General features: G+C 63.5%; 43 protein-coding genes and 1 pseudogene (1 of these 44 running past the window's edge). 14 read left to right on the forward strand and 30 right to left on the reverse strand.

The annotated features are described in order from the left end of the window. Positions 1 to 67 precede the first annotated feature (67 nt). Positions 68 to 859: an ABC transporter ATP-binding protein gene (locus BQ8482_RS37000; RefSeq protein ID WP_123151997.1), complete on the reverse strand. Its 792-nt coding sequence runs from the start codon at positions 857 to 859 to the stop codon at positions 68 to 70. 110 nt (positions 860 to 969) lie between these two features. Here BQ8482_RS37000 and BQ8482_RS37005 point away from each other — a divergent pair, with 110 nt between their 5' ends. After that, complete coding sequence (locus tag BQ8482_RS37005; protein ID WP_123151998.1) at positions 970 to 1,374, forward strand: cupin domain-containing protein; 405 nt, start codon at positions 970 to 972, stop codon at positions 1,372 to 1,374. A gap of 23 nt (positions 1,375 to 1,397) precedes the next feature. Here BQ8482_RS37005 and BQ8482_RS37010 read toward each other — a convergent pair whose 3' ends face one another. The 5 genes from BQ8482_RS37010 to aptA form a co-directional block, all read right to left on the reverse strand. Continuing rightward, complete coding sequence (locus tag BQ8482_RS37010; protein ID WP_244603132.1) at positions 1,398 to 1,778, reverse strand: hypothetical protein; 381 nt, start codon at positions 1,776 to 1,778, stop codon at positions 1,398 to 1,400. After that, positions 1,775 to 3,226, reverse strand: coding sequence for a dihydropyrimidinase (gene hydA / locus BQ8482_RS37015; RefSeq protein WP_123151999.1), 1,452 nt, complete (start codon positions 3,224 to 3,226; stop codon positions 1,775 to 1,777). The genes BQ8482_RS37010 and hydA overlap by 4 nt, the downstream gene beginning before the upstream one ends. Positions 3,227 to 3,288: 62 nt before the next feature. Further along, positions 3,289 to 4,539 carry a Zn-dependent hydrolase gene (locus BQ8482_RS37020; protein ID WP_123152000.1) on the reverse strand — a complete coding sequence of 417 codons (1,251 nt, stop codon included), beginning with the start codon at positions 4,537 to 4,539 and terminating at the stop codon, positions 3,289 to 3,291. Between the two features lie 12 nt (positions 4,540 to 4,551). After that, positions 4,552 to 4,953 carry an endonuclease domain-containing protein gene (locus tag BQ8482_RS37025; RefSeq protein WP_244603133.1) on the reverse strand — a complete coding sequence of 134 codons (402 nt, stop codon included), beginning with the start codon at positions 4,951 to 4,953 and terminating at the stop codon, positions 4,552 to 4,554. A gap of 142 nt (positions 4,954 to 5,095) precedes the next feature. After that, positions 5,096 to 6,424, reverse strand: coding sequence for an omega-aminotransferase AptA (gene aptA / locus BQ8482_RS37030; protein WP_123152002.1), 1,329 nt, complete (start codon positions 6,422 to 6,424; stop codon positions 5,096 to 5,098). 254 nt (positions 6,425 to 6,678) lie between these two features. Here aptA and BQ8482_RS37035 point away from each other — a divergent pair, with 254 nt between their 5' ends. Next, positions 6,679 to 7,308 (forward strand): TetR family transcriptional regulator C-terminal domain-containing protein, encoded by a 630-nt coding sequence (locus BQ8482_RS37035; RefSeq protein WP_165848855.1) that lies wholly within the window; start codon positions 6,679 to 6,681, stop codon positions 7,306 to 7,308. A 215-nt stretch (positions 7,309 to 7,523) separates the two neighbouring features. Continuing rightward, positions 7,524 to 8,363, forward strand: coding sequence for an SDR family oxidoreductase (locus BQ8482_RS37040; protein WP_123152004.1), 840 nt, complete (start codon positions 7,524 to 7,526; stop codon positions 8,361 to 8,363). Positions 8,364 to 8,613: 250 nt separating this feature from the next. Here BQ8482_RS37040 and BQ8482_RS37045 read toward each other — a convergent pair whose 3' ends face one another. The 7 genes and pseudogenes from BQ8482_RS37045 to BQ8482_RS37075 all read right to left on the reverse strand — a co-directional run bounded on the left by BQ8482_RS37045 (position 8,614) and on the right by BQ8482_RS37075 (position 14,646). Beyond that, the gene (locus tag BQ8482_RS37045; protein WP_133254902.1) at positions 8,614 to 9,108 is read right to left on the reverse strand and encodes a DUF3592 domain-containing protein; all 495 of its coding nucleotides are present in this window, start codon (positions 9,106 to 9,108) and stop codon (positions 8,614 to 8,616) included. Between the two features lie 103 nt (positions 9,109 to 9,211). Further along, on the reverse strand, positions 9,212 to 9,589 hold the full coding sequence (locus BQ8482_RS37050) for a DoxX family protein (protein WP_123152006.1): 378 nt from the start codon (positions 9,587 to 9,589) through the stop codon (positions 9,212 to 9,214). Positions 9,590 to 9,649: 60 nt separating this feature from the next. Further along, positions 9,650 to 10,108: a carboxymuconolactone decarboxylase family protein gene (locus tag BQ8482_RS37055; protein ID WP_123152007.1), complete on the reverse strand. Its 459-nt coding sequence runs from the start codon at positions 10,106 to 10,108 to the stop codon at positions 9,650 to 9,652. Positions 10,109 to 10,120: 12 nt separating this feature from the next. Continuing rightward, entirely contained in the window at positions 10,121 to 10,639 is a 519-nt protein-coding gene (locus BQ8482_RS37060) for an RrF2 family transcriptional regulator (RefSeq protein WP_123152008.1), read from the reverse strand. 468 nt (positions 10,640 to 11,107) lie between these two features. Next, entirely contained in the window at positions 11,108 to 12,421 is a 1,314-nt protein-coding gene (gene preA / locus BQ8482_RS37065; RefSeq protein ID WP_123152009.1) for an NAD-dependent dihydropyrimidine dehydrogenase subunit PreA, read from the reverse strand. Positions 12,422 to 12,423: 2 nt separating this feature from the next. Then, on the reverse strand, positions 12,424 to 13,788 hold the full coding sequence (locus BQ8482_RS37070; protein ID WP_123152010.1) for an NAD(P)-dependent oxidoreductase: 1,365 nt from the start codon (positions 13,786 to 13,788) through the stop codon (positions 12,424 to 12,426). 142 nt (positions 13,789 to 13,930) lie between these two features. Beyond that, positions 13,931 to 14,646: pseudogene (locus tag BQ8482_RS37075) on the reverse strand (gamma-glutamylcyclotransferase). 177 nt (positions 14,647 to 14,823) lie between these two features. Between BQ8482_RS37075 and BQ8482_RS37080 the strand changes: the two are divergent. Beyond that, a complete protein-coding gene (locus tag BQ8482_RS37080; RefSeq protein WP_123152011.1) occupies positions 14,824 to 15,600 on the forward strand; it encodes a VOC family protein in 777 nt (258 codons plus the stop codon). Between the two features lie 208 nt (positions 15,601 to 15,808). Here the strand turns inward: BQ8482_RS37080 and BQ8482_RS37085 are convergent, their stop codons facing one another. The 3 genes from BQ8482_RS37085 to BQ8482_RS37095 all read right to left on the reverse strand — a co-directional run bounded on the left by BQ8482_RS37085 (position 15,809) and on the right by BQ8482_RS37095 (position 20,592). Beyond that, entirely contained in the window at positions 15,809 to 16,297 is a 489-nt protein-coding gene (locus BQ8482_RS37085) for a hypothetical protein (RefSeq protein WP_244603134.1), read from the reverse strand. A gap of 227 nt (positions 16,298 to 16,524) precedes the next feature. Beyond that, positions 16,525 to 18,966 carry a GcvT family protein gene (locus tag BQ8482_RS37090; protein ID WP_123152013.1) on the reverse strand — a complete coding sequence of 814 codons (2,442 nt, stop codon included), beginning with the start codon at positions 18,964 to 18,966 and terminating at the stop codon, positions 16,525 to 16,527. A gap of 87 nt (positions 18,967 to 19,053) precedes the next feature. Next, on the reverse strand, positions 19,054 to 20,592 hold the full coding sequence (locus BQ8482_RS37095; protein ID WP_165848856.1) for a trimethylamine methyltransferase family protein: 1,539 nt from the start codon (positions 20,590 to 20,592) through the stop codon (positions 19,054 to 19,056). A gap of 217 nt (positions 20,593 to 20,809) precedes the next feature. On the opposite strand from BQ8482_RS37095, the gene BQ8482_RS37100 reads away from it, so the two are divergent. Then, on the forward strand, positions 20,810 to 21,400 hold the full coding sequence (locus tag BQ8482_RS37100) for a transglycosylase SLT domain-containing protein (protein ID WP_123152015.1): 591 nt from the start codon (positions 20,810 to 20,812) through the stop codon (positions 21,398 to 21,400). Between the two features lie 13 nt (positions 21,401 to 21,413). Here BQ8482_RS37100 and BQ8482_RS37105 read toward each other — a convergent pair whose 3' ends face one another. From BQ8482_RS37105 to BQ8482_RS37130, 6 genes are all read right to left on the reverse strand, one after another. Then, complete coding sequence (locus BQ8482_RS37105) at positions 21,414 to 23,630, reverse strand: dipeptide ABC transporter ATP-binding protein (protein WP_123152016.1); 2,217 nt, start codon at positions 23,628 to 23,630, stop codon at positions 21,414 to 21,416. Positions 23,631 to 23,678: 48 nt separating this feature from the next. Further along, on the reverse strand, positions 23,679 to 24,836 hold the full coding sequence (locus BQ8482_RS37110; protein ID WP_123152017.1) for an ABC transporter permease: 1,158 nt from the start codon (positions 24,834 to 24,836) through the stop codon (positions 23,679 to 23,681). Positions 24,837 to 24,848: 12 nt separating this feature from the next. Continuing rightward, positions 24,849 to 25,883 (reverse strand): ABC transporter permease, encoded by a 1,035-nt coding sequence (locus BQ8482_RS37115; RefSeq protein ID WP_027153847.1) that lies wholly within the window; start codon positions 25,881 to 25,883, stop codon positions 24,849 to 24,851. Positions 25,884 to 26,048: 165 nt separating this feature from the next. Continuing rightward, on the reverse strand, positions 26,049 to 27,701 hold the full coding sequence (locus BQ8482_RS37120; protein WP_123152018.1) for an ABC transporter substrate-binding protein: 1,653 nt from the start codon (positions 27,699 to 27,701) through the stop codon (positions 26,049 to 26,051). Between the two features lie 371 nt (positions 27,702 to 28,072). Continuing rightward, a complete protein-coding gene (locus BQ8482_RS37125; protein ID WP_123152019.1) occupies positions 28,073 to 34,123 on the reverse strand; it encodes a translocation/assembly module TamB domain-containing protein in 6,051 nt (2,016 codons plus the stop codon). Next, entirely contained in the window at positions 34,123 to 36,051 is a 1,929-nt protein-coding gene (locus BQ8482_RS37130; RefSeq protein WP_123152020.1) for an autotransporter assembly complex protein TamA, read from the reverse strand. The genes BQ8482_RS37125 and BQ8482_RS37130 overlap by 1 nt, the downstream gene beginning before the upstream one ends. A gap of 287 nt (positions 36,052 to 36,338) precedes the next feature. Between BQ8482_RS37130 and BQ8482_RS37135 the strand changes: the two genes are divergently transcribed. The 7 genes from BQ8482_RS37135 (at position 36,339) to BQ8482_RS37165 (ending at position 49,019) form a co-directional block, all read left to right on the forward strand. Next, a complete protein-coding gene (locus BQ8482_RS37135; protein ID WP_123152021.1) occupies positions 36,339 to 41,819 on the forward strand; it encodes an alpha-2-macroglobulin family protein in 5,481 nt (1,826 codons plus the stop codon). 297 nt (positions 41,820 to 42,116) lie between these two features. Further along, the gene (pbpC, locus tag BQ8482_RS37140) at positions 42,117 to 44,207 is read left to right on the forward strand and encodes a penicillin-binding protein 1C (RefSeq protein ID WP_123152022.1); all 2,091 of its coding nucleotides are present in this window, start codon (positions 42,117 to 42,119) and stop codon (positions 44,205 to 44,207) included. A gap of 67 nt (positions 44,208 to 44,274) precedes the next feature. Next, entirely contained in the window at positions 44,275 to 44,931 is a 657-nt protein-coding gene (locus tag BQ8482_RS37145) for a M15 family metallopeptidase (protein ID WP_244603135.1), read from the forward strand. A gap of 242 nt (positions 44,932 to 45,173) precedes the next feature. Then, the gene (locus BQ8482_RS37150) at positions 45,174 to 46,202 is read left to right on the forward strand and encodes a sulfate ABC transporter substrate-binding protein (RefSeq protein ID WP_123152115.1); all 1,029 of its coding nucleotides are present in this window, start codon (positions 45,174 to 45,176) and stop codon (positions 46,200 to 46,202) included. 32 nt (positions 46,203 to 46,234) lie between these two features. Then, positions 46,235 to 47,086 (forward strand): sulfate ABC transporter permease subunit CysT, encoded by an 852-nt coding sequence (cysT, locus tag BQ8482_RS37155; RefSeq protein WP_123152024.1) that lies wholly within the window; start codon positions 46,235 to 46,237, stop codon positions 47,084 to 47,086. Beyond that, positions 47,079 to 47,963: a sulfate ABC transporter permease subunit CysW gene (cysW, locus tag BQ8482_RS37160; protein ID WP_123152025.1), complete on the forward strand. Its 885-nt coding sequence runs from the start codon at positions 47,079 to 47,081 to the stop codon at positions 47,961 to 47,963. The genes cysT and cysW overlap by 8 nt, the downstream gene beginning before the upstream one ends. 15 nt (positions 47,964 to 47,978) lie before the next feature. Beyond that, complete coding sequence (locus tag BQ8482_RS37165) at positions 47,979 to 49,019, forward strand: sulfate/molybdate ABC transporter ATP-binding protein (protein WP_123152026.1); 1,041 nt, start codon at positions 47,979 to 47,981, stop codon at positions 49,017 to 49,019. A gap of 13 nt (positions 49,020 to 49,032) precedes the next feature. Here the strand turns inward: BQ8482_RS37165 and BQ8482_RS37170 are convergent, their stop codons facing one another. Both BQ8482_RS37170 and BQ8482_RS37175 read right to left on the reverse strand, forming a co-directional pair. Continuing rightward, complete coding sequence (locus BQ8482_RS37170; RefSeq protein WP_123152027.1) at positions 49,033 to 49,431, reverse strand: type II toxin-antitoxin system VapC family toxin; 399 nt, start codon at positions 49,429 to 49,431, stop codon at positions 49,033 to 49,035. Next, positions 49,428 to 49,703, reverse strand: a complete 276-nt coding sequence (locus BQ8482_RS37175; protein WP_123152028.1) for an antitoxin — start codon at positions 49,701 to 49,703, stop codon at positions 49,428 to 49,430. The genes BQ8482_RS37170 and BQ8482_RS37175 overlap by 4 nt, the downstream gene beginning before the upstream one ends. A 261-nt stretch (positions 49,704 to 49,964) precedes the next feature. Between BQ8482_RS37175 and BQ8482_RS37180 the strand changes: the two genes are divergently transcribed. Next, on the forward strand, positions 49,965 to 50,951 hold the full coding sequence (locus BQ8482_RS37180; protein ID WP_123152029.1) for a sulfate ABC transporter substrate-binding protein: 987 nt from the start codon (positions 49,965 to 49,967) through the stop codon (positions 50,949 to 50,951). A 255-nt stretch (positions 50,952 to 51,206) separates the two neighbouring features. Further along, complete coding sequence (locus BQ8482_RS37185) at positions 51,207 to 51,656, forward strand: RrF2 family transcriptional regulator (protein ID WP_029351604.1); 450 nt, start codon at positions 51,207 to 51,209, stop codon at positions 51,654 to 51,656. Positions 51,657 to 51,697: 41 nt separating this feature from the next. On the opposite strand, the gene BQ8482_RS37190 is transcribed toward BQ8482_RS37185, so the two are convergent. The 6 genes from BQ8482_RS37190 to gntR form a co-directional block, all read right to left on the reverse strand. Then, positions 51,698 to 52,225, reverse strand: coding sequence for a gluconokinase (locus BQ8482_RS37190; protein WP_165848857.1), 528 nt, complete (start codon positions 52,223 to 52,225; stop codon positions 51,698 to 51,700). A gap of 29 nt (positions 52,226 to 52,254) precedes the next feature. After that, on the reverse strand, positions 52,255 to 53,241 hold the full coding sequence (locus BQ8482_RS37195; RefSeq protein WP_123152031.1) for an ABC transporter permease: 987 nt from the start codon (positions 53,239 to 53,241) through the stop codon (positions 52,255 to 52,257). Next, the gene (locus tag BQ8482_RS37200; RefSeq protein ID WP_123152032.1) at positions 53,238 to 54,218 is read right to left on the reverse strand and encodes an ABC transporter permease; all 981 of its coding nucleotides are present in this window, start codon (positions 54,216 to 54,218) and stop codon (positions 53,238 to 53,240) included. The genes BQ8482_RS37195 and BQ8482_RS37200 overlap by 4 nt, the downstream gene beginning before the upstream one ends. Next, the gene (locus tag BQ8482_RS37205; RefSeq protein WP_123152033.1) at positions 54,215 to 55,783 is read right to left on the reverse strand and encodes a sugar ABC transporter ATP-binding protein; all 1,569 of its coding nucleotides are present in this window, start codon (positions 55,781 to 55,783) and stop codon (positions 54,215 to 54,217) included. Before BQ8482_RS37205 ends, BQ8482_RS37200 begins: the two co-directional genes overlap by 4 nt. Positions 55,784 to 55,852: 69 nt before the next feature. Beyond that, a complete protein-coding gene (locus tag BQ8482_RS37210) occupies positions 55,853 to 56,977 on the reverse strand; it encodes a sugar ABC transporter substrate-binding protein (RefSeq protein ID WP_123152034.1) in 1,125 nt (374 codons plus the stop codon). Positions 56,978 to 57,276: 299 nt separating this feature from the next. Beyond that, positions 57,277 to 57,671, reverse strand: the 3' end of a protein-coding gene (gene gntR / locus BQ8482_RS37215; protein ID WP_123152035.1) for an HTH-type transcriptional regulator GntR. 634 nt of this gene lie beyond the right edge of the window; the window shows 395 of its 1,029 coding nt (coding positions 635-1,029); the start codon falls outside the window, past its right edge; its stop codon occupies positions 57,277 to 57,279.

The raw sequence follows: 57,671 nt of genomic DNA on the forward strand, positions 1-57,671 counted from the left end.
CTCACCCGACCTCCGCTTCGCTCCGGCCACCCTCTCCCCGTCGGGGAGAGGAGGGAGCCCATCCCACTCAATCCTCATAGCTGTGCCCTGCCCTGAGCCCGTCGCGCACGCGCGCCGCGATCGCCAGGAACTCCGGCGTCTCGCGGATGTCGAGCGGCCGCTGCTTCGGCAGCGTCGATTCGATGACGTCGCTGACACGGCCCGGACGCGGCGACATGACAATGATCCGCGTCGAAAGGTAGACCGCCTCGGGAATGGAGTGGGTGACGAAGCAGATGGTCTTGTTGGTCCGCTCCCACAGCTCCAGCAGCTGTTCGTTGAGATGGTCGCGCACGATCTCGTCCAGCGCGCCGAATGGCTCGTCCATCAACAGAAGATCGGCGTCGAAGGCCAGCGCCCGCGCGATCGAGGCACGCTGCTGCATGCCGCCGGAAAGCTGCCACGGGTATTTCTGCTCGAAGCCGCCCAGGTTGACGAGGTCGAGCGTGCGCTTGATGCGCGCCGCCTGCTCTGTCTTGGACAGGCCCATGATCTCCAGCGGCAGCGCCACATTGCGCTCGATCGTGCGCCATGGATAAAGCGCGGCCGCCTGGAAGACATAGCCATAGGCGCGGCTCTGGCGCGCCTGCTCGGGCGTCATGCCGTTGACGGAGATGGTTCCCGAGGTCGGCTTCTCCAGATCGGCGATGACCCGCAGCAAGGTCGTCTTGCCGCAGCCGGACGGCCCGATGAAGGAGACGAATTCGCCCTTGCCTATGGTCAGGTCGACATTCGACAGCGCCTGCACCGGACCGTCACTGGTCTGGAAGGTCAGGCCGAGTTTGCTTGCCGAAACGACGGCTGGCGATGTTCCCGTCATAGGCCGCAGCCTGCCTTTTTGCGCCGCTGCCGCGCCGGGCGGAATCCGGTTGATTTTGCCACAATGCTGCTTTCCACTCGTCTTGTCCCACTCGATCGAGAGTTTGCCCGATGTCGTCCAAACCCACCTGCCATCTTATCCGCCCCGAAAACTCTTATGAAGGCAAGCAGGGACTGAGTTATTTCACCGGCATCGCCACTGAGACGGTCGGCTCTACCGGCATCTGCATGCACCTGCTCACCATGCCGCCCGGTGCCCGCGCCAAGGCACATATGCACGAAAGCCATGAAACGGCGATCTATGTGCTCTCCGGCGAAGTCCATACCTGGTATGGCGACCGGCTTGAACAGCAGATCGTGGTCAAGGCCGGTGACCTCTTCTACATACCCGCCGGCGTGCCGCATCTGCCGGCCAATCTGAGCGACAGCCCGGCCTCGGCGGTCATCGCCCGCACCGATCCCAACGAACAGGAAAGCGTCGTCCTGCTGCCGGAACTGGATGGGCTGGTCGCTTGAGGTCGACGCTGAGGCAGCGGCCATCACCGGCAAGGGGAGACTTCCCCCATGACCATGCCGTCCTCGTCGGCGATCACCAGCCTGGCATTCTTGTTGCTCCGCTTGATGGTGAACTGGCCGGGTGACTCACCCTCCTCGCCTTCCGCCTGGCATTGCGCCTTCACCACCAGCGAACCGTCTGCCTGCGCCTGGGTTTCGGTGAAGGTGCAGGCGCTGGCCACAGTGATGAATTCCTTATCGGTCAACAGCAGCATGTCCTCGGCATAGACCTGCTGACCGTTCTTGTTGATGCAACCGGACTTGTTGCCATAGGGCTTGGAAAGGTCGATGGCGGCCGCCGAAGCCTGGCCAGCCGCTAGCATCACGGATGCAACGACCGCGAGATAAACAGCGCGCAAGCTCACACCCCGGTCGCCGGAATGCCTGATCGTTCTACCTTGCGCGGCGCGGAAATTTCCTTCCAGGTCGACAGCGCCCGGTTGACCGCCGCATTCGGCTCGCGAGCGACGAACTCGCCATGGCCGGGCTTCGCCTTGACCTCGTGTTCCTGGATCGACAATTCGCCGCGCGAAAAAACGAAGCGCGGCAGGCCGGTCACCTCGAAACCTTCGAAGACGTTGTAGTCGATCACCGACTGCTGCTTCTTGGAGGTGATCGTCTTCTTGCGCTTCGGGTCCCAGACGACGATATCGGCGTCGGCGCCTTCGACGATGGCGCCCTTCTTCGGATACATGTTGAGGATTTTTGCGATGTTGGTCGAGGTCACCGCGACGAACTCGTTCATCGTCAGCCGGCCGGTGTTGACGCCGGTGGTCCACAGCACCGGCAAGCGGTCCTCAAGCCCGCCGGTGCCGTTAGGGATCTTGGTGAAATCGCCGACGCCGTTGCGCTTCTGGCTGGTGGTGAACGCACAATGGTCGGTCGCCACCACTTGCAGCGATCCAGCCTGCAGGCCGGCCCAAAGCGAATCCTGATGCAACTTGTTGCGGAAGGGCGGGCTCATCACCCGGCGCGCCGCATGGTCCCAGTCCTTGTTGAAATATTCGCTCTCGTCGAGCGTCAGATGCTGGATCAGCGGCTCGCCGAACACCCGCATGCCCTTCTGCCGCGCCCGGCGAATGGCTTCGTGGGCCTGCTCGCAGGAGACATGCACGACATAGAGCGGCACGCCGGCCATATCGGCGATCATGATGGCGCGGTTGGTCGCCTCGCCTTCCACTTCCGGCGGACGCGAATAGGCATGCCCCTCCGGCCCATTATTGCCCGCGGCCAGCAGCTTCTGCGACAGGGCAGCAACCACGTCGCCATTCTCGGCATGAACCAGCGGCAGCGCGCCGAGATCGGCGCAGCGCTGGAACGACGAATACATCTCGTCGTCGTCGACCATCAGCGCGCCCTTGTAGGCCATGAAGTGCTTGAACGAGGTGATGCCCTTGTCGACGACGGTGGCCATCTCGTCGAACACCTGCTTGCCCCACCAGGTGATCGCCATGTGGAAGGAATAGTCGCAGGAGGCCTTCGAAGTCTTGTTGTCCCACATCTGCAAGGCCTCGAGCAGCGACTGCTGCGGCGACGGCAGGCAGAAATCGACGACCATCGTGGTGCCGCCGGCAAGGGCGGCGCGCGTGCCGCTCTCGAAATCGTCGGCCGAATAAGTGCCCATGAACGGCATTTCGAGATGGGTGTGCGGATCGATGCCGCCCGGCATCACATAGCAGCCGGTGGCGTCGAACTCGTGGTCGCCATGCAGGTCCGGGCCGATGGCGATGATCTTGCCGTGCTTGAACAGCACATCGGCCTTCCAGATTCGGTCGGCGGTGACGATGGTGCCATTCTTGATGACTTTGGACATTTTTGTTCCCTTGTTTTTCTCGCGCTTCTTGGTGAGCGGCGTTCGGAATCTTGGTTTCTAGTTCACGCCACGATCACAGCCGTCTCGACCACCGCGTGGAACAGCACGTCGGCGCCGGCCGCCGCCCATTCCTTGGAGATCTCTTCGGCCTCATTGTGCGACAGCCCGTCTACGCAGGGGCACATCACCATCGCAGTCGGTGCGACGCGGTTGATCCAGCACGCGTCATGGCCTGCGCCGGAGACGATATTGCGATGCGAGTAGCCAAGCCGTTCAGCGGCGTCTCGGATCGCCTTGACGCAGCCCGCGTCGAAGGTGACTGGGTCGAAATGGCCGACCTGATCGATCGCGTATTGGATGTCGAGCGCCTCGCAGATCGTGTCGATGCCTTCGCGGATGCGGCCATCCATGGCATCGAGCACCTCCTTTTCCGGCGAGCGGATATCGATGGTGAACACGGTCCGTCCGGCGATGATGTTGCGCGAGTTCGGATAGACCTCCATGTGGCCGACTGCGCCGACGGCGTCGGGCTGGTAGTCCATGGCGATCTCGTGCACCAGCTCGATCACCCGCGCCATGCCGAGCCCGGCGTTGCGGCGCTTGGGCATCGGCGTCGAGCCGGTATGCGCCTCCTTGCCGGTCAGTGTCACCTGCAGCCATTTCAGTCCCTGGCCATGGGTGACGACACCGATGTCGATGCCCTCGTCCTCGAGGATCGGGCCTTGCTCGATATGCAGCTCGAAGAAGGCATGGATCTTGCGATCGCCGACTTTCTCGGTGCCTTTCCAGCCGATGCGTTCGAGCTCCTCGCCGAACTTCTTGCCGTCCTTGTCGACATGCTCGTACACGTCGGCTTGGTCGAGGACGCCGGCGAAGACGCCGGACGCCATCATGGCCGGCGCAAAGCGCGCGCCTTCCTCATTCGTCCAGTTGGTGACGACGATCGGATGTTTTGTCTTGATGCCGAGCTCGTTGAGCGAGCGCACGATCTCCAAGCCGCCGAGCACACCAAGCACGCCGTCATACTTGCCGCCGGTCGGCTGGGTGTCGAGATGGCTGCCGACATAGACCGGCGGCAGATCAGGATCGGTGCCTTCACGGCGGGCAAACATCGTGCCCATCTCGTCGAGGCCCATTTCGAGCCCCGCCGCCTCGCACCAGCGCTTGAACAGATGCCGCCCCTCGCCGTCCGCGTCGGTCAACGTCTGGCGATTGTTGCCGCCGGCAATGCCGGGGCCGATCTTCGCCATCTCCATTATCGAATCCCACAAACGGTCTGAATTGATTCGCAGATTCTCGCCGGGAGCGGCCATTCAAAACCTCATCTATTGCGCGGCGTCCCCCTCCCCCTCGAGGGGAGGGTGGCCGCGAAGCGGTCGGGTGGGGTCGCCGAACATGCGCGCGACCTTCTCCTTGACCACCTGCGCCACATGCCAAGCGCTGTTTATGGCATCGGGCTCATCGACGCGAAAGATATCGAACCCGAGCGATCGCAAATAGGCGTCACGGACAGCATCGTGCCGCTTGCCTCGTTCCTGCTCGTGCAGATCGCCATCCACTTCCACGACAAGCTTTACCGCGAGGCAGGCAAAGTCAACGATATACGGTCCGATCGGGCACTGGCGGCGGAACTTGATGCCGGCTGATTTCAGCTCGCGCAGTTCGTACCACAGCAGGGATTCGCCTTTGGTCGCATGAACTCGAAGCGCGCGCGCCTTTTGGCGCATTTCGAAGCTCACGCGGGTACGAGGCATCAGAAACCACCTCGCGGCAAGAGATCACGTCGGGGCGCGGCGCCACCGACCCCACCCGACCGCCTTGCGGCGGCCACCCTCCCCTCAAGGGGGAGGGAAAGCTGCGCCGCGTCTCTCAATCCACCACCCTCAGCACTTCACGCACATGGTCGATCAATTCGTTGATCTGGCCCTTGGTGATGATCAGCGGCGGCGACAGCGCGATGATGTCGCCGGTGGTGCGGATCAGGGCGCCGCGCTCGAACGCCTTGACGAACGCCGAGAAGGCACGCTTGGTCGGACTGCCGGGAATGGGCGCCAGCTCGATCGCGCCGATCAGGCCGATGTTTCTGATGTCGATGACGTTCGGCTCGCCCTTCAGCGAATGCAGCGCGTCTTCCCAATACGGCGCCAGTTCCTCGCCGCGGGTCAGCAGGCCCTCTTCCTTGTAGGTGTCGAGCGTGCCGAGGGCTGCCGCACAGGCGATCGGATTGCCCGAATAGGTGTAGCCGTGGAAGAACTCGATCATATGCTCGGGGCCGGTCATGAAAGCGTCGTGGATTTCCTTCTTGACGAACACCGCGCCCATCGGGATGACGCCGTTGGAGACGCCCTTGGCGGTCGTCATGATATCGGGCGTGACGCCGAAATAGTCGGCGGCGAACGGCGAGCCGAGGCGGCCGAAGCCGGTGATGACCTCGTCGAATATCAGCAGGATGCCGTGCTTGGTGCAGATCTCGCGCAGCCTCTCGAGATAGCCCTTCGGCGGCAGGATGACGCCAGTGGAACCGGCCACCGGCTCGACGATGACGGCCGCAATGGTCGAGGCATCATGCAGCGCGACGATGCGCTCCAGCTCATTGGCCAATTCCGCGCCATGCTCCGGCACACCCTTGGTGAACGAGTTCTTCTCGGGCAGATGCGTGTGCGGCATGTGGTCGACGCCGCCGAGCAGCGTGCCGAACATCTTGCGATTGGTAACGATGCCGCCGACCGAGATGCCGCCGAAATTGACGCCGTGATAGCCGCGCTCGCGGCCGATCAGGCGCGTGCGTGAGCCCTCGCCTTTGGCGCGGTGATAGGCGATCGCCATCTTCAGCGCGGTCTCGACCGATTCCGATCCGGAATTGGTGAAGAACACATGGTCCATGCCCTTCGGCGCCAGGTCGACCAAACGGTTCGCCAGTTCGAAGACGATCGGGTGGCCCATCTGGAACGCCGGCGCATAGTCGAGCTCGGCGGCCTGTTGCTGGATCGCCTCGGTGATCTTCGGCCGACAGTGGCCGGCATTGACGCACCACAGGCCGGCGGTGCCGTCGAGAACCTTGCGCCCGTCGCTCGTCGTGTAATGCATGTCCTTGGCGGACACCATCATGCGAGGCGCCTGTTTGAACTGCCGGTTTGCCGTGAACGGCATCCAGAATGCGCTGAGATCGTTCGGCGTGACTTTCAGCCGGTTGGACATGACCAAGACTTCCCCTTGTAACCTGTTTCGGTGCGGCTAACGCTTGGTCTTCCCGACACTTGGTCTCTGCTGCGTTTTCGTGCTACGCAAATTTTGACCGATTGGACAAACGTTAGCACCGCCCTGTCGGCGGTCAAGGGATTACTAGCGGAAATGCGGCAGCTGAAGCGCGCTCCACAGACCGGAGAAAAACTGGTCCAGAGAATTGGTCCAGCCGACCGCCGCGGCGATGTCCTGCGGGGATGACGACAGGTATGGACACCCCTGCCCCTCGCCGCACCCGCATTCAGCAGGAAAAACGCGAGCTGATCCTGGAGGCGGCGCTCGAAGTGTTCTCAACCAACGGCTTTCGCGGCTCGACCATCGACCAGATCGCCGAAGCCGCCGGCATGTCGAAGCCGAACCTGCTCTACTATTTCCGCCGCAAGGAGGACATCCACGAGACGCTGATGAAGCGGCTTCTGGACACCTGGCTGGCGCCGCTGCGCGAGCTCGACGACATCGGCGATCCCTTGACTGAATTGCGCAGCTACATCAGGCGCAAGCTCGAAATGGCGCGCGCTTTCCCTAGGGAAAGCCGCCTGTTCGCCAACGAGATCCTGCAGGGCGCGCCGCGCATCATGCCGATGCTGGAAGGCGAGTTGAAGACGCTGGTCGACGAGAAGGCCGCCGTCGTCAAAGGCTGGATGCGCGCCGGCAAGATCGCGCCCACCGACCCCTGGCACCTGATCTTCTCGATCTGGGCGACGACGCAGCACTATGCCGATTTCGACGTTCAGGTCCGCGCCGTGCTCGGCCCCGACCGCGGCGGCGACGGCCGCTTCGAGGACGCTGCAAGGTTTCTCGAGCAATTGTTCATCGACGGGCTGAAGCCGAAGGGCTAACTCTCGTTTCGTCATCCTGGGGTCTGCGCTGCGTCGCTCCGCTCCTTGCTGCGCCTGAGGATGACGAAGCTGACGGGCTGCGGCCAGCATCGGCTGAATGCGTCGGGGGACCCATCGGCGTATAGGCAGTATCGATACCAGGATAAAGTTTGACCTGTTTGACCGGTGCCGGACGTCCCATCTTCCACTCAGAGCAATGACATGGAGCTCCGAGCATGGAACTGAAAGACAAGACCGTCCTCATCACCGGGTCGACCGACGGCGTCGGCCGCGTCGTCGCGCAAAGGCTCGGCGCCGACGGCGCGCGGGTCCTGGTGCATGGTCGCGATGCGACACGGGGCAAGGCGACGGTCGCCGAGATCGAAGCCGCCGGCGGCAAGGCCGAGCTTCTCGTCGCCGACCTCTCGTCCCTGGCCGAGGTCCGCCGTCTCGCCGAGGCTGTTCGCGCCCGCACGGGCCGACTCGATATTCTCATCAACAACGCCGGCATTGGCACCGCGGGCACCAAACGACAGGTCAGCGCCGACGGCTACGAACTGCGCTTTGCCGTCAATTATCTCGCCGGCTTCCTGCTCACATCAGAGCTTCTGCCGCTGCTCAAGGCGAGCGCGCCGGCGCGCATCGTCAACGTTGCCTCGGCCGGCCAGCAGGCGATCGATTTCGACGACGTCATGCTGACCCGCAACTACGACGGCGTCCGCGCCTACTGCCAGAGCAAGCTGGCGCAGATCATGTTCACCATCGATCTGGCGCAGGAACTGAAGGGCGCCAATGTGACCGTCAACAGCCTGCATCCGGCAAGCTACATGAACACGACCATGGTCCGGCAGGCAGGCATCACGCCGTCGAACTCGGTCGAGACGGGCGCCGATGCTATCCTCAGCGTCGCGACATCGCCAGCGCTCGAAGGGCGGAGCGGCCTCTATTTCGACGGCCGGAATGAATCTCGCGCCAACGCGCAAGCCTATGACGCAAAGGCAAGGCAGCAATTGCGGACATTGAGCCTTGACCTCGTCGGGCGCCCCTCCCCGATATCGAAGGAACGGCATTCATGACTGAGAAATGCCGTGATCGTCGGCGGCTCGTCCGGCATCAGCCTCGGCGCGGAAGCTGCTTGGCCCGGGTATGAAGGTGACCATCACCGGCTCAAGGGTACATGGCGCAGCCTTGGCGGGGCCGGGCTGCGATTTGCCGCATAGTGCATGTCACCCAAAACCTGCCGTCGGGCTTTGACCCGAGGGTGCGCAGCGGTTTGGGAGAACGACTTGCATGAAACGAGCGGTATGGCACGCTGTTCGAAAAGGCTCAATCGGACGTCAGGCCGGGCCAGAAGGCCAGCGCCATTAGCCCGACGACAATGGCATACCATACCGCCGTATGGGCTGCCTTCATGATCGGCCGCCCCACTTCCCGTGCCCGGTTCGGATGCAGGGGGTCATACATGACCTTTACCGCCGCTCCGACCGAACCGGTCATGTTATTGACCGGCAAATGCGATTCAAAGCGCCAGATCTTGCCGAGGCGATCGACGAATTCGATGGTCGGCGTCCTGGGCGAGTCGTCCGACATCTTTATCTCCACCACCTTGCCTGTCACATAGACGCGACGGTGCCGAAGCACGAGATCGCCATAGGTGTGGGGAACGACAAGCACCAGGAAAAAGAGACCGCAGACGAAGCACCAGAGTTGGATATCGCTCGGAAAATAGCCGAATGTTTCGGCAAGCGCCCGAAGCGGCGAGAGCGCGAGGTGAAAGGCCTGCGAAACGCTTCCCCAGAAGCTATTCCAGCTTTGCTCCATAAAGGCTCCGACAAGCGAAACTGAGCCAATCATACGAGGCAATCGCAACGGAGCGATTAACGCGCTGATGACAATTCATACCATATCGGCTGCGCGGTTCCTCTTAAAGCGCCTGGCCCATCAGCGCTAGAAATCCTCCGGTCAGCGCGACATTGGCGACGAAGCCGTTGATGCGGGCGGCGCGCTCTGGCCCCTGATGATCCCAGAAATTGTGGAACATCGGGGTGGCGACAATTAGGAACAGTACCAGGCACAGAGCGGCGGCAGCGGTCCAGACACCTGATATCACCAGCGCTCCGGAAACGATCTGCAGAACGATCCCCAGCCACAGCATCAGCCGCGCCTGCGGCACGCCGCGTGTCGTCATCAGTTGGGTCAGGAAGCCTGCATTCTGGATGTTGCGCAGGCCGGCAAAGACAAAGGCGCCGCCAAGCAGCAGGCGTGCGGCAACCAAAATCTCATTCTCAAAATTCGACAACATGCTCTTGATCCCAAAGCAAAAAGAGACGCGCGGCTTAAGCCGCGCGTCAGGTCCGTCCGCTCAGGCGGCTTTGGCTGCCGCTACCGGATGAATGGCGTGAAAGGAGACGCACAGCCGGTTCCAGATGTTGATCATGCCGATCGCCACCGTCAGCTTGGCCAGTTCCTCTTCCAAAAAGTGTTCAAGCGTTTTTGCGTAGAGATCATCCGGCACGCCGCTGTCCGCGATCTTCGTTACCGTTTCGGTCCAGGCGAAGGCAGCGCGTTCACGCTCGGAAAACAGCGGCGACTCCTTCCAGGCGGAGACGAGATAAAGCCGCTGTTCGATCTCGCCGTCATGGCGCGCCTCGCGGCTGTGCATCTCGACGCAATATGAACAGCCATTGATCTGCGACGCCCGCAATTTGATCAGGTGCAGCAGGCTTTTCTCGAGCCCGCATTCGTCGACCGCCTTGTTGAGCGCCGACACCGCTTTCATGATTTCCGGCGCCGCGCCGAAGAATTGCAGCCTCTGTTTCATCGTCTTTACCTTTCATGCTTGCTTGGTTGAACTGGATTTCTGCGGTCGCTGATGGCGCTCGACAAAGGCGCAGTTCGCGGCGACTGAACGGGGATCGGCATCGATCATATACACCGCCACGATGTCGGACAGCCGGGCCTCGGCAAGAGCGGCGCGATAGGCGCGCTCGGCCTTCAGCATCGCGACGCTGATGCCGCAGGGTTTGACATAGACCGAGGCATCGAGCCTGGCCGGCCCGCGCTGACGGATTTCGCCGCAACGAAAGGCCGGTTCGCGTCCTTCGACGGCGAGCACGATGTCGAGCAGCGTTATGCGCTCGGCCGGCCGTGCCAGCCGGTAACCGCCCGATGGCCCCGGCACCGATTCCAGGATGCCCGACGCCGCCAGCGCGTTGAGATGCTTGAGGAGATAACTCGGCGACAGGCCGAACGCTTCAGCCATGGCAGCACCCGGCATGGTCGCTGCGCCTTCGACGCCGGCAAGCATGGCGGCGCAGTGGATGGCCGCTTCGACGCCCTCACCCAGCTTCATCGTGCTGATCTCCAATTCATGGATATGTCTTATCGTGGATAATTTTTATCCGCAATAGGAAACTTTGGAGATTCGGTGGCGGATTTGTGACGTTCCAGGAATTCCGGCACCTGATCCTTTCAGATCGTTGCGCCGCCCCTTTATTGCCCTGCGGGCGCCAGTTTGCAGGACTTGGGTTCCTCGCCCCCGTGGAGCGGGGGAGAGGTGGCCCGGCGAAGCCGGGACGGAGAGGGGGATGACAGTCGCGAAGCCAGAACCGGTGAAGGATCGGGGCGCGAGCAAGATGGGAAGTCCATCATAAGCCTTGAACAGTTCCCAGCCGCCGCGAAGGCCCCTCTCCGTCCCGGCTTCGCCGGGCCACCTCTCCCCACTTCGTGGGGCGAGGAACCCAAGTTCTGCGGAGTTGCACGCTCGGGCGCCGAACAAATCTCCTCTGCCTAGGGAGACAGATGGCTCACCCGTCCGCGCCTATTCCGCCGCCACCTTGGCCATCGGGTTGTTCGGATGCGTCGTCCAGTTGGCGTAGACCGGCGACACCGGCTTGCCGGTGCGCTGGTCCATCACGCCAACCGCCAGCGGCTCCATGGTGATGCAGTTCTCCACCGGGCAGACATTGACGCAGAGATTGCAGCCGACGCATTCGGCTTCGATCACTTCGAAATGCCTGACGCCATCGACGATTGCGGTGATTGCCTGGTGCGCAGTGTCCTCGCAGGCGATGTGGCAGCGGCCGCATTTGATGCAGGCCTCCTGGTCGATATGCGCCTTGGCGATGTAATTGAGGTTGAGATACTGCCAGTCGGTGACGTTGGGCGTGGCGCGGCCGACGATGTCGTCGAGCGAGGCATGGCCCTTCTCGTCCATCCAGTTTTCCAGGCCGGCGATCATCTCCTGCACGATCTTGAAGCCATAGGTCATCGCCGCCGTGCACACCTGAACATTGCCGGCGCCGAGCGCCATGAATTCGGCGGCGTCGCGCCACGTGGTGATGCCGCCGATACCGGAGATCGGCAGCCCATGCGTTTCCGGATCGCGGGCGATCTCGGCCACCATGTTCATGGCGATCGGCTTCACCGCCGGGCCGCAATAGCCGCCATGCGAACCCTTGCCGTCGATCGTCGGCTCCGGTGCGAAACTATCGAGATTGACGCCGGTGATCGAATTGATGGTGTTGATCAGCGACACCGCGTCGGTGCCGCCGGCAAGGGCGGCACGCGCCGGCTTGCGTATGTCGGTGATGTTGGGCGTCAGCTTGGTGATCACAGGCATGCGGGTGTTGGCCTTGCACCAGCGCACCACCATTTCGATGTATTCCGGCACCTGGCCGACCGCCGAGCCCATGCCGCGTTCCGACATGCCATGCGGGCAGCCGAAATTGAGCTCGATGCCGTCGGCCCCCGTCTCCTCGACCACCGGCAGGATCGCCTTCCACGCATGCTCCTCGCAAGGCACCATCAGCGAGACGACGATGGCGCGGTCGGGCCAGTCCATCTTGACCTGCTTGATCTCGCGCAGATTGACCTGCAGGTCGCGGTCGGTGATCAGCTCGATGTTGTTCAAGCCGAGCAGGCGGCGGTCGGCGCCCCAGATCGCGCCGTAGCGCGGACCGTTGACGTTGACCACCGGCGGGCCCTCTTCGCCGAGCGTCTTCCACACCACGCCGCCCCAGCCCGCCCTGAAGGCACGGATGACATTGTAGGCCTTGTCGGTCGGCGGCGCCGAAGCCAGCCAGAACGGATTTGGCGATTTGATGCCAACGAAATTGTTGCTTATGTCTGCCATGCTCATGCCCTCCCGTTCGAGGTCAGTGCCCGGTGGATCGATTCGGCCGCGTCGCGGCCCTGTGCGACGGCGGAGACGGTCAGGTCGTCGCCGCCAAAGATGCAGTCGCCGCCGGCCCAGACATTGGCCAGCGAGGTGCGGCCTTCGGCATCGACCTTGATGCGGCCGGCTTCCAAAGCAAGCAAGGCGCCGCTGCCGTTGAGCGCAGCCGGGACAAAACTCTGGCCGATCGCCTTGAACACCTGGTCGGCGGTAAGCGTCAGCCGCTCGCCGGTGCCGACGAGTTTCTCGCCATCCATCGCCGTGTATTCGAGTTCGATGCCCGACACCTTGCCGCCTTCGGCGATGACCCGCTTCGGCTGCAGCCAGTGACGGATGATGACACCGTTGGCGGCGGCCAGATCCTGCTCGAATTCGGAAGCGTTCATGTGCTCCTGCCCGCGCCGGTAGCAGATCGTCACCTCTTCGGCGCCGAGCAGCTTTGACTGCACCGCCGCGTCGATCGCCGTCATGCCGCCGCCGATGACGACGACACGCCGGCCGACCGGCAGGCTGGCAAGATCGCTCGCCTGGCGAAGCTCCGCTATGAACTCCACCGCATTGGTGACGCCTTGCGCGTCCTCGCCGTCGGCGCGCAACGCGTTGACACCGCCAAGCCCCATGCCGAGAAACACCGCGTCGTAATTCCTGGTCAGGTCCGACAGCTGGTAGTCGCGGCCGAGCGCCTTGCCATTCTGGATGTCGATGCCGCCGATCGACGTGATATAGTCGACCTCGGCCTGGGCGAAATTGTCGATGCTCTTATAGGCGGCGATGCCGTATTCATTGAGACCGCCGGCTTTCGGGCGGGCTTCCAGGATGGTCACGTCATGACCATGGCGGGCGAGCCGATGAGCGGCGGCAAGGCCGGCCGGTCCGGCGCCGACCACCGCGACCGTCTTGCCGGTCGGGGCGGCGCGCGGGTAAAACTGCTTATTCTCAGCCATCGCGACATCGGTGGCATAACGCTGCAGGCGGCCGATCTGCACCGGCTTGCCTTCCGCCACTTCGCGTACGCAGACCTCTTCGCACAGCGTCTCGGTCGGGCAGACGCGGGCGCACATGCCGCCCAAAATGTTCTGGTCGAAAATCGTCTTGGCCGAGCCAATCGGATTGCCGGTCGAGATCTGGCGGATGAACAGCGGGATATCGATCGAGGTCGGGCATGCATTCATGCATGGCGCGTCATAGCAGAAATAGCAGCGGTCGGATTCGACCAGCGCCTCGTGATGATCGAGCGGCGGATGCAGGTCGGAAAAATTATCCGCATATTGTTCAGGCGAAAGCCGGCCGCCGGCAATGCCCTGCTTGAAATGACCAGTCGCCATTCCGCTTCCCCATTTCTTGTGGTTTTGGGGGGAGGCTAACACGTTTTGTTTTTTTATCAATTGGTCAATTTTCAGCCAAGTTGCTGAAAACGCTTAATAAAAATATGATAATTGTAGTCATGTTTTCGAGATGTGCGAGCGATCACGACGCAGACAGCAGGCCCATTCCGGGGGCGCCGCCATGGATCGACCTGATCTCGTTCGCGACCAGTTCCTGCAGCCGCCACAGGTTGCGGTCGCGAATGCCGAATTCTTCCAGATGATGGACGGTGTTGTAGAGATATTCGGCGCCCGACCCGACATGCCCGCACGCCCGCGCCAGCACTTGAGCTACCCTCTCCAGCGGCTGGTTGAGCGACGTCCCCCTGCCGGTCACACCGACCCAGAAGCCCAGCGCCCTGAGCGAGCCTTGAGCCGTATGCACGGGAAGCCACCTGACTGAGCCAATACTCTCGTGATCGCTGATCTCGCGCCGCAACAGTCTTTCGATCTGGAGCGGTTTTTCGCCTTCCGGCAAGCGGTAGATCACCCCGTTGCACCGTCCGCCCCGTTCGAGCGCCATCATCAAGCCCGGCTGCTCGGCGCTGCCGCGCCAGCGGACCATGTCGAGGCAGAAGGACCGATGCCAGCCGAAAGCGGTGGCGCGTTGTTGTTCGACGGACTGGAAAGCCGGATTCCAGATCAGCGAGCCATAGGCGAACACCCACAAGGGCCCGCGTCTGCTTCATCAGATAGCCGCGACGCAAGGGTCTGGAAATCCTCGTCAGTCAGTTGCGTCCAGCTGCCATCGGGACCGGGATCGGCCTCCTCCCGATGGCATAGCGCGACAAGCTCTGAAGTGAGCGACATCCGACGCATGGATCAACACTCTCCGTTGACGATAAGCAAAGTCGAAAACCGCAGCATGCGCAAGATTGCGAACGAGGGGTGCCTTGCCGCCATCGATTTCTGGCCCAGATGTCGGAATTCCGTCGCGAAGATCATCCTAGAATGGATCACGCATGATCGATCACTGGAAACCCAAGGAGCACGACAATGCCAAAGTCCCCGATGCCCTTTTTCTGGTACGAATTGATGACCACCGACCTCGACGCCGCCGAGGCATTCTATACCGACGTGGTTGGCTGGAAGGCGCAACCCTTCGAGGGCGCGCCCGGCATGCCGCGCTATATCGTCATGAATGTCGGCGAGCGCGGCGTCGGCGGGCTGATGGCGCAGCCTGAGGACGTGCGCAAGATGGGCATGCCGCCGGCCTGGGTCGGCTACATCCACACCAGGGATGTCGACGCTTCGACGAAATCGTTGAAGCAAGCCGGCGGTACGGTTCACCGCGAACCCGATGACATTCCGGGCGTCGGCCGCTTTGCCGTCGTTGCCGATCCGCAAGGCGCGGCCTTCAACTTCCTGCAGCCAAACGGCCCCGACCAGCCGCCGGTGCCGGCCACCACTCCCGGCCATGTCGGCTGGCATGAACTCTATACGACCGACTGGCGGGCCGCGTTCGATTTCTATGCCGGACAATTCGGCTGGACCAAGGGCGACGCCATGGATATGGGGCCGATGGGCATCTACCAGCTCTTTGCCGCCGGCGGCGAACCTATTGGCGGCATGATGAACAAGCCCGAGCAGATTCCGGTGCCAGTCTGGCAGTTCTATTTCAACGTTCCGGCCATCGACGCGGCGGCCAAGCGTGTGACCGACAATGGCGGCAAGATCGTGATGGGTCCGATGGAGGTCCCCGGCGGCAGCTGGATCGTGCAGTGCACTGATCCGCAAGGCGCTCATTTCGCGCTGATGGCGCCGGTACGGTAGGCGTCCTGACCAACCGAGTGCTGCCGCTGGATCATTCCAGCGTCAGCACCGCAACTTTGAGACCGGCCTTTTGGCGCCGCTGAGTTGGACGGTCGCGGCACCCGCCGCAAGCTTGAAACGCACGCTTTTGCAATTGCCAGGACAGGTTTTCACGCCGCTGAAATCGACCGAGCGAACGGCATGGCCTGAATTGACTCAAGGCGCAAAGTCATTCCGGCGCCAGCACCGCAATCTTAAGGGTCTCTTTCTTGGCGCCGCTCAGCTGGATGGTCGCCGGGCCGGCGGCCAGCTTGAAGCGCACGCTCTTGCGGATCCCCGGACAGGTCTTCATACCACTGAAAGCCGCCAACTTCACGGCCTTGCCGTCCTGAACGACATCGATCCAGGCCTCATCAGACAAGCTGATCTGGAGCTCTCCCTCAGGGGGCACGGCCACGCTTGCCGTCGCGCCGAATGTACCGGCTGCCGGCGCGCGTTCCGGCGGAACGGTGAAGCTGATCGTGTCGACCGGCGCCAACGCCACATCTGCAGCCTCGCCGACCGAAAGGTCAGCCCCGGGCTGCGCGGCGGGCGCTGCCGCAAACAGGGCCTCCTCGCGCGTCACCGGCCATTTGAAAGCAGCACAGCCGGCGTCATCGGCCATGGCGACGCTGGTGCCTGCAAGGATGGCGAACAGGCTGACAAGGACTTTTCTCATGGCAAACGGAACCCACATGGTTTGGAGTGTCTGGCTATCAATACAACTATAGCGATTTTAATGCAACCCTGGCTAGAATAAAAGGACGAGGGACATTCCAATCACCGGTTGTTGATGGCAGGCCAACCGCAGGCGCTGGGCATTCTGCGCATCATGACCGCGTTGCAGTTCATCGAGCACGGCGCTGGACAACCGCCGCAGCGCTTGAACCGCCACCAGCGGCGCCTTTACCCCCGCATCCGCTCGAGATTCGCGTCGAACAGCGGTGTCGGCTGCACGCGCGCGGGATAGCGCTTACCCAAGAGCTCGATCTCGAAACCGTCGGCCTCGTCGGCGATTTCCTTCGGCACGTAGCCCATAGCCACGGACGTCTTCGAATGATGCGCGTAGCCGCCTGACGTGACCCAGCCGCGCACGGCGCCGTCGAACCAGATCGGCTCGTCGCCGATGACGTCGGCGTCTGCCGTATCAACGACAAAGGCGCGCAGCCGCAGCTTGCCGCCTTGCTTGCGCTCAGCCAGTGCAGCCTGCTTGCCGATGAAATCGGTTTCTTTCCCGTAGGCGACGAAACGGTCGAGCCCGGCCTCAAGCGGACCATAGATCGGCCGGTATTCGCGCGCCCACGAGCCGTAGTTCTTCTCCAGCCGCAGCGCATTGAGCGCGCGCGAGCCGAACAGACCGATGCCGAATTCTTCGCCAGCCGCCATCAGGGTCTGGTACGCGGCACGCTGATATTCCGGCGCCACCCAGATCTCGTAGCCGAGATCGCCGGTGTAGCTGACTCGGCCGACCAGGCACGGCGCCATGCCGATACCCACCTTGCGGATGGCCATGAACGGGAACGCCGCATTCGACACATCCGCCCGCGTGACTTTTGCCAGCACGTCCCGCGCCCTCGGACCGGCAATCGACAGGCCCGTCAGTCTCGCCCCCAGCGCCTCGAGATGGACCGAGCCATCTTGCGGCAGATGCGCCTCGAACCAGCGCATGTGATATTGCTCGGCAATGCCGGAGCCGGCGAGGAACCAGTCCTCCCCGTTGGAATTGGGGCTACCGAGATTGGCCAGCGAGAAGTCGCCGATCAGCCTGCCGTCTTCCTTCAGCATCGGCGCCAGCGTCATGCGGCCGGGCTTTGGCAGCTTGCAGGCAAGCAGGCGGTCGAGCCAGGCCGCCGCGCCCTCGCCTGTCACCCTGTATTTGGCGAAGGACGAGATTTCCGACAGGCCGACACTTGTCCGCACCGTCTTCACCTCTTTTGCGACATGCTCGAAATCGCTTGAGCGCCGCCACGAGAACTCGTCCCTGACGCCCTCGGGCGCATACCACAGCGGCACTTCCAGCCCAAAGGCCACGCCCCATTGCGCGCCCTTGGCCGACAAAAGGTCGTAGACCGGCGTGGTCTTGAGCGGCCGCCCGGCAGGCAGCTCCTCATTGGGGAAGCGGATGGAAAAACGCCGCGAATAATTCTCGCGCACCTTGGCGTTGGTGTAGGCCATCGTTGCCCAGTCGCCGTAGCGCGAGACATCCATCGCCCAGATGTCGGCGCCGGGATCGCCCTCGATCATCCAGTTCGACAGCGCCAGGCCAACCCCGCCGCCCTGCGAAAAGCCCGCCATGACGCCGCAGGCGACCCAGAAACCCGGCAGGCCGCGCACCGGCCCGACCAGCGGGTTGCCGTCCGGCGCGAAGGTGAAGGGGCCGTTGATGATCTGCTTGATGCCGGTGTTCTGGAAGGCCGGAAAATGGCGGAAGCCGACTTCCAGCGATGGCGCGATGCGGTCGATGTCAGGCTCCAGCAGTTCGTGGCCGAAATTCCACGGCGTGGTAAATTCGGACCATGGCTTGTTGGCCTTCTCATAGGTACCCATCAGCATGCCGCCGCGCTCCTGGCGCAGATAAAGTTCGCCGTCGAAATCGACCGCGTGGATGATCTCCGTGCCGGTCTTCTGGTTCCAGGCGGCAACCTCCGGCATGTCCTCGGTGATCAGGTACATGTGCTCCATGGCCAGCACCGGCAGTTCCAGCCCGACCATGCGGCCGACCTCGCGCGCCCACAGGCCGCCGGCGTTGACGACATGCTCGGCCACCACCTCGCCCTTGTTGGTGATGACGCGCCACAGCCCGTCGGCGCGGCGCACGATGTCCTCGACCTTGGTGAAGCGTTCAACCTCGGCGCCGAGCTTTCTCGCCGCCTTGGCATAGGCGTGGGTGACACCCGATGGATCGAGATGACCGTCCTCCTTGTTGCGCACGGCGCCGACGAACTGCTTCGGGTCGAGCAGCGGCATCAATTCGGCCGCGTCATCAGGTGAAATCTCCTCGAGGTCGATGCCGAGATAGCGGCCCTTGGCGACGACGCCGCGCAGCCAGTCGAGCCGCGCCTCGGTCGCCGCCAAAAGCACGCCGCCGGTCAGGTGCACGCCGGTCGCCTGGCCCGACAGCTCCTCGATCTCCTTGTAGAGCGAGATCGTGTATTTCTGCAGCTTGGCGACGTTGGGATCGCCGTTGATTGTGTGCATGCCGCCGGCCGCATGCCAGGTCGAACCGGAGGTCAGCTCGTCACGCTCCAGAAGCACGATGTCGGTCCAGCCGTGACGGGCGAGATGGAACAGCACCGAACAGCCGACGACGCCCCCGCCAATGACCACGACCTTTGCATGCGATTTCATGGATTTTCTCGTTATTTCAGGAAGTTGGAGGGGAACGATGAATCGGGGTGGGAGGAGCCAAGCCACACGAACGCAAGCCTTCGATCATCACGGCTCGCCCTGCCCGATCGCTTCCTTGCGCCTGGCCACATACGCCTCCAGCGCCTCGCGCACGGAAATATCCATCGCCGGTTCGACATGATCTTCCAGCGCTTTCTTCCACAGCCGCGTCGCCCGCGCCGTGGCGTCGAGCCCGCCGGCCTCCTGCCACGCCTCGTAGTTCTGCCAATTGGAGAGCATCGGCTGGTAGAAGGCGGTGGCGTAGCGCTCCAGCGTGTGCGGCTCGCCGAAGAAATGGCCGCCGGTCGGCACCGCACCCAGCGCCTCGACAGCGAGTTCCGCCTCGTTGACCTCGATCGGGCGCAAAAACTCCATCATGTGCTGGATCATCTCGACGTCGATAATGAACTTCTCGAATGACGCGGTCAGCCCGCCCTCCTGCCAGCCGGCTGCGTGGTAGACGAGATTGCCGTGGCCGAGCACCGCGCCCCACAGCGCCATCAGCGTCTCATAGGCGCCTTGCGCGTCAGCGGCGTTGGAGGCCGAGCCCGGCGTCGTCCGGTAGGGCAGTCCATAGCGCCGTGCCAGCTGCCCGGAGGCGATGTTGGCCTTGGTGTTCTCCGGCGTGCCGAAGGCCGGCGCGCCCGACTTCATGTCGACATTGGAGGTGAAGGCACCATACATGACCGGGGCGCCAGGGCGGACAAGCTGCGTCAAGACCACGCCGAACAGCGCCTCGGCGTTCTGTTGCGCCAGCGCGCCGGCAAGCGTCACCGGGCTCATCGCCCCCATCAGCGTGAACGGCGTCACCGCGACCGATTGGCCGAACTCGGCCATGGTCATCAGCCCTTCAGCCATCATCTCGTCGAAGCGGCGCGGCGAGTTGACCGAGATGATAGTGGTGACGCCGGGATCGTCGCGCATCTCATCAAGCGTCAGCCCTCGCGCGATTGCCATCATTTCGATGCCGTCCAGCGCCCTGCCGCGGCCGATCGCCGAGACGTGAAAACTTTTATCGGTCAGCGTCAGATTGGCGAAATAGGTGTCGAGGTGGCGTGAATTGGCCGGCAGTTCGACCGGCGCGCAGACCTGGTTGCCGAGCATGTGTACGCAGTTGAAATGCTGCGCCAGCCGGGTGAGATCGCAGTAGTCGCGCAGGTTTCCGGCGCGGCGGCCGCGTTCCATGTCGTGCACGTTGGGAGGTCCGGCGACGAGCGTAAAATTGATGGTGTTGCCGCCGAGATGAACGGCACGGACCGGGTTGCGCGGCGTCAGCGTATAGCTCGACCGCGTCGTCCCCAGTGCCTGGTCGACCATGCCGCGGTCGATGCGGACAGTCATCGACGCATGATCGACCTTGGCCCCAGCCTTTTCGAACAGCGAAAGCGCCCGCGAGCTCATCACCTCGATGCCGAAATTCTCCAGAATGTGCATCGACGCCTGATGGATCGCCTCGATCTGGTCGGCCGAGAGCATCGCCATTGGCGGATAGGGATTTGTCACGCGCCGCAGCGGCAGTTGCGGGATGGCGGCCGGCCCCCTGTTGCTGGTTCGCTCAGCGCCGCGCTTGCGTCTCGGTTCGGTCATGCGGCGCATCAAAGCGCCGGCACGACGATCGGGCTGTCAGAAATCCGCCACCCACGGGCGTGATTTTAGCCAAGGCGGCATTTTGGTAGCTTCATGCCGACAAAAGCGACGGAAAACGTCGGAATATCCATCTTCGCTCTGCCCGACCAAAGCGGCCGATGGGCCGTTAAGGAACGCAGCAAGATTCCTTTTATGTTTTCGGCCTAATCCTCTTCCAATGGGTAGGTCGAGTTTTAGTAAAATTGTAGCTGCTACCGTGCTGCTGGCGCTTTCGGCCTGCGCGACGCCGCCGAACCATATCAACGATGTCTGCGCCGTGTTCGACCAGAATGACGGTTGGTTCGACAACTGGCAGGCGGCGGCCGAACGCGCCGAACAGAAGCACGGCGTGCCGGTTCCCGTGCTGATGGCGACGGTGCGCAAGGAATCCGGCTTCAAGAGCAACGCCAGGCCGCCGCGCACCAAGCTTCTCGGCTTCATTCCCTGGAAACGTGTCTCCAGCGCCACCGGCTTCTCGCAGGCGCTTGACGGCACCTGGGCGCAGTATCAAAGCGAGACCGGCAGCTGGGCGGCGCGCCGCACCAGGTTTGCCGATGCCGTCGATTTCGTCGGCTGGTATCATTCCAAGACCGCAGACACGCTCGGCGTCGCTCGCAACGACACCTACAACCTCTATCTGGCCTATTATCTCGGCTGGACGGCCTATGGCCGCGGGAACCGCGGCGATGCCGGCGTGCAGCGCTATGCGCGGGCCACCGAGCAGATGGCTCGGGACTACGCCGCCCAGCTACGCCAATGCGCGCCTTGACGGCGCCACGGATCTAGTCGTCCGTCAGCTTCGGCCTTTTGCCGTGTGGACGCTTGGGCGGAGCGCCGGCAAAGCCCGGACCGACGCCCTGCGGCGCGTCTTCCGGCACGCCTTCATTGGCGGCATGCTCCTTGTCGAACTTGATCACCGGCTCCATTTTCGCCAGCACATCGTCGGCAAGCCAGCACAGGCTCATATGACCGTCGCCGAGATTCTTCACCGGCGGCACCTGCGTCTCGCAAAGATTGTCCGGCACCAGCTTCTTGTAGCCGCAGCGCGTCTGGAACGGACAGCCGGTTGGCGGGTTCATCGCCGACGGAATATCGCCTTCCAGCACGATGTGCTTCTTGATCACGCTGGTGTCGGCGATCGGAATCGCCGACAGCAGGGCCTCGGTATAAGGATGATAGGGCGGCGAAAAGATCTGGTCGGTCGTGCCCTGCTCGACGATATAGCCGAGATACATGACGACGACGCGATCGGCGATGTAGCGCACCACCGACAGATCGTGGCTGATGAACAGCATCGTCGTCTTGTTCTTGCGCTGGATGTCCATCAAAAGCTCGGTCACCGCTGCCTGCACCGACACGTCGAGCGCTGAGACCGGCTCGTCGGCCACCACCACCTTGGCGTCGCCGGCAAAGGCCCGCGCCACGCCGATGCGCTGCTTCTGGCCGCCTGAAAGCTGGCGCGGCTTGCGGGTCTCGAACGCCCGCGGCAGCTTCACCAGGTCGAGCAGCTCCAGCATGCGCTTACGGCGGTCGGCGACGGTGTTGCCGACATTGAACTTCTCCAGCGTGCGGATGATCTGCGAGCCGACCGTGTGGCTGGGGTTGAGCGTGTCGAACGGATTTTGGAACACCATCTGGATCGACGACACCGTCTCGACGCTGCGGTTCTCGACGCCGGTCGACTGGATTTGCTGGTTGCCGAGCGTCACGCTGCCGGAGCTTGCTGTCTCCAGTCCGAGCAGCACCTTGGCCAGCGTCGACTTTCCGCAACCGGACTCGCCGACAATGGCGACGGTCTCGGATTCTCGCGCCATGAAGGAGATCGTCTCGTTGGCCTTGACGACGCGGCCTTCGCTCGAGCCGAACACCTCGCTGCCGCCGACCTTGTAGTACTTTTTGAGGTCCTCGATCTTGAGCACCGGCGCGCCGGGCTCGACGCGCTCGTTGACCTTCTTGGCGCCGGGCGGCAGCGCTTCCCAGTCGATCTCGTTGAAGCGCACGCAGCGCGAAAAATGGCCTTCATGGCCTTCGACCGCGATCATCGGGATTTCGGCGGCGTTGCAGACGCCCTCGACGAAGTGGTGGCAGCGGGGGCCGAAATTGCAGCCCTTCGGCCGCTCGTGCGGCAGCGGCAATTGTCCCGGGATGGAGATCAGAGGCCGCGAATTCTTGTCGGCGCCGGGCAGCGGGATCGAGCGGAACAACCCTTGCGTGTAGGGATGGCGCATCCGGTCGAAGACGTCCTTGATCTTGCCGGTCTCCACCGCTTCGCCCGAATACATCACCGTGATGCGGTCGCAGGTTTCCAGGATCAGGCCGAGATTGTGCGACACGAAGATCATTGAGGTACCGAACTTCTCGCCGAGCCCCTTGACCAGATCGACGATGCCGGCTTCCACCGTCACGTCGAGCGCCGTCGTCGGCTCGTCGAGCAGGAGCAGCGCCGGCTTCGACAGCAGCGCCATGGCGATGACGATGCGCTGTTGCTGACCACCGGAAAGCTGGTGCGGAAACGAACGCATCATGCGCTCCGGATCGGGCAGCCTGACCGAGCGCACCATTTCCAGCGCGCGTTTGTAAGCCTCTTCCTTCGACACCTTGTCGTGGATCAGCGGCACTTCCATCAGTTGCTGGCCGACCTTCATCGCCGGGTTCAGGCTGGCCATCGGCTCCTGGTAGATCATCGCGATCTTGTTGCCGCGGATGGCGCGCAGTTCCTCGTCGGAGAGCTCGCCCATATCCTTGCCCTGGAACTTTATCCGGCCGCCGACGATCTTTCCGATGTTGGAGAGGTCGCGCATGATGCCGAGCGACACGGTTGACTTGCCGCAACCGGATTCGCCGACGATGCCCATCGCTTCGCCAGGCATGACCGTGCAGGAGAAGTCCATAACGGCCGGTATCTCGCCCTTGCGAGTGAAGAAGGAGATCGACAGGTTCTCGATCTCGATGATCGGCCCATTGGTCGGCTTGGCGGGATTTCGAACTGCCTCATTCATGGGTCGCTCCAATCCTTGTTCTTCTAAATAGGGTCGAAGACCCGTCCATCAATCTTTCATCGATTGTTCACGCAGCGAGTCGGCCAGCAGGTTAAGGCCCAGCACGAACGACATCAGCGCGATCGTCGGCGGCAGCGCCGGATGGATGAAGGAGCGCAGCAGCCGGCTGGCATCCTTGATCGCGGTGCCCCAGTCCGGGCTCTCGGGCGCCAGCCCCAGGCCGAAATAGCCGAGCGTGCCGAGCAGGATCGTGGTGTAGCCGATACGCAGGCAGGCATCGACGATCAGCGGCCCGCGTGCATTGGGAAGGATCTCCCACAGCATGATGTACCAGGGCGATTCACCGCGCGTCTGCGCCGCCGCCACATAGTCGCGCGTTTTGATGTCCATGACCAGGCCACGCACGATGCGGAACACGCCGGGGCTGGAGGCAAACACCACCGCCACGAAGATGTTGAGCTGGTTGGGATCGATATGGATGATCCTGAACGGGTCGGCGTCGAAGACCAGGCCGGCGTAGACCCAGCCGCCAATGATCAGCGTCAGTCCCAGGAGGATGTAGAGTCGGTCAGGCCGCTTCTTGTAGCGCGTCCAGAACAGCACGCTGAAGAAGATGATCGGGAACAGGAAGAACAGGCCGGCCATCGCATAGGGAATCGGCGTCTCCATGATGCCTGGCGTCACCAGGAGGTAGAACAGGAGGATCACCGGGAAGGCGAGCACCAGGTTGGCGAGGAAGGACAGCACGGTATCGATCCTGCCGCCATAATAGCCGGCAGGCAGGCCAAGCGTGATGCCGACCATCAGCGCGAAACCGGTCGCCGCCGGCGCGATGATCAGCACGATCTGGCTGCCATAGATCATACGGCTGAACACGTCGCGGGCAAGCTTGTCACCGCCGAACAGGTAGACAAGTCCCGATTGCGGCTCGACCGCGCCAGGCAGCGCGTCCTTCATGATCGGGATCTGGACAAGCGGATTGAAGGGCGAGATGGTTGACGCGAAGATCGCCGTGAACAGCCAGAACAGGCAGATGCCGACGCCGACGATGCCGACGCTGCTGTCGAAGAGTTGACCGTAGAGGCCAAGCCTCTTCTTGTAGGCGAAGCTCGCCCCCATCACCACGACGAGGGCGATCCAGACCGGCCAGAAGCGCGCGAGCACGCCAAGCACCACATCGAAGGCGCCGATATATTCAAGCTGCATCCGCCCGATCCCCTATTGAACTCTGATACGCGGATTGAGAAACGCGTAACCGACATCGGAAATGAGCTGCGTGATCAGCACGATGAACACCGAGACCAGGGAGCAACCGAGCAAAAGATCGATGTCGTTGTTGCCAGCCGCCTCGACCAGCGTGTAGCCAAACCCCTGGTAGCGGAACATCACCTCGACGATGACGACGCCGGTGAGCAGCCAGGGAAATTGCAGCATGATGACGGTGAATGGTGCGATCAGCGCGTTGCGCAGCGCGTGCTTGACCACGACGCTGCCGAAGGAGAGGCCCTTCAACCGCGCGGTGCGGATATATTGCTGCGTCATCACCTCGACCATCGAGGCGCGGGTCATGCGGGCGATATAGCCGATGCCGTAGATCGCCAGCGTCATGACCGGCAAGGTGAAGTTGTAGAAGGTGATGCCCCGGCTGGCCGAAGCCGCCGAACCGTTCAGCAGGCCGAGCCATGAGGCGAAGATGACGGTAAAAATGACGCCCGACACATATTCGGGCGTCGCCGTCGAGGCGATCGAGGCGACGGACAACGTCCGGTCGGTTCGCGAGCCCTCGCGCATGCCGGCGAGGATGCCGATCAGAAGCGAGATTGGCACCATCACCACAAGCACCCAGAACATCAGGATGCCGGTGGCGCCTAGCGCCGGGAAAAGCTTCGACGCCACCGTCGTCTTGAACTTGGTCGAGCAGCCGAAGTCACCCTGCAGCACGCCGGAGAACGTCGGCTCGACAGGATCGTTGCAGAAGGAAAAACGTCGCGCGGGTTTGCCCGTTGCCGGGTCTGTGACCGGCTGTTTGGGCACGATACCCAGCCATTGGCCATAACGGGAGAAGAAATTCTGGCGGTAGCCATGATTGACCAGCCAGCTTTCGAGCTGCTCGGCCGAGGTGTGCATTTCAGTCTGGCTGATCGCCAGCTTTTTCAGATTGGGGTCGAGATTGATCAGGAAGAACACGACCATCGTCAGGCACAGCATCGTCAATGCCATGGTGCCGAGGCGTCGAAGGATGAAGGAAAGCATGGCGGCCCCCTGCCGATTGGGTTGGGGTCAGGTGCAGTCAACCCTTGATTTGTCGCATGAGCCAGCCTGAAATGTCAGCCACCTTTTGCGCTGACCCACATTTTGCGGATCATGTTCGAACAGGAGGGAGGGAAGAACGCCTCCCTCCCAGTTGGCTTCGATCGATCAGGCCTCGTCGAGCCAGACCTTGCCGTAGTCGCGCTCGAAGGTCGGGTGCATGGCGTAGTTCTTAACGGCAGCCACCGAGTGACTGTAGAGCTTGCGCCAGTAGGGCTGGATGATGATGCCGGAATCCTGTAGGATCTGCTCGATGTCCTTCATCATCTCCTTGCGCTTGGCGGCGTCGGCGACCGAAAGCGCGGCGTTGAGCTTGGCATCCCATTCGGGATTCGACCAGGCGGTTTCGTTCCAGGCTTCTCCGGTGCGGTAGCCGATCGCCAGAACCTGGACGCCGAGCGGCCGCATGTTCCAGTTGGTCATCGACAGCGGATACTTCGTCCAGTCGTTCCAGAACGTCGAACCCGGCAGCACCGTGCGCTTTACCTTGATGCCGGCGTCGCGCATCTGCGCGGCGATCGCATCGCCGGTATTCTTGTGCCAGTCTTCGTCGACCGTGATCAGCTCGTGCTCGAAATCGGCCTGGCCGGCTTCCTCCATCAGCGCCTTTGCTTTAGCCGGATCGCGAGCAATCTTCGCCAGCTCGTAATATTCCGGATGGATCGGCGAGACATGGTGGTTTTCGGCGACGGTGCCGGCATTGCCACCGCCCAGCTGGAGCACGACAGCGTTGTCGACTGCGAGCTGCAGCGCATTGCGAACCTTCTGGTCGTCATAAGGCTTGTTGGCCACGTTGGTCCGGCAGACGATGGTCGCTGCGGTGACCACCTCGTACTTGACCAGGTCGACACCGTCGAGGATCGACACATAATCGGCCGACGTCTCGAAATTGGTATGGACCTCTCCGGATTCGAAGGCGCTGACCGTGGCTGCCGGATCAGTGCCGTAGTCGATGAACTCGATGCCGTCGAGAAAGACCTCGCCGTCCCACCACTTGTTGTCTTCGCGGCGCTTGTAGACGACTTTCTGGCCGACGTCGTAGGAGACGAGTTCGAACGGACCGGTGCCGATCGGGCAGGCTTTGAAATCGCCGCCCTTTTCGTCGAAGGTCTTGTGGACGACGAGACCGGGATAGTCGCAGACGTTGGGGATGAGGGCGATATCCGGCGTGCTGAGCTTCAGCTTCACCGTCAAATCGTCGACCTTGGTCACTGCGCTCTCATCCAGCTTGTCGTCCTTGACCAGCGAGCCGAGACGGCCGGGCATGGAATTGCCTTCGGCCTTCTTGTCGGCCCAACGCTTGAAGTTGAAGATGACGTCGTCCGCGGTGAACGGATCGCCGTTATTCCAGGTGACGCCCTTGCGCACATGCAGCGTGTACTCGGTGGCATCGTCGTTGACGTCCCAGCTCTCGAGCAGGTAGGGGCGGAACGTGTATTCGGTTGTGTACTTGACCAACGGCTCGAGTGCCTGGCGCTCGGCATTGGCGATTTCCGACCAGTCGGCCTTGCGCGGATCCTTCGCATCCTTGATCCACATAGCGACCTTCAATATGCCGCCCTTCTTGCCCTGTACGTCCTGCGCTCTCGCCGGCGTCGGGTCGGCGAGGCCGAGCATACCATAGGCCATCGCCGTGGACGCGCCGAAGACGCTGGCCAAAGCGAGAAACTCGCGGCGATCGACACGTCCGGCCCTGGCTTCTTCGGCCATTGCATGGATGTGATCCGGAACGCGATCGCCATTACTCTTGTAGATTGTCATCACGAACTCCCATTGTTGGCTTTCTGCCTTTTACCATTCCGCATCCGGGCCATGATGTCAAAAACGGCACGGGTTGGGAACATGCCAAGGAATGTGCAACTTTGGAAGGGAAGCGGTTCGCGTGATAGCGACAGTCTTGGCGCAAAATTGCTATTGCCCGGCAGATTCCGTTCGAATCTCCAGCATCGATCAAACTGAGACATTCACGACAGCGCCGCGCGTCCTGCGGGGGCGCAAAGGACGCTGTAGCACTTTGATTTTGCGCATAATCCCTAACCGAGAATCGATTCCGATTTTCTGCGTCATGCGCCAAGCTTTGCACAGCGCCAGCCGATCCTGGATAGGGTGTCAAAACAGCGCGTCGGCCGGCTTTAGTACTCGCGCTCGTAGAAAACGCCGCCCTTGGCTTCGCCGGCGTCGGTGGCCTCGCCGCGCAATTTGACGCCGCGCCCGACGTCGAGATCGATCGCCGCCTTGCCCGAACCCGGCTTGTCGCCCTTCTGGATCGTCACATAGGTGCGGTCGTTGAGATATTTGCCCGCGGAGACCGCGGTGCCGCCCTCCTCGTCGGTGATGACGTCGAGATCGTCGACGCCGATCGCGCTGCGCAGGTTCTGGAGCAGCGAGGTCGAGCCGCCGACGCCGGCCAGCTGCGCGGCGGCTTCGGCAAGCTGGGCGATCTGCAGCGGCGACAGGTTCGACATCGAGCGGCCGAAAATCAACTGCGCCAGGACCTCGTCTTCCGGCAGCGCCGGCACCGACGAGAAGTTGAATTTCGGATTGGTCGCCTCGCCCGATACCACGATGGTGACGGTGGCGCTGCTCGTCGTCGATGTCGCTGTGAGGTTGAGATAAGGCACCAGTGAGCCTGAAAAGCCGACGGTGCCTTCGGTGAAGGTCAGCCGTTTGGCGAGGATCGTCAGCCGCCCGCGCTGCAAGTCAAAGGTGCCGACCGCTTGCGGCGACGATGCCGGGCCGGTCAGCCGCAGCGAACCGCCAAGCTCGGCATCGACACCCCTGCCCTGGATGAAAATCTGGCTCGGCGCGTTGACCGTGACATCGAGATTGAGGCCGCCGCCACCGCCGCTGCCGCTCGCAGTCGCCGGGCGCAACGCCTTGTCCTGCGCGCGCACGGCGGCCGGTGCGTTCCTATGCTTGACGTCGAGCGCCGCTAGCGAACCCGGCAGCTTTTCGGGAACGGTGATCACGGTCTTGGCCAGGTTGATCGTGCCCGAAATCACCGGCGCCGACGCGAGCGGTCCCTTGATGGTGAGGTCGCCGCCGAGATTGGCCGTGACCACCCTGCCGTCGGTATAGCGGCCGTCGACGAGCTTGACCGACAGGTCGGCCGGAAAACCTTGCGCCGGGTTGATGCCGACCGTGCCGCTGGCCGACAGGCTGCCGCGCGTCGACAAATTGCCGGTCAGGCGGTTGATCCTGGCGACGCCGCCGCCGATCGCGACATCGGCGGTGATATCGTTGATCGCAAGTCCCGAGCGTGCATCGATCAGGCGGGCACCCGACGTGCGGACCGTGCCTGTGATCACCGGCGACGTCGCCGGGCCGCGCACCTTCAAATCGACGTCGGCCGTGCCGCTCAACGACAGGCCTTGCGCGGCGAGTGTCCGGGTGAGGAAGGCGAACGGCACCTTGCCGGAAAAGTCGAGATCAAGGGTGGGCGTGCCTGATGTCGCCACCGTGCCGCCGCCCTTGAGGCCGAGACCGGCGGCATCGCTCATGTTGGCGTCGAAGGCCAGTCTGTTGCCTGAATACGTACCGGAGGACGAAACACTCATGCCGCCGAAACCGGCACCGCGGGTCTGCGACGTCTGGACGCCTGCGGCGTCGATCTTGAAGGCGACGGCCGGATTGGCCGGCGCGCCCGTCACCTTCACCGTGCCCGAGATCGAGCCGGCGGCATCGAGGCCCGGCGAGAAACTGTTGGCGAGCGACATCGGCACCCGCGCCAGCGTCGCGTCGAGATTGAGCGCCTCCCCGACCTTGCCCGAAACCGTCGCCGTGCCGCCGCCGAGGTTGAGCGCGAGCCGATCCAGGCTGGTGGTGCCGTTGGCGATGGTGATGGTCGAGGCCTGCGCGATCGCCGCTTTGATGCCGCGCATGGTCGCCTGGCCGGAGGTGAGCTCGACCGTCGTCGTGCCGTTGGCGATCCTGACGCGGCCGGCGGCCCTGGCCGGAATGTCCTTGACGGTGGCGCCGCCGGAAAAGCCTGTCCAGTCGCCGTCACGCTTGAGATCGACATCGATGCCGCGAATGACGGTGCCGCCGGAGGTGACGCTGTCGGCACGGATCTTTCCGGAGATCACCGGTGCCGCGAGATAGTTGGCGATCGATGCATCGATGGTGACCGTCCTTGCCGAAACATCGCCGCGTGAAATCGAAGCCGTCGAAGCCTTGATGGTGACCTCAGGCGCATTGCCGGTCTTCGAGAAGACGATCGTGCCACGCACGTCGCCTTCCGCCTTTTCCAGCGCAAGCGCGGCGAGCGGTCCGATATCAGGCAGGTCGAGCGCCACGGTGCCATCAGGCACGAAGGCATCATCAAGTGCCAGGTCGCCTGATACCCGGTTCTTGCCGAGTGACAGCAAAAGCCCGTTGATGGCGCGCTTGCCGTCGGACGTCGCCAGCACGGCACGACCTTCCAGGGGCTGGCCCGCGACATTTCCGGTCAGTTGGACATTGGCCGCAGGGTTGGCGGCATCGGCCTTGCCGGTGGCGGTGAGCCTCAGCCCGGTGATCTCGCGTTCGGCCACCGAGAGCCGGTCGCTGCTGACCGTCAGCGACAGGTCGGGCGCGGTCCCGGCGCCCTGCGCGTTCAGCGCGAACGTTATGGCGCCCTTGGCATCCCCGGACAGAAGCGAGATGTCGGCCAGCGCGCCCTTGATGTCGGCGGCGAGTTGGTTGTCGGCAAGGCTGGCCTGCCCGTCGGCGGTGAATGCACCTGATACCAGCCTGATGGCGTTGGCGGTGACATTGCCATTGGCGTCGCGCTTCAGTGCCGCGCTGAGTTCTGTCCGCTCGGCGAGCACACCGCGCGCTGCCGCCGGCAGCGCTGCGGAAGCCGCATCCGCCCTGAGGTTGAGATCGATGGCGCCATCGGCCAGCGAGACCCTTCCATTAAAGCCGCTGTCCAGTGCCTCGCTTGTCACCGAGCCGCTGTCGATGACGATGGTGTCAGTCGCGAGGCTGCCGGCGACCTTGGCTGTGATCCTGCCGGCGAGCAGCGGCGCGATGGTCGGATTGTCCAGGCCGATCTTGTCCGCCGTCACCGTGCCGGAGATCGGCCCTGTCCGGCCCTTCAGATCGAAGGCGTCGGAATGGAGCGCAAGCGCGATGCCTTCGGCCTTGGCGAGGTTGGTGGCGACCGACGGCAGTGTCGCGGAGATATTCAGCGTCGATTGCATGCCCTGCCCCGCGACCTCCACCGACAGCGCCTGCAACTCTAGATTGATCGGCTTCTCGGTGCTGCCAAGCGCCAGCGGCAGGCTCGGGCCGGTCGAAGCCAGGTCGAGCGCAAAATCGCTGGGGCCGTTCGGGTTGATGGTGCCGGCGGCCTTGCCGGAAATTTTGTCACCGGCAAGCGTCGCGTGGTCGATGGCAATGCCGCCGGCGGACGAGAAACTGCCTGCCGCATCGAAGGTGAGCGGCCCGAGCCCCGCCTGGCGGGTCTGGCTGGTCTCGGCGCCGCTGAGCTGCGCACTGAAACGAATGTCGGGGGCTGCCGACGGTCCGGTCACTTGCGCCGTTCCACCGAGCGTACCCGCGGCGATGAGGCCGGGTGAAAAATCATTGGCAAGGGCGGCCGGCAGTGCGGAAAACTCCGCCGCGAGGTCGAGCGTCGGGCCGGCGGTGCCGGACACGGTCACCGATCCGCCGCCGACATCGAGCAGCAGCTTTTCGATGCTGGCCGTGCCATTGGCGATGCTCAGGGTCGACGGCTGCACGATCGCCGCCTTGATGCCACGAATGGTCGCTTCGCCGGAAGCGATCTCGACACTTGTCGTGCCGTCCGCGATCTTCACCCTGCCTTCGACCATGGCCGGAATGCCGGCGACGGTGGCGCCGCCGGAAAACCCGGTCCAGTCGCCGTCGCGCTTCAAATCGACACCGATGCCGCTGATCACGGTGCCCCCCGATGTGACCGTATCAGCCTTGATCGTGCCGGAGATCACCGGTGCGGCGAGATAGTTGGCGATCAGCGCGTTAACGGCGATGGTCTTTGCAGCCAGATCGCCGCGCGAAATAGACCCGCTCGTCAGATCGATCGCGACCGTCGGCGCGCCACCATCACCCGAAAGGCGGATGCTGCCCTGCACGTCGCCTGCCGCCGTCTGCCCGGTAAATGCGGCCAGCGGCCCGATATCGGCCGCTTCGAGTGTCAGCGTGCCGAGCGGCAGGAATCTATCGTCGAGAGCAAGGTCGCCCGAGATCTTGTTGTCGGCCAGCGACAGGCTAAGCCCGTTGAGGGAACGCTTTCCGTCACGCGTGACCAACGATACCCTGAGATCGAGCGGCTGGTCGTCGACGGACCCGGTCAGTGAGACATCGGCGGCGGGATTGGCAATGTCGGCCTTGCCGGTGGCCGCCAGCTTGATCGTCTTGACCGTACGGCCCGACGCCGTCAGGCTGTCGCTGTCGGCCGAGAGGGAGAAATCCGGCGCCGTGCGCGCGCCGCTCGCCGTCAGCGCGAAATCGACGGCCCCGCCGACCGGTACGCCAACCATCGGCGACAGCACCGAAACGTCGCCGAGCGTGCCCCTGATGTCGGCCTGTATGTCGGTGCCCGTCGCGCTGGCGGTGCCGCTGGCGCTGAGCGAGCCCGAAGTGAGTTGCAGCGCGTTGGCGGCAAACAAGCCTTGCGGGTCGCGGGTCGCGGTCGCCGAGAATGTCACACGCTCACCGAGAACCGGGCGGATCTGCGGCGGCAGCGCAGTCGAGACGGCATCGGCATTCATCTTGAGCGTCATCGCCAGATCGGCCAGCGTCACCTTGGACGTCACCGAGGCATTGAGCGCATCGCTGCGCAGCGTGCCTTGATCGACGACGATCTCGTCCTTGCTGACCGATCCGGCGAGGTCCGCGGTCACCCTGCCGGTCACCAGCGGCGCCAGCGTCGCCACGTCGGTGTTTAGGCCGCCGGCTATAAGCTTGATGGTGACCGGTCCGCTGCGGTCCTGGATGTCGAAGCCGTCGGAATGGATTTCGGCCGCCAGATCGTCCACCCGCGTGCCGCCCGCCACCACCGAAACTAGGGACGCGCCGATGTCGACTATCGGCGCCTTGCCGCCGCCGAACGCGCGGGCCGTGGCGCCGGTAATCGCGACCGTCACCGGCTGCGCCGCGGTGCCGAGGCTGAGCACGATTGGTGGGCCCTTGGCGGCGAGCTCCACCGAAAGGTCGCTGGCGCCATTGGGGTCGATGATGCCCGCCGCCGTACCATGCACGGCATCGCTGTCGATGCTGGCGCGCTCGACTTCGACGCCGCCCGCGACGATCGCGGTTCCGGCAAGGTCGAAGCTGGTCTTGCCGGCAAACAAGGACTTCAGATTGTCGGGGATGAAGCGCTGGAAGTCGCCGTCGCCCTTGGCCTCGACATAGTTGCCCTTGTCGGTGAGCTGATGACGGCCGGTGAGCTGGGTGGCGATCTGGCCGTCGACGACGAAGGTACCGATGCCGCTCCAGTTGGCGACCGGCCCGGTGCCGGTGACGACGATGTTGACTGGCGGCGCATCCGGCAAATTGAGCAGATTGGCGATGATGCCGCCGGCCGGCTCGGATGCCTTCAGATCGAGGTCGAGCTTGTTGTCGGCGGGCGCGAAATGGATGTTGGCGTCGACCTTGCCTTGCTTGCCGTCGTGGCGGGTGATGTTGAGGCTGGTTTCTAGCGCCAATGGCGCCGCGTCGGCCTTGAACGAACCCTTGGCCGCGAGCTCTGCGATACCGCTGCCGGCCAGGGCCTGCCCGAGCGCTATTTCTGGCAGATCGACCTGCTTGATGTCGAGCGACACCGGCAGCGTGGTGGCGCCACCTTGGCTCGGCTGCGTGCCGGCCACCGGCAGCCGCGCCAGCTCGATGCGATCGGCGGCGATGCGGCCGGCGCTGAAGTTTTTCGACAGAAGCGCCAGCGGCGACCAGTCGACGGCCACCTTGCGCGCCACCAGCCAGGCGCCCTGGCGATCCTCCAGCACCACATGATCGACAGTCAGCGCGCCGGACCAGATGCCGTCGATGCCGCTGACCGTGACCTTTCGGTCATCGGTCGACGCCACGGTCGAGATGATGCCGGCGAGATTGTCGCGGCCGCGCTCGGTCTTGGTCAGCACGACGAGCGCACCGACCACCGCCGCCACCACGATGAGCAGCGTGTAAAGGACAATGCGAAGGACGCGCTTGAACATTGTCATCAGAACGCCTGGCCGATGCCGGCATAGATGCCGAAATGCGGGTCATCGGGACCCCGGTTGAGCGGCACCGCCGCATCGATGCGCAGCGGTCCGAACGGGGTAATATAGCGCAGGCCGACGCCGGCGCCGACCTGAGTGTCGGAAAAATCCGGGAACTGCTTGGTCGAGACCGTGCCGGCATCGACGAACGGCACGACGCCGATCGTGTCGGTGATGGCAATGCGCATCTCGACCGAGGTCTCGAAGAAGGATAGCCCGCCGATCGGCTCTCCGTCGGCGTCCTTCGGACCGATGCCCTGATAGGCATAACCGCGCACCGAGCCGCCGCCGCCGGAATAGAAGCGCCGGTCGGCCGGAACATCCTGAAGGCCGGCACCGATGATCGAGCCGATGGCGACGCGTTCGGCCAAGACGAACTTCGAGGCCGCATCGAGCGACTGATATGCCGATCCTTCGCCTCTCAGCTTGACGAAGGCCGCGCCGTTCAAAATGTCGTAGCTCGGCTCGGCATAGGCCAGCGCCCTGAATCCGGTCGTCGGGTTCAGCCGGCTGTCGCGATTGTCGAAGACATATCGCAGCGGAACGCTGGCGATCAGATAGGTGTGCTTGCCGAAAGAGTCGGTGATCTTCGAATAGTCGAGCGCGACTTCCGCGGAAATCGTCTGCTGCCTGTCGAGTTCATAAGACAGGCCAGTGTTGCCCTTGACCGAGAAATGGTCGTAGGCGTCGGGATGCTCTAATACGGTGTTGACGCCGGCGAAGAATTTCGACGCCGGCCCGACGACGCCCGGCTTTTCGAACATGATGCCGGCATTGTAGTTGAGCTCGGTCAGCTCATTGCTGCCGATACCGCTGATTGCGCCCTCGATGCGCAGCTTTTCGGCACGGCCGAACAGGTTGCGGTGGCCCCAATAGCCTTCGAGGCCGAGCCCCTCGGTGTTGGAGAAGGTGCCGCCAAGGCCGAAATAGCGCGGCTTGCGCTCGCTCACTTCGACGCCGATCGGGATGTTGCCGTCGGCGTCGAGACCGTCGGCCTCCTTCAGCGTCACGCTGTTGAAGACTTCCAGCCCGAGCAGACGGTCGCGCGCTTCGTCGATCTCTTCCGGCGAATATTGGCGGCCTCGCTTCAGGCCGGTCATATATTCGGTGAAATCGCGGTCGACCTTTTCGGTGCCCTCGACCGTGGTGTCGCCGTAGCCGGCAACCGGCCCGGCCGCCACGGTCAGCGCTACGTCGAGCGTCGAGGTGGCGTGGTCGGCGACGATCTCGCGGTCCGTCACCTTGGCCAGCGGCCTGCCTTCCTCTTTGAGCGCCCGCACGATCGACGCCTCGGCCTTGAGCACGGCACCGGAACCGGCATCGCCGCCGGCGATCAGGCCGAAATCGGCGCCCGCCAGCCCCGCCGCATCGCCCTCCAGCCTGATGTCGCCAAGCGTGAATTTCGGCCCGGTCGCAATGTTGATCACCACCGGGATCGGCTGCGGACCCGAAAATTCGGCGTCGGGCGGCAAATCGTCGAGCGGCCTGCCTTCGATGGTGATGGTGACGACGCCCTCATAGCGGGCGTCCGCGTAAAGTGCGGCGACAAGCTGATCGCGGTCGCCACGCGCCTTGGCCAGCAGGCCGAGCGAACCAGAGACTGGACGTTCTTCGTCGTCCTTCAGCGCCGAGGCGTTTTCGAGCTTCTCGGCGAGGTCGTCGTCGGCGTCGGGCGCCTCGATGATCACCGTATAGCGCAGCGGATCGACGATGTCGGCGTCTTCATCCTCTGACGATCCCCACAGCTTGATGCCGAAGATCTCGAAAGCGGCGGCATTTCCGCTCGCGGCAACCAATGCAGTCGAGCACAGCAAGGCGAAAAGCAGGGCGTGCGAAAGCACACGCCGTGGCGCGGTTCCTCCCGACATCTGCCTTTCATACGCCGACATTACAACTCTACACTAGCTGCCAAAGCTAAAATTGGAATGAAGTTCTGAATTGCTCGTAAAGGAGCCACAATCCAATTGTCTGAAATGGACAGGGCTTGGAATTCACACCTTCTGCGTCGCCGCAAGAATGCGTGATCCCTGTCCTATGGAGGTACTACCGGTCATCGGCCGGAAAGGAAACCGTTGGCAGGCGGAACCTGCCGCGTCCTCGTGTTGACAAGCGTGACTGAGCTTGAACATGTCTGGACGAAACGTAGACGTAACGTAAGCAGTGTCTGGAGGGTGTTATGGCAATGCGCGCGGCTCGTGGTCTGTCGATCTTTTTCCTTCTCTTTTTCGCCTGGAGCAGTGTCGCGCAAGCGGCCGAAGCGCGCCGGGTGGTGACGTCAGACAATTCCGATTATTTCGGTTTCGATCTCAGATCCGACCAGAATGTCAGCCTCGACCAGTGCAAGGCGACATGTCTCGGCGATCCCGCCTGCCGCGCCTTTACCTATAACCCCAAGGCGAAATGGTGTTTTCTCAAATCGGACTATAACACGCTGAAACCTTTCAACGGCGCCGTCGCCGGCAAGGTCGTCAACGTCGAAGGCGACCCCGATATCGGCGCGCCGCCGGACCTCGCCTTCTTCCCCGCCTGGATGGCCGACCAGGCCCAGCAATACCGCAACAGGCTCACGGGCCCGGCCTACACCAAGCCCACCGAAGGGCTGACGGCGCTGCGGGAGGCTGCAAAACAAGCGTCGCAGACCGGCGACCACCGCTTGGCCATCCACAAATACGAGGCTTTGGTTTCGGTATTGCCCGAAGATGGCCAGCTTTGGCTCGAACTAGCGCGGGAAACGCTCGCCGTGCAGCCGACCGCCAACAGCGCGGAGGCGTCCACCCTGCCGGCGAACGCCACCTCCGCCGGCTTCAACGCCTACAAATTGCTGCGCACCACAAAAACGCGCTCCGAAGCGCTGGCACTGCTTGGCGACGGGCTCGACCGCCGCGACCTCCCCCGGCCGGCCCTGCAGGCCTACGAAGCGAGCCTCGCGCTGGTCAGTTCGCCTTGGGTCTCGGCCGCCTATCAGGATCTCAAGGCCCGCAAGGGCTTCCGCGTCGTCGATCACACGGTCGATGCCGACACCAGCGCGCCGCGCATCTGCGCGCAGTTTTCCGAGGACCTGGTCAAGACCGGTGTCGACTACTCGCAATTCGTCACCGTCGACAACGCCGCCCCCAAGGGCGTCGAGGCCAAGGACAAGCAGATCTGCGTCGAGGGGCTCGAGCACGGCCAGCATTACGACGTGACCTTCCGCCCCGGCCTGCCGGCCGCCATCGGCGAGGTGATCACCACCCCGGTGGTGCTGTCGATCTATGTGCAGGACCGCGCCCCGTCCGCCCGTTTCACCGGCGACAGCTTCGTGCTGCCTGCCGGCGCGCGCCGCGGCATCCCGGTCGTCACCGTCAACATGAACGTCGCCGAAATGAAGCTCTACCGCATCGGCGACCGCTCGCTGACCCAGCTTCTGTCCGGCTATCAGTTCCTGCGCCAGCTTGACGGCTACGACATCTCCAACATTTCCGATCAGATGGGCGAGCCGGTCTGGCAAGGCCAGCTCGACATCGCCAACGACCTGAACAAGGAAGTCACCACCTCCTTCCCGGTCGACGAAGCGCTGCCGCAGCGCGAGCCCGGCGTCTATGTGCTGACCGCGCAACCGGTCGATGAGAATGACAACGACTATGATTCGCGCGCCACGCAATGGTTCGTCGTCTCCGATATCGGCCTGTCGACCTATACCGGGCAGGATGGGCTGAACGTCTTTGCCCGTTCGCTCGGAACCGCCAAGCCGATATCAGGTGCTGAACTGACGCTGCTGGCCAGGAACAATGAAATCCTCGGCACCGCAACCACGGACGCGGAAGGCCGCGCCGTCTTCAACCCTGGACTGACGCGCGGCGACGGCGGCATGGTCCCAGCCGTGCTGACAGCCAAGCAGGGTGACAGCGACTTCGTCTTCCTCGACATGGGCCGCGCCGGCTTCGATCTTTCCGATCGTGGCGTCACCGGGCGTCCGGCGCCGGGCGCGCTCGACGTCTATGCCTGGACCGAACGCGGCATCTACCGCGCCGGCGAGGACGTCCATGTCGCGGCGCTTGCCCGCGATGGCGCCGCCAAGGCGGTCGAGAACCTGCCGCTGACCTTCATCTTCACCCGTCCCGACGGCGTCGAGAACCGCCGCATCGTCAGCGATGGCGTGTCGGCCGGCGGCCATGCCGTCGACCTGCCGCTCGAACCCAACGCCATGCGCGGCACCTGGACGGTAGCGATCCACACCGACCCCAAGCAGGCGGCGGTCGCTAGCCAGATGTTCCTGGTCGAGGATTTCGTGCCGGATCGCATCGAGTTCGACCTGTCCTCAGACAAGCAGGAGATCGCGCAGGGCGAAACTGCCAACGTCACCGTCGACGGCCGCTTCCTTTATGGCGCGCCGGCCGCGGGGCTGGCGCTCGAAGGCGAACTGACGCTGTCGACCATCCGCGACTGGGACCGCTTCAAGGGCTATTCCTTCGGCCTCGCCGACGAGCAGTCGGCGGAACCGTCAGTCACGCCGTTCACCGGCCTGCCGGTGGTCGGTGAAGACGGCAAGGCAACCTTCCCAGTTTCCGTCGACCAGTTGCCCTCGACCACCAAACTGGTCGATGCCAAGGTTACGGTCAGGATGCGCGAGACCGGCGGCCGCGCCGTCGAGCGCTCCCTCAACATCGGCATCCGGCCACAAGGCCACATGATCGGCATCCGCCCGGATTTCGACGGTGACGAGGTGCCGCAAGGCGGCACGGCGAAGTTCAGCCTGATTGCCGTTGACCCCGACGGCCAGCGCGAGGCGTTGCAGGGCGCGCAATGGTCGCTGGTCAAGGTCGAACGCAATTACCAATGGTACCGCTCGAGCAATTCCTGGAATTATGAGCCGGTCACTTTCACCAAGTCGGTGGCCAACGGCCAGGTCGACCTGACCGCTAACGGCGAGGCCACCGTCTCGCTGCCGGTCGACTGGGGCCGCTATCGGCTCGAAATCGAGACCTCGGACCCGGAAGGCCCGGCGACCAGCTACGAATTCGACGCCGGCTGGTATGTCAGCTCCACCACAACCGAAACGCCTGACGGCCTGGAAATCGCCCTCGACAAGGACAACTACGCGGCGGGCGAAGTGGCCAAGCTCAAAGTGTCGCCGCATTTTGCCGGCGAGCTGCTCGTCACCATCGGCGCCGACAAACTCTTGAAGACCGTCACAGCCAGCGTGCCGGCCGGCGGTAGCACCATCGACATCCCGGTCGGCGACGACTGGGGCGCCGGCGCCTATGTCACGGCAACGCTGTTCAGGCCGGGCGATGCGCAGGAAACCCGCATGCCGGCGCGCGCCATAGGCGTCAAATGGCTGAAGGTCGATCCGGGCTCGAAGAAGCTCGCCGTCACCTTGACGCCGCCGGACAAGACCATGCCACGCCAGCAACTGTCGATCCCGGTCTCCGTGGCTGGCGTGCAGCCGGGCGCCAACGCCTATGTCATGGTCGCGGCCGTCGATCTCGGCATTCTCAATCTGACCAATTACAAGGTGCCGGATCCGGAGACCTGGTTCTTCGGCCAGCGCATGCTCGGCCTTGAAGTACGCGACCTCTACGGCCGCCTGATCGACGGCTCGCTGGGCACGTCAGGCAAGCTGCGCACCGGCGGCGACGGCGCCAACATACAATCGCAAGGCAACCCGCCGACCGAAAAGCTGGTCGCCTTCTTCTCCGGTCCGGTCCAGCTCGATGCCGACGGGAAGGCGCGGATCGACTTCGACATCCCGCAGTTCAACGGCACCGTGCGCGTCATGGCCGTCGCCTGGACGGAGGACGGGGTCGGCCATGCCCAGTCCGACGTGATCGTGCGCGATCCGGTGGTGATCACCGCCGGCTTGCCGCGCTTCCTGGCGCCCGACGATTCGGCCGTCATGCGGCTCGATGTCACCGACACCGACGGTCCGGAGGGCGACTATGCACTGTCGATAAACACCACCGGCAATCTTTCGACCGGCAGTGCCGCCCTGCCCGAAAAGCTGACGCTCGCCAAGGGCAAGCGGCAGACGCTGACCGTGCCGCTGATCGCTAAAACGCCGGGTGACGCCTCGATCACCATCAAGCTCGCCCATGCCGACGGCACCGCTATCGAGCAGACGCTCTATGTGCCGGTGCGCCCGGCGCAATTGCCGGTGACAACCCGCATGGTGGTCGACCTCAAGGGCAATGGCGGGTCGCTGCGCGTCGACAAGGAGCTCCTGGCGGCAAGCCTGCTCGACGGCGCTTCGGTCAGCGTCGGCGTTTCGCAGGCGGCGGCCTTCGACGTGCCGTCGCTGCTGATGACGCTCGACCGCTACCCCTATGGCTGCGCCGAGCAGACCACCAGCCGCGCCATGCCGCTTCTCTATGTCAACGAGATGGCGTCGGGCGTCGGCATGGCCAGCGACGTCGACCTGCACGGCCGCATCCAGGACGCCATCTACAAGGTGCTGAGCTACCAGGCGTCGGCCGGCAGCTTCGGCCTGTGGGGTCCAGGCTCCGGCGACCTGTGGCTCGACGCCTATGTCACCGACTTCCTGACCCGGGCGCGCGAGCAGAAATACGACGTGCCGGCCCAGGCGATGAACCAGGCGCTGAGCAATCTGCAAAACGCGATCGGCTACGACCAGGACGTCAAGGATCGCGGCAGTGAGATCGCCTATGCGCTCTATGTGCTGGCCCGCAACAAGAAGGCCTCGATCGGCGATCTGCGCTACTATGCCGACACACAGCTCGAAGCCTTTTCCAGCCCGATGGCCGTCGCCCAATTGGCGGCGGGCCTGGCGCTCTACGGCGACACGCAGCGCTCGGAAGCCGCCTTCCAGGCCGCCCTGCAACTGGCCCAGTCGACCTCCGCATACGACTACTACAGGTCCGACTATGGCTCGCCGCTGCGTGACGGCGCGGCGATGCTGGCGCTCGCCGCCGAATCGAAGCCGGTACCGACGATCGTGCCGGCGCTGATCAAGCGGGTGACGCAGGAACGCGCCGCCGTCAGATGGACCAGCACGCAGGACGAGTCCTGGATGCTGCTGGCGGCCCGCGCACTGAAGGCCGGCAACGATTCGATCGCGCTGACCATCAACGGCGCGCCGCATGCCGGCGCCTATTCGGACCAGATCGCCGGCAGCGACCTTGCCGACAGTCCACTGACCGTCGCCAACACCGGCAGCAACCCGCTGCAGGCGGTCGTCACCACGGTGGCCTCGCCGATCCAGCCGCTGCCGGCCAGCGGCAACGGCTTCACCATCGGCCGCACCTACTACAAGCTCGACGGCACCGAAGCCAATGTCACGGAGGCGACCCAGAACGAACGCTATGTCGTCGTGCTCAAGGTCTACGAGCAGAACAAATGGCCGTCGCGTCTGGTGATCACCGATCTGCTGCCGGCCGGCTTCGAGATCGACAATCCGGGCCTGGTTTCCAGCGCCCAGTTGTCGAACTTCGCCTGGCTGGCCCAGACCGACGCCGCCCATCTCGAATTCCGCGACGACCGTTTCGTCGCGGCCTTCAATCCGAATGATGGCGACGGCGACCGCAACATCACGCTCGCCTATGTCGTGCGTGCGGTGACGCCGGGCACCTATGCCCATCCGGCGGCAACGGTCGAGGACATGTACCGGCCGCAATATTCGGCCCGCACCGCGACCGGCATGATGGAGGTCAAGGCGCCGTAAGGCAAAGATGGCGAACAGGAACATGGCAATGGCGCCTTCGCAAAGGATTTTGCCAATCTTCAGCGATGCAGAAAGGGAGCCGAGGTCGCGGCCGGCTCTCCCTCCTCCCCTTGTGGGAGAAGGTGGCCTCGCCCACGGGTCTTGCCTCCGGCAAGCCCGAGGACAGGCTCCGCGAGGTCGGATGAGGGGTGTTCCAGCTTGGCACCAATAGCGCTCTGGCCAGCACCCCTCAACCGTCTTGGCGCTGCGCGCCAATCCACCTTCTCCCACAAGGGGAGAAGGAAGAAGGGCGGCGCCGTGCTATCCCGAAAAATTTTGCGCCGCTCGGCCATCGCCGCCGCCTCCCTCGCCGGCTTCCTCGCCCTATTCGCTGCCACCCTCTGGCAGCTCGACCGCGCCTTTCCGCCGCCGCTGCCGGCCGAACTAACTGTGTCGACCGAAGTGCAGGACCGCGACGGCCAGCTGTTGCGGGCCTTCGCCACGCCGGACGGATATTGGCGGCTCGCCACTCGCCTCGATCAGGTCGACAAACAGTTCGTCGACATGCTGGTGACTTATGAGGACAAGCGCTTCTGGGACCATGAAGGCGTCGACATGCTGGCGCTGGCCCGCGCCGCCGGCCAGTTCGTGGCCAATGGCCGTATCGTCTCCGGCGGCTCGACACTGTCGATGCAGCTCGCCCGGCTGACCGAACCGCGCGACAGCCGCAGCCTTGGCTCGAAGGTCAAGCAGATGCTGCGCGCCCTACAGGTCGAGCGGCGGCTCACCAAGCGCGAGATCCTCGAACGCTATTTGACGCTGGCCCCCTATGGCGGCAATCTCGAAGGTGTGCGCGCCGCCTCGCTCGCCTATTTCGGCAAGGAGCCGAAGCGGCTGACGGTCTCGGAGGCGGCCCTGCTCGTCGCGCTGCCGCAATTGCCGGAAAAGCGCCGGCCCGACCGCAACCTTTCAATCGCCCACGCCGCCCGCGACCGGGTGCTGATGCGGATGGTTTCGTCAGGCCTACTCGGCGAGCGCGAGGCCGCACGCGCCGCGCTCGACGATGTTTCCGCCATCCGCCGCACGCTGCCGGCGCTCGCCGCCCATGCCTCCAATGCGATGCTGCCCAGGGCCGTTCCTGGCCAGAAGCTGCGACTGACGATCCGCAAGAGCGTCCAAGAAGGGCTGGAACAGGTGGCCAGGGATGCCGCAATCAGGCTTGGCCCCCGCCTCTCCGTCGCCATGGTGCTGGCCGACGCCCGCACCGGTGAGATCCTCGGCGAAGTCGGCTCTGCCAACTATTTCGACGCCAGCCGCTCCGGCTGGATCGACATGACCAGGATCGTCCGCTCGCCCGGTTCGACGCTGAAACCGTTCATCTACGGGCTCGCCTTCGAACAGGGATTGGTCGCGCAGGAAACACTGATCGACGACAGGCCGACCGATTTTTCCGGCTACCGGCCGAAGAATTTCGACATGGACTACCAGGGCGACGTCAGCATTCGGCAGGCGCTGCAACTGTCGCTCAACGTGCCGGCGATCAGTGTGCTCGACGCGGTCGGGCCGGCGCGGCTGCTCGCGCGCTTCCGCCAAGTCGGCGTCGCGCCGATATTGCCCATCAACAAGGCGCCGAATCTCGCCATCGGCCTTGGCGGCGTCGGCGTGACGCTGCGCGACCTCGTCCAGCTCTATGCCGGGCTTGCCAATGGCGGCAAGGCGCACACGCTGCATGACGGCACCGAGCCGGCGAATGCCGAACGCTCCACCGCTTCCATCCTCGACGATCAGGCGAACTGGCAGATCACCGACATATTGTCGGGCGTCAAGCCGCCCGAGGGTGCCGCCCGGCGCGGCATCGCCTACAAGACCGGCACCTCCTACGGCTACCGTGATGCCTGGTCGGTCGGCTTCGACGGGCGCTACGTGCTGGGCGTTTGGGTCGGCCGTCCTGATGCCGGCGCGGTGCCTGGCCTGTCCGGCTATGTCTCGGCCGCACCGATCCTGTTCGAGGGCTTTGTCCGCTCCGGCCTAGCTACCGTGCCGCTGCCAAGCCAGCCGGCCGGCGTCGTCAGACCCAGGCGCGACGAACTGCCGGTGACATTGGCGCGCTTCGGTTCTGGCGCCGACGGGTTGGTCCAGGCGACGTCGACCGAGCCCGCGCCGACGATCATTTTTCCGCCCGACGGCGCCCGCGTCGATCTCGGCACCACTGCCGCCGACGCCACGCCGCTTGTGCTGAAGCTGCAAGGCGGCCGCGCCCCGTTCCGCTGGCTGGCCAATGGCAAGCCGCTGGTCGGCATCGACCGGCGGCGCACCGCGACCTGGCAGCCGGACGGCGCCGGCTATTCGACCCTGACCGTGATCGACGCGGCCGGGCGCGCGGCCAGCGTGAAAGTGTTCGTTGAATAGAATGCGCCAAGCGATTCAGCGCATTGCGTTTTGCGCCCTGCTGTCGGCTGCCGGTACCGCCCCTGTCTTGTCCGCAGACCTCCCCGCCGGCTTCGTTCGGCTGGCCGACATCGATCGCACCATCCGGCAGGACATCCGCTACGCCCGCACAGATAATTTCCTGCACCGCAAGGCAGCCGGCTACGACGCGCCGGTATGCATCCTCACCGGGCGAGCGGCGGAAGCGCTTTCCGGAGTCCAGAAAGCGATTGCCGCCGTGGGGCTGACGCTGGTCGTGTTCGACTGCTACCGCCCGGCGCGCGCCGTCTCCGACATGGGCGAATGGACTGGGGAAGGCGGATCACCCGACCCGCAATGGTATCCGACGGTCAAGCGCAAGGACCTCATCGCCAAAGGCTATGTCGGCGAACTGTCGACGCATTCGCGCGGCTCGACCGTCGATGTCGCTCTCGCGCGAGCCGACCGCAAAACCGCTCCGAAACAGGCCTGCGGTGTATCAGATGCCGAAACGCTTGATTTCGGCACCGGCTTCGACTGTTTCGACCCGATGAGCGAAACGGCGCACCGTCCGCTCGCCGGGGAAGCAACGGCAAACCGCAATCGGCTTGTCGAGGCCATGCGCGCCGGCGGCTTCAGGAATTATGCGCGCGAATGGTGGCACTTCACGCTGGAAAACGAGCCGTTTCCAAAGCAGCGCTTCGATTTTCCCGTGACCGCCGACTAAACGCTGGTCGCTGCGAAGGCAATTCGCGCTCGCACCACATCCAGCCATTGCCGAGGCGCAACCTGTCTCTAGATAGATCGCTTCATGAGCCCGGAATCCGCATGGCGGCGTGGCGAGGAAAGAATTTCCTCATGAGGCCAAAGGTCGGCGAAAAATTGCTTCACAAGGCCAAAAAAAGCAACATTGATTGCATCTAATTTCTACCAATTCAGTAGATTGAGGTGATCTCAACGGAGGCGGAAATGACCAATCCTCGTTTCAGGAAACTGCTCGGCGCACTGGTTGCCACATCTGTCCAGTTCGGCACGCTCGGTTTCGCGTTTGCCGATACTACCATCCTCAACGTGTCCTATGACCCGACACGTGAGTTGTACAAGCAATTCGACGAGGCTTTTGCCGCCCACTGGAAGGCCGAGACCGGTGAGACGGTAACCGTCCAGCAGTCACATGGCGGGTCGGGCGCGCAGGCCCGCGCCGTGATCGACGGCCTCGACGCCGACGTGGTGACACTGGCGCTCGAAGGCGACATTAACGCCATCGTGGAGAAATCGAAGACGATCAATCCCGACTGGCGGACCAAGTTCGAGAACAACTCGGCGCCTTACACCTCGACCATCATCTTCCTCGTCCGCAAAGGCAACCCGAAGGGCATCCAGGACTGGGGCGATCTGGTCAAGGACGACGTCCAGGTGATCACCCCGAACCCCAAGACCTCGGGCGGCGCGCGCTGGAACTATCTCGCCGCCTGGGCCTACGCCAACGCCAAGGATGGCGGTGACGAGGCCAAGACCAAGGAATTCGTCGGCAATCTCTACGCTCATGTTCCGGTGCTCGACACCGGTGCGCGCGGTGCGACCGTGACTTTCGCGCAAAAAGGCCTGGGCGACGTGCTGCTGGCCTGGGAAAACGAGGCCTATCTGGCGCTCGACGAATTCGGTGCCGATAATTTCGATATCGTTTACCCGCCGACCTCGATCCTGGCCGAGCCGCCGGTCGCCGTGGTCGACGCCAATGTCGACGCCAAAGGCACGCGAAAAGTCGCCGAAGCCTATCTAGGCTATCTCTACTCCAAGGAAGGCCAGACGCTGATCGCCAAGAACCACTATCGCCCGTCGAAGCCCGATTTGGTGCCGGCGGAGGACCTCGCCAAACTGCCTGAGATCAAGCTGATCACCATCGACGATCCGCTTTTTGGCGGTTGGAAGAAAGCACAGCCTTACCATTTCGGCGACGGTGGTATATTCGACCAGATCTACAAGCCGGCCCAGTAGACCCAGTAAGCTAAATTCTAGATCAGGACGACATGACCACAGCACCCGCCAAGGCGGGGTGGCGGTTCAGACAGCCGAGCGTCATTCCGGGTTTCGGATTGACGCTCGGCTTCTCGCTTGCCTACCTCACGCTCATCATCCTCATCCCCCTGTCGGGGCTGATCTGGCGATCGGCCGCGCTTGGCTGGGCCGATTTCTGGGCGATCGCCACCGACCGCCGCACCATCAATGCGCTTGAAATCAGCTTCGGTACCGCCTTCTTTGCCGCCGCGGTCAATGTCGTCTTCGGCACGATCGTCGCCTGGGTGCTGGTGCGCTACAGCTTTCCTGGCCGCCGAATCGTCGATGCCATGGTCGACCTGCCCTTCGCGCTACCGACGGCGGTTGCCGGCATCGCGCTGACCACGCTCTACGCGCCGAATGGCTGGCTCGGCAGCCTGCTGGCGCCGCTCGGCATCAAGGTCGCCTACACGCCGCTCGGCATTGTCATCGCGCTGATCTTCATCGGCCTGCCTTTTGTCGTGCGCACCGTCCAGCCGATCATGGAAGAGATCGACAAGGAGGTCGAAGAAGTGGCCGCCACGCTCGGCGCCAATCGCTTCCAGACCATCGCCCGGGTTCTGCTTCCGGGCCTCGCGCCTGCCATCGTCACCGGTTTCGCGCTGGCTTTCGCGCGCGGCGTCGGCGAGTACGGCTCCGTCATCTTCATCGCCGGCAATCTGCCCTACAAATCCGAGATCGCGCCGCTTCTGATCGTCATCCGGCTGGAGGAATACAATTATGCGGCGGCGACCGCGATCGCGGCGATCATGCTCGCTTTGTCGTTCGTGATGCTGCTGGTCATCAATCTGGTGCAGACGTGGAGCCGCAAGCGCTATGGCTGATCCGGAGATCAAATCCTACGCACCGCACCACGAAAGCCAGTCGGCGGCAGTAACCGAAAGCCGCCCGGCGAAAGCCGTGCTGATGATCGTGACCTTTGCCTTCCTCGGCATTTTCCTGCTGTTGCCGCTGATCGTCGTCTTCAACGAAGCCTTCGCAAAGGGCCTCAGTGCCTATACGGAGGCGCTGACCAACCTCGACACGCGCTCGGCGATCCACCTGACGCTGCTGGTGGCGGCGATCTCGGTGCCGCTCAACATCGTCTTCGGCATCTCCGCCGCCTGGGCGATCGCCAAGTTCGAGTTCAAGGGCAAGGCCTTCCTAACCACGCTCATCGACCTGCCGTTTTCGGTTTCGCCGGTCATTTCCGGACTGGTCTATGTGCTGTTGTTCGGCGCGCAAGGCCTGCTCGGCGCCTTGCTGAAGTCGCATGGCATCGTCATCCTCTTTGCCGTGCCGGGCATCGTGCTCGCCACCATCTTCGTCACTTTCCCCTTCGTCGCCCGCGAACTGATCCCCTTGATGCAGGAACAGGGCAATGGAGACGAGGAGGCGGCGCTGTCGCTCGGGGCCAATGGCTGGCAGGCGTTCTGGTACGTGACGCTGCCCAACGTCAAATGGGGGCTGCTCTACGGCGTCTTGTTGTGCAATGCCCGCGCCATGGGCGAGTTCGGCGCGGTGTCGGTGGTGTCGGGCCACATACGCGGGCTGACCAACACCATGCCGCTGCATGTCGAAATCCTCTATAACGAGTACAATGCAGCCGCCGCCTTCGCCGTCGCCTCGCTGCTTGCGGGCCTGGCGCTCGTCACGCTGGTCTTGAAAACACTTCTCGAAATGCGCTACGGCGCCGAGATCGCCGCGACGCGCGGACACTGAAAAAAGGGACGGTTGATGGAAGTTCGCGTTGCCAACGTGCGCAAGGAGTTTGAACGGTTTCCGGCCCTCCACGACGTTTCGCTCGACATCAAGTCCGGCGAGTTGATCGCGCTGCTCGGGCCTTCCGGCTCCGGCAAGACAACGCTGCTCAGGCTGATAGCCGGGCTGGAGCGGCCGACGAAAGGAAAGATCTTCTTCGGCGAGGAGGATGCGTCGCAAAAGTCGATCCAGGAGCGCAATGTCGGCTTCGTTTTCCAGCATTATGCGCTGTTTCGCCATATGACGGTGGCCGACAATATCGGCTTCGGCTTAAAAGTTCGGCACGGGCCGTCACGGCCGTCGGCGCAGGAAATCCGCCGCCGTGCCTCAGAGCTTCTCGACCTCGTCCAGCTTTCCGGCTTGGAGAAACGCTATCCGGCGCAGCTTTCCGGCGGCCAGCGCCAGCGTGTGGCGCTTGCCCGCGCCATGGCGATCGAACCGGCCGTGCTTTTGCTCGACGAGCCGTTCGGCGCGCTCGATGCCCAGGTCCGCCGCGAACTGCGCCGTTGGCTGCGCGACATCCACGACGCCACCGGCCACACCACGGTCTTCGTCACCCATGACCAGGAAGAGGCGCTCGAGCTTGCCGACCGCGTCGTGGTGATGAGCCAGGGCAGCATCGAGCAGGTCGGCACCGCCGATGAAATCTACGACACGCCGAACTCGCCGTTCGTCTACGGCTTCATCGGTGAATCGAGCGCGCTTCCCGTCAAGGTCGAAGACGGTCAGGTCTGGATCGCCGACCGCCCGATCGGGCTGTCCGCGCCGCATGCACCGCAAGGCGGAGCGACGCTGTTCTTCCGTCCGCACGATGTCGAACTGGTGGACGAATGCAATGGCTGCATCGCCGGCACGGTCGCCGCCAGCCGCCGCGTCGCCGGCACCAGACGGGTGGAGCTCGAAATCGGCGGCGAGCGTCAGCGGGTCGAGATCGAGCTGCCCGTCGACCATCCGGCGGCGCAGAAAAGCCGGGTGGCGTTCAGGCCGCGGCGCTGGAAGCTTTTTCCGACTGCTTGATCCTCTATCCGGCCTACACCAGCCAGTTCTCGACCTTCAGGCCTTTGATCCGGTTGAACTCTGCCGTGTTGGCCGTCACCAGGGTAGTGCCCAGTGCGTAGGCGTGGGCAGCAATAAAAAGGTCGTTTTGGCCAATGGTCTGGCCGATGCGTTCCAACTCGGCGCGAATCGCGCCGTACTCGACATCCACCGGCACATCGAGCGGCAAGACAGGAATCTCAGCCAGCAATTCCTCGACTTTCTTGAGCAGCTTGACCGATCCTTTCCTGACGCAGCCATATCGCAGTTCCGAGGCGACGACGATGCTGGTACACACGGCGGCGTCTCCCACGCGCAGGATGGCGCTGGCGGCTCTGCCTGCCGGGTTTCGGATCATGTCGCTGATAATGTTCGTGTCCAGCATGAACCTCATTTAAAAAAATCCTCGGATTTGACAGGCATATCGTCGATCTCGGGGAAGTCCTCCTCGGGACCGAGCCGCGGCTCTTTCGCCCATTGCGCGAGCAGCCCCGTGAGGCCAGGTTTGCGGACCGGCTCGATGACCAAGCGGTCGCCTTCACGGCTGATCAAGACCTTTTCGCCGGGGAGCTCGAACTCGACAGGAATGCGCACCGCTTGGCTGCGATTGTTACGAAACAGCTTCGCCTCTTTCGGTGGCGTTGTAGAATGGCGGCGCTGGGGCATGGCGACGGCTCCTTTGTATATACCATTTGTATATGCCCGATTACGCCATGACGCAATCGTCTTGCCAGCACAAGGGCCGACCGGGCACCGCTGCCCAGGTGAGCCTCGAACACCCTGCTTGAAAGAAAATCCTAGCGACGGCCCGGAATGGGAACATTTTTCTCGCGATGATGTGGCGAAGCCATTCTACGTGTCTCGTCGCCCATCATGCCTTGCCGCTATGGTTGGGTAATAAGCGCACTGCGTTGGAGGCCTGTTTTCATGAAGCGATTTTTGCTTGGCGTCGCCACATTGACCGGCCTGTTCCTGGCATCCTCCCAAGCCTGGTCGGCCGACAGACTGCTGAATGCGTCCTATGATGTAGGCCGCGAATTGTTTGCGCAGGTCAACAAGGCCTTCATCGCCGAGCACCCCGGCGTGGCCATCGATCAGTCGCATGCCGGGACGTCGGCGCAAGCGCGCGCCATTGCCGAGGGCCTCGGCGCCGATGTCGTCACCTTCAACCAGGTCATCGACATCGACTTCCTGGTCTCGAAGGGTCTTATCTCCGCCGACTGGCAGAAGGACTTCCCCGACAACGCCTCGCCTTTCTATTCGCTGCCGTCCTTTTTGGTGCGCGCCGGCAATCCGAAAAACATCAAGGATTGGAACGATCTCGTGCGCGACGACGTCCAGGTGATCTTCCCCAACCCGAAAACGTCCGGCAATGCGCGCTACACCTATCTGGCGGCCACCGCCTACGCCAAGGAGGCCTTCAAGGACGACGACGCCAAGGTGAAGGAATTCGTCACCAAGTTGTTCAACAACGTCCCGATCTTCGACTCCGGCGGACGCGCCGCCACCACCACCTTCGTGCAGCGCGAGATCGGCGACGTGCTGATCACCTTCGAGTCGGAAACGCGCGGCGTCCGCAGGGAGTATGGCGATGACAAGTTCGAGCAGGTGACACCCTCGGTCAGCCTGCTGGCGGAGTTTCCGGTGGCGATCGTCGATACGGTCGCCGACGAGCATGGCACGCGTGACCTCGCCAAGACCTATCTCGACTTCCTCTACACGCCGCAGGGCCAGGACATCGCCGCCCGCAACGGCCTGCGGACTCGCGACGCGGCGGTCGCCGCCAAATACAAGGCCGAGTTTCCCGATGTCCGCCTGCTGACGGTGGAGGACGTCTTCGGCGGCTGGGCCAAGGTCAAGGTCGAGCATTTCGCAGCCGGCGGACTGCTCGACCAGACCTATGGTAGCCGCTGAAGCAAGCAATCTTCGAACGTGATAAGAAAGCCGGCTTTTGCCGGCCTTCTTCGTTTTCGCGGTCCGGAAAGGTGATTTCGCGCATTTTCGGGGCGGACCATCCAAAACGTCACGAAGAATCAAAGTGTTTGTGCCTACCGTTCCATCAGACGGCTTGTTTTCGCGAAACTGCATCGCGCGACCAAAACGTCATGATTTACACACAAACAACCGCCAGATGCGGGGCGGTTGGGGTTTTCATGAACTGAATCGGGCATGCTTACCAAAAAAGGCAAATACGGCCTCAAGGCCCTCGTGCATCTGTCAGGCTTGCCGGTCGGCCAGCTCGCATTCGTCAACGACATTGCCGTCGCCAACAACATCCCGAAGAAATTCCTGGATGCCATTCTGGGCGAATTGCGCAATGCCGGCTTCGTCCAGAGCCGCAAGGGCAAGGAAGGCGGCTATCGCCTCGCCCGGCCGGCCTCCGAGATTAAGATCGGCCATGTCGTGCGTGTCCTCGACGGGCCGCTGGCGCCAATCCCTTGCGCCAGCCGCACCCAATATCAGCGCTGCGAGGATTGCGACGAAGCGACATGCCAGGTCCGGAACATGATGCTGGAGGTGCGCCAGGCGATCGCCGAGGTGCTGGACAATCGCAGCCTCGCCGCGATGCGCGACGCCGACAATGACGATTTTCCAGTCGAACTGACGTCGCAGATCTGATCAGCCGCCGCTAAAGCGGGATCCGCGCCGGCGAAGCCGGCTCATGAATTCGCCTCGAACAGGCTCACGACATCGCCGACAATGTCGGCGACCGGGCGCGTCGCATCGAGCGTCAATGCGTTCTCGTCGGCTGCCGGCGCTTCGAGCGTGGCGAACTGGCTGTCGACCAGGCTTGCCGGCATGAAATGGCCCTTGCGGGAGCCGACACGCTGCTTTGCGGTCGCGGGATCGATTTCCAGATAGAGGAAAACGATGTCTTGGCAAAAGCCGCGCAGACGTTCGCGGTAGCTGCGCTTCAGCGCCGAACAGGCGGCGACCACGCCTTGCCCTTCGCCGACCGATCCCGCAATGCGCCGGCCGATCGCGTCGAGCCAGCCTTCGCGCAATGCGTCGGTCAGCGGCTCGCCTCTTCCCATACGCGCGACGTTTTCCGGCGGATGCAGCCGGTCGCCCTCGACGAAGATGGCGCCCAACGCTGCGGCCAGCGCTTCGCCGACGGCCGACTTGCCACAACCGGCGACGCCCATCACCACGACGGCCGGTGCGGACCGGACGGCATCCCTCTGCATTTGTGCTGCCTTTTCGTCCACGATGCGGGTCAGCGGCTGGCCGGCGCGCGGCCGTAAAGCAGGAGCATGGCGACGATGACGACGCCGTAGATGATCTGCCGGCCCGCCTCCGGCATCTGCATGACCGAAAGAATGGATTGCAAAAGCGTGATCAGGATGACGCCGGCGACCGTGCCGAGATAGGAGCCGCGGCCGCCGAGGATCGAGGTGCCGCCAAGCACGACCGCTGCGATCGACGGCAGGAGATAGGCGTCGCCCATCGACTGCGCCGCCTTGGAGGCATAGCCGGCCAGAAGCACGCCGCCGAAGGCGGAGAGCCCGCCGGACACGGCGAAGGCGATCAGCACCACGCGCCGCGTGTCGATGCCGGAGAGGTAGGCGGCGCGCTCGCGGTTGCCGATGCCGTAGACGGTACGGCCAAAGCCGGTGCGGGTCAGCACGAAGACCGTCGCAGCGCCGATCAGCGCCCAGATAACGACCGCGTTGGGCACGCCCGGAATGGCAAAGCCGGTCGCCAGATAGCGCATCGCCGGGGTTGCCGAATCCTGCGGCGAGAAGCCGCCCGTATAGACCACCATCAGCCCTTGCGCGACGGCATTGGTGGCAAGCGTGATGATCATCGAGGGAATGCGCAGATAAGCGACGCCGATGCCGTTGACGACGCCGATCGCGACGCCGCAGAAAATGCCGAACGGGATCGCCAGCGCCACGCCGACCGGGCCGTAGGCGGCGGCCGCACAGGCCATCATTGCGCCCGCCGCCACCGACCACGGCACGGACAGGTCGATCTGGCCGAGCAGGATGACCAGCATCATGCCGGTGGCGATGACGCCGAGAAACGAGGCCACCTTGAGCTGCTGCAGCAGATATTCCGGCGACAGGAAGCTGCGCGAATAAAGACTGCCGACAAACAGCAGCAGCACGATACAGGCAAAGGCCGTCAGCACCGCGGGGTCGGCGCGGCGGATGAATTTCGGCATGCGGCCAGCGATGCCGCCGACGGTCGTTTCGCTCACAGGAACCACTCCAGCCGGTTGCGGACCCTGAACAGGGCGAAGGCGCCAAGGCTGACGGCGATCAGCAGGATGACGCCCTGGAACAGCGGCTGCCAGAGCGGATCGAAATCGAAGACGAAGAGCAGGTCGCCGATGGTGCGGAAGGCGAGCGCCCCGAAAATCGCGCCGATGGCGCTGCCCTTGCCGCCGAACAGCGAGACGCCGCCGAGCACCACGGCGGCGATCGAGAACAGCGTATAGGCATTGCCGCTGGCATAGGCCGCCTCGCCCGTATAGGTGAAGAAGGTCAGGAACAGCCCGCCGATCGCGGCCAGCAGGCCGGCCAGCGCATAGGCGGCGAATTTGCCGCGGCGGATCGGCACGCCGGACATGTAGGCCGCCATCTCAGACGATCCGGCCGCATAAGCCGCGCGGCCAAGCACGGAGCGGCTGAACGGCACCCAGACGACGAGCACGACGGCCAGCAGCGCCACCAGGCTCGCCGGCACCACGCCGAACAGCCGCCCGGTCAGCGCGTCGGCGAGATCCTCGTTGACCGAGCCGCCCGGGAAGGGTCTCAAAAGCAGCGCGATGCCGAAATAGACCGCGCCGGTGGCGATGGTGGTGACGATCGGCTGCAGCCGTCCGTAGATGACGATGGCGCCGTTGATCGCCCCGCACAGCAGCCCGGTGCCAAGCACCGCGACGACGCCCAACGCGGTCTCGATGCCGGTGCCGATGACCAGCCATGAGGCCAGGCAGTTGGTCAGCAGGAAGATCATGCCGACGGAAAGGTCGATGCCGGCGGTGATCACCACCAGCGTCTGCGCCATGGCGACGAAGGCAAGCAGCACGCCCTTGTTGGAAGCCGTCTGCACGACATTGGCGGTAAAGCCCGCTGGATGGTTCGAGGTGTAGATCGTAAACATCACGATGAAGATGCCGAACGCCAGCAGCGTTCCGCGTTGTTCGGCAAGCCAATAGCGCCAATCCTTCACGCGTCCGCTCCTCGGGCTGGCGTCTTCGCCATGCCTCTAACAGGCATCTCTTCGCCATGGATGTTGAGCGCGCTGGCGATCAGCGCCCGCTCGGTGATCTCGGCGCCGACTAGCTCGCGCTTGACCGCTCCGTCATAGAGCACCAGCACCCGGTCGCAGCAGCCGATCAGCTCGTCATAATCGGTGGAGTAAAACAGGATCGCCGCACCTTGGTCGGCAAGCTTGCGCATCAATTGATACAGTTCCTGCTTGGTGCCGACATCGATACCCCGCGTCGGGTCGTTGAGCAGGATGATGCGCGGCTGCCGCATCAGCCATTTGGCGATGACGACCTTCTGCTGGTTGCCGCCGGACAGCGCGCCGACCGGAATGTCGAGCCCTGCCGTCTTGATCGCCAGCAGACCGACCATGTCGTCGATCAGCCGCTGCTCGGCGGCACGGTCGATGATGCCTGCCCTGGACAGCCGGTCGAGTGCGGCGAAGGAGAGGTTTTCGCGCACCGTCATCGGCAGCATCAGGCCTTCCGTCTTGCGATCTTCCGGGATCAGCGCCATGCCGATCCGGTCATCCCGGGCGGCGGCCGGGCTGGCGATGACCGCTGGCTTGCCATCGATCAATATCTGGCCGCTGAGGCCGCGCAACACACCGAAGAAGGCGAGCAGCAATTCGCGCTGGCCCTGGCCGTCGAGACCGCCGAGGCCGACGACCTCGCCTGCGTCGACCGTGAGCGAGATATTGTCCAGCCTGTCAGTCCAGGACAGTTTTCGCGCCTCCAGTACCGGAGCGGTGATAGCCGGCGCGCGCACCGGCTTCGGTGGGAAAATATGGCTGTATTCGCGGCCGATCATCAGCTCGACGACTTCATTGTCGCTCTTCGTGCGAGCCGCGTAGCTGGCGACGTTGCGGCCGTTGCGGAACACCGTGCACTGGTCGGCTAGCTCGGCGATCTCGTTCATCCGATGCGAGATGTAGAGCAGCGCCAGCCCTTCCGAGCGCAGCCGCTTCAAGACGCCGAAAATCTTCGCGACGTCGGCCGCGGTCAGCGCCGAGGTCGCCTCGTCGAGGATCAGGATGCGCGGCTTGCGTGCCAGCGCCTTGGCGATCTCGACCATCTGCCTTCTTGAAAGAGGAAGATCCTTGACCAGCGCCAGCGGGTGGATGTCGGCAGCGCCGGCGCGAGCAAGGGCTTCTTCCGCGATGCGGCGCTGCGCCTTACGGTCGATCATGCCGAAACGCCTGGGCGGATCGGAAATGACGATGTTGTCGGCGACGCTGAGTTCGGGGACGAGCGACAGTTCCTGGAAGATGCAGACGATGCCGGCCTGGTTGGCCGCGGCCGGCGACGCGAAGGTCACTTCGCTTCCGTCCAGCATCATGCGGCCTTCGTCAGGTGCGACGACGCCGGCCATGACCTTGATCAGCGTCGATTTGCCGGCGCCGTTTTCGCCAAGAATGGCGTGAATGCTGCCTGATGTAACCGAAAGCTCGGCCTTTTCCAGCGCCCGCACACCGCCATAGCGCTTGGATATGCCCTCCATGCGGAAGAGCGGAACCGCACCGTCCATCGGCCCCTCCCAAGGCGCTTGTTCTTTGGGACCGGCGCCGCGGGATAGCCCGCGGCGCCGAGCGACAGTCTACTGGTTTTCCTTGCTCTGGCCCATGATTTCCTGCGCGGTGAAGTTGATGCCGCAGGTCGGGAAAGAGTTGCCGACGAAGAAATTGTCGGATTGGTCGGGGAAATAGTCCTCGCCTTCCTTGAAGTTCGGATCCTCGACGATCGCCAGCGGCAGCTTCACCGCTTGCGGGACGACCTGGCCTTCGAGCGCGGCAATCGCCGTCTTGATGGCGACCGCAACCTGGGCCGGGCCGGTTCCGGCCGACGAGCATTTCAGCCCCTCTGCGGCAAACTTCGCGCAGAATTTGCGAAAGCCATTCTCCGTTTCGCCGCCGAACGGCACGAACGGATGCTTGGCATCGATCATCGCCTGGACGATGCCGGTGTCGCCGCCCTGCCCGGTGATGCCGTCGAAGGGACCGTTGGTGGCGATCGCGTCGGCCGTAGCCTTTTGCGCCACGCCATCGTCCCATTTGCCGATGACTTCGGTGACCTCCCACTTCTTGCCGGAAGCGTTGAAAACCTCGTGGATGCCGTTATGGCGGTCGGTGTCGACCGACGTGCCGGCAACGCCGCGCACCTCAAGGATCTTGCCACCATTGGGCACATGCTTGACCAGCCAGTTGGCCCACAACTCGCCAAGGCCTTTCTGGTCGACATTGACGTTGATGGCGTCCTTGGTGTCGAGAATGTTGTCGAAGGCGACCAGCACGACGCCGGCTTCCTTGGCGCGCTTGATGACCGGTCCGAACGCTGTCGGATTCTGCGCGTTGACGACGATCGCGTCATATCCGGAATCGATGAAGTTGTTGATCGCCGAAATCTGCGCCGGCACGTCTTCGCCGGTCGAGACGACCTTGAATTCCTTCAGTTTCGCCGCGACCTCCGGCTGCGCCGCATAGGCCTTCGCCGTCTGCACCATCTGGATGCGCCAAGTGTTGGCGATGTAGCCATTGGCAAGCGCGATGCGGTACGGGCCTTCCTTCTTGGGGAACTTGAAGAACTGCGTGTCGGCCGCCCACGGCGCGAAGCAGTCCGGCTCGGCGGACGGGCCTTTGACGATTTCGGCTTCGGCGAGCGCCGACGAGCTCAGCATGACGAATGCAGTGGCGGCAACGATGCCACCAACAAGTGACTTGAACATCGATATTCCTCCCAGTTGCAGTTTTTGATTGTGCCTACGCGTCTCGCGCGTCCGGCCCGGCACCTCCCGCCTTGCCCTTCGCGCCTTCCAGGCGGCCGAATGCCGACCCGATCTCCTCCCTTGTCGCTCGGCTAACCGAAGTAAAAACTATCATATTATACATAATAAACAAGCGTGAGCTGTCGCTTATATATAATAAACAGACTTCGGTCTTTGCCGCGTGCTTCCTCCCAAAGGCAGATGGTAGCGCTACCCATGACGCCGTGTAAAGCGTCATTTCGCGATGCCTGGAAGTGCTTTCAGCGGGCAGTGCTCTCGCGGCACCTGAGCTCGAAGCCGAGGTCGACGACCGGCTCTTGCGGCCGCTTGCCTGCAATCGCCGCGAGCGCCATCGCGACCGACAGCCGGCCGATCTCGTAGCGAGGCGTCCGGACGCTGGAGATGGATGGAAAAGCCACTTCCATCATGTCGAGATCGTTGAAGCCTGTGATGCCGATCGTCTTCGGCACGGCGATCGAGGCGCGGTGGCACTCAAACAGTACGCCGAGCGCAATGTCGTCATTGTTGCAGAAAACTCCGTCCAGCGTCGGCACCTTGGCCAGCGCGTCACGAAACAGTTCGCGCCCGAGCGTCACGCTGGACGGCACCGGCGTGGTGGTGATCAGCCGCGCGTCGAACAGACCGGCCGCCTCCA

The sequence above is a fragment of the Mesorhizobium delmotii genome, from assembly GCF_900149755.1.
Lineage (GTDB): Bacteria > Pseudomonadota > Alphaproteobacteria > Rhizobiales > Rhizobiaceae > Mesorhizobium > Mesorhizobium delmotii.

Bases quoted from the DNA above. Each gene is read 5' to 3' on its own strand.
- BQ8482_RS37000 (WP_123151997.1), bottom strand. From the start codon at position 859: ATGACGGGAACATCGCCAGCCGTCGTTTCGGCAAGCAAACTCGGCCTG.
- BQ8482_RS37005 (WP_123151998.1), top strand. From the start codon at position 970: ATGTCGTCCAAACCCACCTGCCATCTTATCCGCCCCGAAAACTCTTAT.
- hydA (WP_123151999.1), bottom strand. From the start codon at position 3,226: ATGTCCAAAGTCATCAAGAATGGCACCATCGTCACCGCCGACCGAATC.
- BQ8482_RS37020 (WP_123152000.1), bottom strand. From the start codon at position 4,539: ATGGCCGCTCCCGGCGAGAATCTGCGAATCAATTCAGACCGTTTGTGG.
- BQ8482_RS37025 (WP_244603133.1), bottom strand. From the start codon at position 4,953: ATGCGCCAAAAGGCGCGCGCGCTTCGAGTTCATGCGACCAAAGGCGAA.
- aptA (WP_123152002.1), bottom strand. From the start codon at position 6,424: ATGTCCAACCGGCTGAAAGTCACGCCGAACGATCTCAGCGCATTCTGG.
- BQ8482_RS37035 (WP_165848855.1), top strand. From the start codon at position 6,679: ATGGACACCCCTGCCCCTCGCCGCACCCGCATTCAGCAGGAAAAACGC.
- BQ8482_RS37040 (WP_123152004.1), top strand. From the start codon at position 7,524: ATGGAACTGAAAGACAAGACCGTCCTCATCACCGGGTCGACCGACGGC.
- BQ8482_RS37045 (WP_133254902.1), bottom strand. From the start codon at position 9,108: ATGGAGCAAAGCTGGAATAGCTTCTGGGGAAGCGTTTCGCAGGCCTTT.
- BQ8482_RS37050 (WP_123152006.1), bottom strand. From the start codon at position 9,589: ATGTTGTCGAATTTTGAGAATGAGATTTTGGTTGCCGCACGCCTGCTG.
- BQ8482_RS37055 (WP_123152007.1), bottom strand. From the start codon at position 10,108: ATGAAACAGAGGCTGCAATTCTTCGGCGCGGCGCCGGAAATCATGAAA.
- BQ8482_RS37060 (WP_123152008.1), bottom strand. From the start codon at position 10,639: ATGAAGCTGGGTGAGGGCGTCGAAGCGGCCATCCACTGCGCCGCCATG.
- preA (WP_123152009.1), bottom strand. From the start codon at position 12,421: ATGGCAGACATAAGCAACAATTTCGTTGGCATCAAATCGCCAAATCCG.
- BQ8482_RS37070 (WP_123152010.1), bottom strand. From the start codon at position 13,788: ATGGCGACTGGTCATTTCAAGCAGGGCATTGCCGGCGGCCGGCTTTCG.
- BQ8482_RS37080 (WP_123152011.1), top strand. From the start codon at position 14,824: ATGCCAAAGTCCCCGATGCCCTTTTTCTGGTACGAATTGATGACCACC.
- BQ8482_RS37085 (WP_244603134.1), bottom strand. From the start codon at position 16,297: ATGAGAAAAGTCCTTGTCAGCCTGTTCGCCATCCTTGCAGGCACCAGC.
- BQ8482_RS37090 (WP_123152013.1), bottom strand. From the start codon at position 18,966: ATGAAATCGCATGCAAAGGTCGTGGTCATTGGCGGGGGCGTCGTCGGC.
- BQ8482_RS37095 (WP_165848856.1), bottom strand. From the start codon at position 20,592: ATGACCGAACCGAGACGCAAGCGCGGCGCTGAGCGAACCAGCAACAGG.
- BQ8482_RS37100 (WP_123152015.1), top strand. From the start codon at position 20,810: ATGGGTAGGTCGAGTTTTAGTAAAATTGTAGCTGCTACCGTGCTGCTG.
- BQ8482_RS37105 (WP_123152016.1), bottom strand. From the start codon at position 23,630: ATGAATGAGGCAGTTCGAAATCCCGCCAAGCCGACCAATGGGCCGATC.
- BQ8482_RS37110 (WP_123152017.1), bottom strand. From the start codon at position 24,836: ATGCAGCTTGAATATATCGGCGCCTTCGATGTGGTGCTTGGCGTGCTC.
- BQ8482_RS37115 (WP_027153847.1), bottom strand. From the start codon at position 25,883: ATGCTTTCCTTCATCCTTCGACGCCTCGGCACCATGGCATTGACGATG.
- BQ8482_RS37120 (WP_123152018.1), bottom strand. From the start codon at position 27,701: ATGACAATCTACAAGAGTAATGGCGATCGCGTTCCGGATCACATCCAT.
- BQ8482_RS37125 (WP_123152019.1), bottom strand. From the start codon at position 34,123: ATGACAATGTTCAAGCGCGTCCTTCGCATTGTCCTTTACACGCTGCTC.
- BQ8482_RS37130 (WP_123152020.1), bottom strand. From the start codon at position 36,051: ATGTCGGCGTATGAAAGGCAGATGTCGGGAGGAACCGCGCCACGGCGT.
- BQ8482_RS37135 (WP_123152021.1), top strand. From the start codon at position 36,339: ATGGCAATGCGCGCGGCTCGTGGTCTGTCGATCTTTTTCCTTCTCTTT.
- BQ8482_RS37150 (WP_123152115.1), top strand. From the start codon at position 45,174: ATGACCAATCCTCGTTTCAGGAAACTGCTCGGCGCACTGGTTGCCACA.
- cysT (WP_123152024.1), top strand. From the start codon at position 46,235: ATGACCACAGCACCCGCCAAGGCGGGGTGGCGGTTCAGACAGCCGAGC.
- cysW (WP_123152025.1), top strand. From the start codon at position 47,079: ATGGCTGATCCGGAGATCAAATCCTACGCACCGCACCACGAAAGCCAG.
- BQ8482_RS37165 (WP_123152026.1), top strand. From the start codon at position 47,979: ATGGAAGTTCGCGTTGCCAACGTGCGCAAGGAGTTTGAACGGTTTCCG.
- BQ8482_RS37170 (WP_123152027.1), bottom strand. From the start codon at position 49,431: ATGAGGTTCATGCTGGACACGAACATTATCAGCGACATGATCCGAAAC.
- BQ8482_RS37175 (WP_123152028.1), bottom strand. From the start codon at position 49,703: ATGCCCCAGCGCCGCCATTCTACAACGCCACCGAAAGAGGCGAAGCTG.
- BQ8482_RS37180 (WP_123152029.1), top strand. From the start codon at position 49,965: ATGAAGCGATTTTTGCTTGGCGTCGCCACATTGACCGGCCTGTTCCTG.
- BQ8482_RS37185 (WP_029351604.1), top strand. From the start codon at position 51,207: ATGCTTACCAAAAAAGGCAAATACGGCCTCAAGGCCCTCGTGCATCTG.
- BQ8482_RS37190 (WP_165848857.1), bottom strand. From the start codon at position 52,225: ATGCAGAGGGATGCCGTCCGGTCCGCACCGGCCGTCGTGGTGATGGGC.
- BQ8482_RS37205 (WP_123152033.1), bottom strand. From the start codon at position 55,783: ATGGACGGTGCGGTTCCGCTCTTCCGCATGGAGGGCATATCCAAGCGC.
- BQ8482_RS37210 (WP_123152034.1), bottom strand. From the start codon at position 56,977: ATGTTCAAGTCACTTGTTGGTGGCATCGTTGCCGCCACTGCATTCGTC.